Origin of the sequence: Leptolyngbya sp. PL-A3, from assembly GCF_039962325.1 — a bacterium.
Lineage (GTDB): Bacteria > Cyanobacteriota > Cyanobacteriia > Elainellales > Elainellaceae > Vacuolonema.
On the sequence record NZ_JAMPLB010000003.1, the window covers coordinates 229752 to 287422 of the forward strand.

At 51.1% G+C, this 57671-nt stretch carries 50 protein-coding genes (1 of these 50 only partly in view); 22 read left to right on the top strand and 28 right to left on the bottom strand.

The window, feature by feature from the left end; all coding sequences use genetic code 11:
• Positions 1 to 230 precede the first annotated feature (230 nt).
• The 4 genes from ntrB to NDI52_RS04465 all read right to left on the bottom strand — a co-directional run bounded on the left by ntrB (position 231) and on the right by NDI52_RS04465 (position 4458).
• Positions 231 to 1079, bottom strand: a complete 849-nt coding sequence (gene ntrB, locus NDI52_RS04450) for a nitrate ABC transporter permease (RefSeq protein WP_190772749.1) — start codon at positions 1077 to 1079, stop codon at positions 231 to 233.
• 212 nt (positions 1080 to 1291) lie between these two features.
• Positions 1292 to 2656, bottom strand: a complete 1365-nt coding sequence (locus tag NDI52_RS04455; RefSeq protein ID WP_190772750.1) for a CmpA/NrtA family ABC transporter substrate-binding protein — start codon at positions 2654 to 2656, stop codon at positions 1292 to 1294.
• Between the two features lie 753 nt (positions 2657 to 3409).
• Positions 3410 to 4156, bottom strand: a complete 747-nt coding sequence (locus tag NDI52_RS04460; protein ID WP_190772751.1) for a hypothetical protein — start codon at positions 4154 to 4156, stop codon at positions 3410 to 3412.
• Between the two features lie 95 nt (positions 4157 to 4251).
• The gene (locus NDI52_RS04465) at positions 4252 to 4458 is read right to left on the bottom strand and encodes a hypothetical protein (protein ID WP_190772752.1); all 207 of its coding nucleotides are present in this window, start codon (positions 4456 to 4458) and stop codon (positions 4252 to 4254) included.
• Between the two features lie 92 nt (positions 4459 to 4550).
• Here NDI52_RS04465 and NDI52_RS04470 point away from each other — a divergent pair, with 92 nt between their 5' ends.
• The gene (locus NDI52_RS04470) at positions 4551 to 5045 is read left to right on the top strand and encodes a low molecular weight protein-tyrosine-phosphatase (protein ID WP_190772753.1); all 495 of its coding nucleotides are present in this window, start codon (positions 4551 to 4553) and stop codon (positions 5043 to 5045) included.
• A gap of 310 nt (positions 5046 to 5355) precedes the next feature.
• Here NDI52_RS04470 and NDI52_RS04475 read toward each other — a convergent pair whose 3' ends face one another.
• Positions 5356 to 6045 carry a response regulator transcription factor gene (locus NDI52_RS04475; RefSeq protein WP_190772754.1) on the bottom strand — a complete coding sequence of 230 codons (690 nt, stop codon included), beginning with the start codon at positions 6043 to 6045 and terminating at the stop codon, positions 5356 to 5358.
• Positions 6046 to 6165: 120 nt separating this feature from the next.
• Here NDI52_RS04475 and NDI52_RS04480 point away from each other — a divergent pair, with 120 nt between their 5' ends.
• The 4 genes from NDI52_RS04480 (at position 6166) to NDI52_RS04495 (ending at position 11433) form a co-directional block, all read left to right on the top strand.
• Positions 6166 to 6297 (top strand): hypothetical protein, encoded by a 132-nt coding sequence (locus tag NDI52_RS04480; protein ID WP_277874452.1) that lies wholly within the window; start codon positions 6166 to 6168, stop codon positions 6295 to 6297.
• Between the two features lie 199 nt (positions 6298 to 6496).
• On the top strand, positions 6497 to 7576 hold the full coding sequence (locus tag NDI52_RS04485; RefSeq protein ID WP_347280078.1) for a Gfo/Idh/MocA family oxidoreductase: 1080 nt from the start codon (positions 6497 to 6499) through the stop codon (positions 7574 to 7576).
• Positions 7577 to 7819: 243 nt separating this feature from the next.
• A complete protein-coding gene (locus NDI52_RS04490; protein ID WP_190772755.1) occupies positions 7820 to 10351 on the top strand; it encodes a hypothetical protein in 2532 nt (843 codons plus the stop codon).
• A gap of 119 nt (positions 10352 to 10470) precedes the next feature.
• The gene (locus tag NDI52_RS04495; protein WP_190772756.1) at positions 10471 to 11433 is read left to right on the top strand and encodes a site-specific DNA-methyltransferase; all 963 of its coding nucleotides are present in this window, start codon (positions 10471 to 10473) and stop codon (positions 11431 to 11433) included.
• A 267-nt stretch (positions 11434 to 11700) separates the two neighbouring features.
• Here the strand turns inward: NDI52_RS04495 and psbM are convergent, their stop codons facing one another.
• Complete coding sequence (psbM, locus tag NDI52_RS04500) at positions 11701 to 11811, bottom strand: photosystem II reaction center protein PsbM (RefSeq protein ID WP_190770130.1); 111 nt, start codon at positions 11809 to 11811, stop codon at positions 11701 to 11703.
• Between the two features lie 142 nt (positions 11812 to 11953).
• The gene (locus NDI52_RS04505) at positions 11954 to 12280 is read right to left on the bottom strand and encodes a 2Fe-2S iron-sulfur cluster-binding protein (RefSeq protein WP_190770165.1); all 327 of its coding nucleotides are present in this window, start codon (positions 12278 to 12280) and stop codon (positions 11954 to 11956) included.
• 340 nt (positions 12281 to 12620) lie between these two features.
• Between NDI52_RS04505 and psbB the strand changes: the two genes are divergently transcribed.
• The 6 genes from psbB to NDI52_RS04535 all read left to right on the top strand — a co-directional run bounded on the left by psbB (position 12621) and on the right by NDI52_RS04535 (position 17321).
• Complete coding sequence (gene psbB / locus NDI52_RS04510) at positions 12621 to 14153, top strand: photosystem II chlorophyll-binding protein CP47 (protein WP_190770131.1); 1533 nt, start codon at positions 12621 to 12623, stop codon at positions 14151 to 14153.
• An 89-nt stretch (positions 14154 to 14242) separates the two neighbouring features.
• Entirely contained in the window at positions 14243 to 14341 is a 99-nt protein-coding gene (locus NDI52_RS04515; protein ID WP_190770132.1) for a photosystem II reaction center protein T, read from the top strand.
• 186 nt (positions 14342 to 14527) lie between these two features.
• Complete coding sequence (gene nrdR, locus NDI52_RS04520) at positions 14528 to 15082, top strand: transcriptional regulator NrdR (protein WP_190770133.1); 555 nt, start codon at positions 14528 to 14530, stop codon at positions 15080 to 15082.
• Between the two features lie 441 nt (positions 15083 to 15523).
• Complete coding sequence (locus tag NDI52_RS04525; RefSeq protein WP_190770134.1) at positions 15524 to 16498, top strand: 30S ribosomal protein S1; 975 nt, start codon at positions 15524 to 15526, stop codon at positions 16496 to 16498.
• A gap of 116 nt (positions 16499 to 16614) precedes the next feature.
• Positions 16615 to 16800 (top strand): hypothetical protein, encoded by a 186-nt coding sequence (locus NDI52_RS04530; RefSeq protein ID WP_190770135.1) that lies wholly within the window; start codon positions 16615 to 16617, stop codon positions 16798 to 16800.
• Positions 16782 to 17321: a CIA30 family protein gene (locus NDI52_RS04535; RefSeq protein WP_242035949.1), complete on the top strand. Its 540-nt coding sequence runs from the start codon at positions 16782 to 16784 to the stop codon at positions 17319 to 17321. The genes NDI52_RS04530 and NDI52_RS04535 overlap by 19 nt, the downstream gene beginning before the upstream one ends.
• 129 nt (positions 17322 to 17450) lie before the next feature.
• Here NDI52_RS04535 and NDI52_RS04540 read toward each other — a convergent pair whose 3' ends face one another.
• The 8 genes from NDI52_RS04540 to ubiG all read right to left on the bottom strand — a co-directional run bounded on the left by NDI52_RS04540 (position 17451) and on the right by ubiG (position 32330).
• A complete protein-coding gene (locus NDI52_RS04540) occupies positions 17451 to 19040 on the bottom strand; it encodes an HlyD family efflux transporter periplasmic adaptor subunit (RefSeq protein WP_190770137.1) in 1590 nt (529 codons plus the stop codon).
• A 229-nt stretch (positions 19041 to 19269) separates the two neighbouring features.
• On the bottom strand, positions 19270 to 22269 hold the full coding sequence (locus NDI52_RS04545; protein WP_190770138.1) for a peptidase domain-containing ABC transporter: 3000 nt from the start codon (positions 22267 to 22269) through the stop codon (positions 19270 to 19272).
• The gene (locus NDI52_RS04550) at positions 22266 to 23060 is read right to left on the bottom strand and encodes a peptidylprolyl isomerase (protein ID WP_190770139.1); all 795 of its coding nucleotides are present in this window, start codon (positions 23058 to 23060) and stop codon (positions 22266 to 22268) included. The genes NDI52_RS04545 and NDI52_RS04550 overlap by 4 nt, the downstream gene beginning before the upstream one ends.
• Before the next feature lie 823 nt (positions 23061 to 23883).
• Positions 23884 to 24888 (bottom strand): chlorophyll synthase ChlG, encoded by a 1005-nt coding sequence (chlG, locus tag NDI52_RS04555; RefSeq protein WP_190770140.1) that lies wholly within the window; start codon positions 24886 to 24888, stop codon positions 23884 to 23886.
• 329 nt (positions 24889 to 25217) lie between these two features.
• Positions 25218 to 26750 carry an SGNH/GDSL hydrolase family protein gene (locus NDI52_RS04560; protein ID WP_190770141.1) on the bottom strand — a complete coding sequence of 511 codons (1533 nt, stop codon included), beginning with the start codon at positions 26748 to 26750 and terminating at the stop codon, positions 25218 to 25220.
• Positions 26751 to 28002: 1252 nt separating this feature from the next.
• Positions 28003 to 29898 (bottom strand): chloride channel protein, encoded by a 1896-nt coding sequence (locus NDI52_RS04565; RefSeq protein ID WP_190770166.1) that lies wholly within the window; start codon positions 29896 to 29898, stop codon positions 28003 to 28005.
• Positions 29899 to 30369: 471 nt separating this feature from the next.
• Positions 30370 to 31203: an aldo/keto reductase gene (locus tag NDI52_RS04570; RefSeq protein ID WP_190770142.1), complete on the bottom strand. Its 834-nt coding sequence runs from the start codon at positions 31201 to 31203 to the stop codon at positions 30370 to 30372.
• Between the two features lie 380 nt (positions 31204 to 31583).
• Positions 31584 to 32330 (bottom strand): bifunctional 2-polyprenyl-6-hydroxyphenol methylase/3-demethylubiquinol 3-O-methyltransferase UbiG, encoded by a 747-nt coding sequence (gene ubiG, locus NDI52_RS04575; RefSeq protein ID WP_199308019.1) that lies wholly within the window; start codon positions 32328 to 32330, stop codon positions 31584 to 31586.
• 23 nt (positions 32331 to 32353) lie between these two features.
• On the opposite strand from ubiG, the gene NDI52_RS04580 reads away from it, so the two are divergent.
• Positions 32354 to 33085 (top strand): TIGR04283 family arsenosugar biosynthesis glycosyltransferase, encoded by a 732-nt coding sequence (locus tag NDI52_RS04580; protein WP_190770143.1) that lies wholly within the window; start codon positions 32354 to 32356, stop codon positions 33083 to 33085.
• On the opposite strand, the gene NDI52_RS04585 is transcribed toward NDI52_RS04580, so the two are convergent.
• Positions 33067 to 33765 (bottom strand): DUF547 domain-containing protein, encoded by a 699-nt coding sequence (locus NDI52_RS04585; protein ID WP_190770144.1) that lies wholly within the window; start codon positions 33763 to 33765, stop codon positions 33067 to 33069. The genes NDI52_RS04580 and NDI52_RS04585 overlap by 19 nt on opposite strands.
• Before the next feature lie 35 nt (positions 33766 to 33800).
• Between NDI52_RS04585 and NDI52_RS04590 the strand changes: the two genes are divergently transcribed.
• Together NDI52_RS04590 and pgmB are read left to right on the top strand one after the other, a co-directional pair.
• Positions 33801 to 34280 carry a rhodanese-like domain-containing protein gene (locus NDI52_RS04590; RefSeq protein ID WP_190770145.1) on the top strand — a complete coding sequence of 160 codons (480 nt, stop codon included), beginning with the start codon at positions 33801 to 33803 and terminating at the stop codon, positions 34278 to 34280.
• A 579-nt stretch (positions 34281 to 34859) separates the two neighbouring features.
• Entirely contained in the window at positions 34860 to 35552 is a 693-nt protein-coding gene (pgmB, locus tag NDI52_RS04595; protein ID WP_190770146.1) for a beta-phosphoglucomutase, read from the top strand.
• 31 nt (positions 35553 to 35583) lie between these two features.
• Here pgmB and NDI52_RS04600 read toward each other — a convergent pair whose 3' ends face one another.
• The 6 genes from NDI52_RS04600 to NDI52_RS04625 all read right to left on the bottom strand — a co-directional run bounded on the left by NDI52_RS04600 (position 35584) and on the right by NDI52_RS04625 (position 40576).
• The gene (locus NDI52_RS04600) at positions 35584 to 36036 is read right to left on the bottom strand and encodes an HNH endonuclease (protein WP_190770147.1); all 453 of its coding nucleotides are present in this window, start codon (positions 36034 to 36036) and stop codon (positions 35584 to 35586) included.
• Between the two features lie 32 nt (positions 36037 to 36068).
• Entirely contained in the window at positions 36069 to 36482 is a 414-nt protein-coding gene (locus tag NDI52_RS04605) for a hypothetical protein (protein ID WP_190770148.1), read from the bottom strand.
• 11 nt (positions 36483 to 36493) lie between these two features.
• Entirely contained in the window at positions 36494 to 37078 is a 585-nt protein-coding gene (locus tag NDI52_RS04610; protein ID WP_190770149.1) for a hypothetical protein, read from the bottom strand.
• Positions 37079 to 37177: 99 nt separating this feature from the next.
• Positions 37178 to 38233, bottom strand: a complete 1056-nt coding sequence (locus tag NDI52_RS04615; RefSeq protein ID WP_190770150.1) for a potassium channel family protein — start codon at positions 38231 to 38233, stop codon at positions 37178 to 37180.
• 413 nt (positions 38234 to 38646) lie between these two features.
• Positions 38647 to 40014 carry a DUF3370 domain-containing protein gene (locus NDI52_RS04620; protein ID WP_190770151.1) on the bottom strand — a complete coding sequence of 456 codons (1368 nt, stop codon included), beginning with the start codon at positions 40012 to 40014 and terminating at the stop codon, positions 38647 to 38649.
• 4 nt (positions 40015 to 40018) lie between these two features.
• Positions 40019 to 40576, bottom strand: a complete 558-nt coding sequence (locus NDI52_RS04625; RefSeq protein WP_190770152.1) for a peptidase C15 — start codon at positions 40574 to 40576, stop codon at positions 40019 to 40021.
• A gap of 783 nt (positions 40577 to 41359) precedes the next feature.
• On the opposite strand from NDI52_RS04625, the gene NDI52_RS04630 reads away from it, so the two are divergent.
• From NDI52_RS04630 to NDI52_RS04645, 4 genes are all read left to right on the top strand, one after another.
• Positions 41360 to 42760, top strand: a complete 1401-nt coding sequence (locus NDI52_RS04630) for a cytochrome c biogenesis protein (protein ID WP_190770153.1) — start codon at positions 41360 to 41362, stop codon at positions 42758 to 42760.
• Between the two features lie 126 nt (positions 42761 to 42886).
• Positions 42887 to 44104: an acetate kinase gene (locus NDI52_RS04635; RefSeq protein WP_190770154.1), complete on the top strand. Its 1218-nt coding sequence runs from the start codon at positions 42887 to 42889 to the stop codon at positions 44102 to 44104.
• A gap of 161 nt (positions 44105 to 44265) precedes the next feature.
• Positions 44266 to 44958 (top strand): PHP domain-containing protein, encoded by a 693-nt coding sequence (locus NDI52_RS04640; protein WP_190770155.1) that lies wholly within the window; start codon positions 44266 to 44268, stop codon positions 44956 to 44958.
• A 937-nt stretch (positions 44959 to 45895) separates the two neighbouring features.
• Positions 45896 to 49546 (top strand): PAS domain S-box protein, encoded by a 3651-nt coding sequence (locus NDI52_RS04645; protein ID WP_190770156.1) that lies wholly within the window; start codon positions 45896 to 45898, stop codon positions 49544 to 49546.
• Positions 49547 to 49629: 83 nt separating this feature from the next.
• Here NDI52_RS04645 and NDI52_RS04650 read toward each other — a convergent pair whose 3' ends face one another.
• Positions 49630 to 50226: a PAP/fibrillin family protein gene (locus tag NDI52_RS04650; protein WP_190770157.1), complete on the bottom strand. Its 597-nt coding sequence runs from the start codon at positions 50224 to 50226 to the stop codon at positions 49630 to 49632.
• 356 nt (positions 50227 to 50582) lie between these two features.
• On the opposite strand from NDI52_RS04650, the gene NDI52_RS04655 reads away from it, so the two are divergent.
• Together NDI52_RS04655 and mraY are read left to right on the top strand one after the other, a co-directional pair.
• Complete coding sequence (locus NDI52_RS04655) at positions 50583 to 50813, top strand: DUF3134 domain-containing protein (protein ID WP_190770158.1); 231 nt, start codon at positions 50583 to 50585, stop codon at positions 50811 to 50813.
• 266 nt (positions 50814 to 51079) lie between these two features.
• Positions 51080 to 52174 (top strand): phospho-N-acetylmuramoyl-pentapeptide-transferase, encoded by a 1095-nt coding sequence (mraY, locus tag NDI52_RS04660; RefSeq protein WP_190770159.1) that lies wholly within the window; start codon positions 51080 to 51082, stop codon positions 52172 to 52174.
• A 137-nt stretch (positions 52175 to 52311) separates the two neighbouring features.
• Here mraY and trpA read toward each other — a convergent pair whose 3' ends face one another.
• The 4 genes from trpA to NDI52_RS04680 all read right to left on the bottom strand — a co-directional run bounded on the left by trpA (position 52312) and on the right by NDI52_RS04680 (position 55008).
• Positions 52312 to 53109 (bottom strand): tryptophan synthase subunit alpha, encoded by a 798-nt coding sequence (trpA, locus tag NDI52_RS04665; protein ID WP_190770160.1) that lies wholly within the window; start codon positions 53107 to 53109, stop codon positions 52312 to 52314.
• Positions 53110 to 53111: 2 nt separating this feature from the next.
• Positions 53112 to 53441 carry a DUF3007 family protein gene (locus NDI52_RS04670; protein ID WP_190770161.1) on the bottom strand — a complete coding sequence of 110 codons (330 nt, stop codon included), beginning with the start codon at positions 53439 to 53441 and terminating at the stop codon, positions 53112 to 53114.
• Positions 53442 to 53456: 15 nt separating this feature from the next.
• Positions 53457 to 53690 (bottom strand): NAD(P)H-quinone oxidoreductase subunit L, encoded by a 234-nt coding sequence (ndhL, locus tag NDI52_RS04675; RefSeq protein WP_190770162.1) that lies wholly within the window; start codon positions 53688 to 53690, stop codon positions 53457 to 53459.
• A 415-nt stretch (positions 53691 to 54105) separates the two neighbouring features.
• Positions 54106 to 55008, bottom strand: a complete 903-nt coding sequence (locus tag NDI52_RS04680) for a nuclear transport factor 2 family protein (protein WP_190770163.1) — start codon at positions 55006 to 55008, stop codon at positions 54106 to 54108.
• 44 nt (positions 55009 to 55052) lie between these two features.
• Between NDI52_RS04680 and murG the strand changes: the two genes are divergently transcribed.
• Entirely contained in the window at positions 55053 to 56120 is a 1068-nt protein-coding gene (murG, locus tag NDI52_RS04685; protein WP_190770164.1) for an undecaprenyldiphospho-muramoylpentapeptide beta-N-acetylglucosaminyltransferase, read from the top strand.
• A 762-nt stretch (positions 56121 to 56882) separates the two neighbouring features.
• A complete protein-coding gene (locus NDI52_RS04690) occupies positions 56883 to 57032 on the top strand; it encodes a hypothetical protein (protein WP_190771134.1) in 150 nt (49 codons plus the stop codon).
• A 500-nt stretch (positions 57033 to 57532) separates the two neighbouring features.
• Here NDI52_RS04690 and hemJ read toward each other — a convergent pair whose 3' ends face one another.
• Positions 57533 to 57671: the 3' end of a protoporphyrinogen oxidase HemJ gene (gene hemJ / locus NDI52_RS04695; RefSeq protein ID WP_190771133.1), read on the bottom strand. It continues 458 nt past the right edge of the window; 139 of the gene's 597 nt are visible here — the last part of the coding sequence; its start codon lies beyond the right edge, outside the window; the stop codon is at positions 57533 to 57535.

Below are 57671 nucleotides of genomic sequence, written 5' to 3' on the forward strand. Positions count from 1 at the left end.
GAACTATTTGAATTTCCGTTTATGAAACATTCCGTTGAGACTAAACGGAACACGGATGAATTCAACTCACACTCGTCTCCATTCCATCGCCTGAGTGATATCGCTTTGGATCGCTAGGCGATCGCTGCTGATGGCATAAATCGGTGTTGTGAACTGTGGGGACGATGAGAGGCCATCGCCCCACAGACACCCTTAACCACCACCAATCAGCAGTTAAGCTTGACCAAAACCTATCGACGGTCCACGGGCACGATCAGGTTTTGGATAAAGGCCATCGCACGGTCGAGCAACAAGCCAACGGCACCAATGTAAAACAGGGCCAGAATGATTTCGCTGACATAGTTGTTCTGGTACGAGTCCCAGATAAAGAAACCAATTCCCACAATTCCAGACATTACAATCTCAGCCGCGATAATCGCCAACCAGGCCAGACCAATTGCAATCCGCAGACCCGTAAAGATGTAAGGCAGTGCAGACGGAAGCAGAATCTTAAAGAAGAACTTCTGGTTCGACAGACGCAATACCCGACGTACGTTGATGTAATCTTGCGGAATTTGCTGCACACCAACTGTGGTGTTAATCAGAATCGGCCAAATCGCGGTAATGAAAATTACGAACAGGGCAGCGGGCTCGTTTTGCTGCAATGCTGCCAGAGAGATGGGTACCCAGGCAAGAGGCGGTACTGTTCGCAGAAACTGGAAGATGGGGTCGAGAGCACGATACATAACCGGGCTGAGACCAACGACAATTCCCAGGGCGATTCCTACAATAGCGGCCAGAGAGTAGCCAATCATAACTCGTTGCAGACTGGCCAGGGTTTGCCAGAACAAACCTTTATCTAGCCCACCCAAATCGTAAAAAGGATAGAGCAATAGGGTACGAGTCCGCTCATCCGTGAAGATGCTAAGGGGTCCTGGCAACAGCGTTAATTTGAGTGCATAAGCCAACTGCCAGATAGTACCGAGCACCAAGATAGCAGCCAGAGGGGGCCAAATATTCTTAGCGTTCTTCTTCCAGAACTTGCCTAATGCTCCTCCGGCATTGAAACCTGAACTGCGTCGCGTGGTGGTGGTGGTCATAATTCTGCTCGTAATGAAACAACTAAACAGGTGAAATCACAAGGGGAACACAGGAAATTGGGTAAACGCATTCCCTATGCCGACACAGAACCTATCCCGGCATTGATTGGGAGTTTGTTTTGAATTTGAATCGTGCTGGCCTATCAACACGTTTCAAGCTTTTCGGAACCCCCCAAGCCCTTTTCTCTCAGGAGATTGGGGGTTTCGGACGACTAGACCTTCTTGATCTCCAGGCTTTCGAGATATGCCTTGGGATTGCTCGGATCAAAAGTCTTACCGTCGAAGAAGGTTTCAACCCCACGGGAGGTGTTGCTGGGGATGTCGCTGGACGCTATACCGAGGGCCTGGGCTGCCTCTTTCCACAGGTCTTCCCGGTTGACGCTGTCGACAATCTTTTGAGCGTTGTCCATCGTGGATGCAGGCAGGAAGCCCCAACGCACACTCTCGGTCAGGAACCACAGGTCATGGCTCTTGTAGGGATAGGAGACGCTGCCCTTGCTGTCCTTCCAGTAGAGGGTGGCCATCTTGGTGTCATTGATGTCTGGTTGGCCGTCGCCCATCTTGTACATACCTTTGTAAGGCTCAGACAGGATTTCCTTCGGCAGGTTGAAGTAGTTGCGGCCTGCCAGAATGGTGGACAGCTCTTCCCGGTTTGCAGGGTCATCACACCACTGCTGCGCTTCCATCACGGCCATGAGAACGGCTTTGGTGGCTTTGGGATTAGCGTCGACCCAATCGGCGCGAATTGCCAGATATTCCTCGGGGTGATCGGGCCAGATTTGAGCGGTTAACGCTGACATAAAACCGATGTCGTCGGCCACAATCCGGTAAGGCCAGGGGTCGCCAGTGCTGAAAGCGTCCATTGTGCCCGTCTTCATATTGGCAACGGTTTGTGCTGAAGGAACGGCCAACAGACTGATGTCGGTGTCGGGGTTAATGCCACCTGCGGCGAACCAGTAGCGAATCCAGAAGTCTTGATTGGCTTTGGGGAACGTGTAAGCCGCTTTGAAGGGAGTTCCAGCAGATTTCAAGCTGAGGATATAATCCTTGGCTTTGCTGAGATCCAAGCCAATGCCTTTGCCCAGGTGCTTTTTGGCGATCGCAATACCATTCCCCTGAGTATTCAGCTGCGACAATACATACATGGGGATTTTCTGATTACCCTTGGTAATAATCCCTTCGGAAATCAGGTGTGGCATGGGCATTTGCCATTGGCCCCCATCAATTCCACCCGCAGCAGCGCCAATTTCCACGTTATCCCGAGCAGAACCCCAGTTGGCTTGCTTCAATACTTCCGCGCCAGTCATGCCGTACTTGGCGAAGAATCCCTTTTCTAAAGCAACGACCAGGGGTGCTGATTCTACGATAGGAACATAGCCCAACTTAATCGTGGTCGTTTCTGGCGTATCAGCGGTACCTGCGGTTGTTGCTGGAGCAGTAGTAGTATTACCGGTTGTTGCAACAGGAGTGCTTCCGGGAGGATTGCCAACGCAACCCTTGAGGAATACAGCACCGGCAGCGGACGCACCAGCGGTAAATAAGAACTTACGTCGCGTCACGCGGGAAAAATCGGACATAGAATCTCCTCCGTGGCATCCCCACAGCAAAAAGAATTATCGACAATAGAAATTGATGAACGAGACCTTGCGGGTCCGGAACCACTCTCACGTTAGAAACCCAGAACTCTCAAACCGAAACCTTTGAGGTTCTGAAATGAGTGTTGGCCGTAACCCTTCTCGAATTGGCAACTGTATTTCTAAGCACTGCGTTGTGCTTATGTATGAGAATAGCGCCTTTTTAAGGAAAATTTTCGCTTCCTAAACCATCGGAAGACAACGACTATCCAATCGAATTGATAAGCTAAAGTTTTAGTTTCTGAATCCCAATAAAATCGTTCTTTTTTAGTGTGGTTTTCTATAGAACGGATTAGGCAAAATCGTACAAATGCCTTAACTATTGGGTGCTTCGATGAACAAGGATTAGATTTATCTATCGTTCTTAAGGAACTTCACAGTGTTTCTAGGAGCTTTCCGGAATTGATAGGTCGATGAAAAATAATTGTTGCTATCAAAGTCTTCTATAGTTGCATCTGCTAATTAGTAAAGTGCTAGATATTCTGATGGAATGTATTGAGTGGGCTGAGGGTGTTTGATTAAAGCCTAATGAATGCTTCCAGAGGTTCGCTAGCCGTAAGCTGTAGTGATTGTCGTTAACGATACAAACTAAACTGCTACGCCGCCTGCTAGGCGCAGCAGTTTAGTTTGTTTTAGATTGTTTTGAGGTGTCTATTGAGTGATGCTTGCCGATCGGTGACTGAGAGTTTATGGTGCTCACTGTGGTTTTAAGTAAACGATCATCTCGTTGACGCGGAGATTGAGCGATCGCAAATGCGGGTCACTATCCGGATACAACTCCTCACCCATGACAGCCTGATAATCCCCAGACGTTTGCAATTCGGCTTCCGGTTGGACCCGAACCACTAACAAGTCTTCGTAGTTTGCCAGTTTTGTTCCTTTCAACGAAAGCGTACCACCGTAATCCCAACCAAATCCTGACAGTTCAAATGGCCCCAGGATTTGATGCAACTCTGGGAACGAGGTGCCAATGCGAATTCCTTCAGGCACGTGCCAGCCGGAACCAAAGTTGCGTACTTGAACGGGTTGGGTGCGGGTGGTATCTGACCAAATGATGCTGAGCGATCGCCCATTACCCAGATCCACACGGGTTCCTGGCTCAACAAAGCCTTCCCCCACATTCACATCTTCATCGGTCAGGGCGGCTTCACCAAAAAGCTCCGCTAATTCGGCACGCGACGTTGTTGCTGTAATATCCCCAACTCGTTCTCCAGGAATAATTACAGTGTTAATGGCAATGCGAGAAGTATCGTCAACAGACGGCTCAACCGATACATCAGGAGGTGAAGCGACAGAGGCTGGAGTCTGGTCTGCTGTGGGTGCCGTACGGACAGCAGGGGCAACTGTTGTCGTGGGGCTGGATGTAGACGAAGGAGCCGTATTACATCCCGCAAGGGATAGTAGGGCCACGACCATCCAAGGCGTAACGGAACAATTTTTCATAGCAGTAGCCCGGTATCGGGCTCAAGACGATAGGGTAGATGTCTCCGTCCAGGAGGGGGGGCTTTCTGGGCTCTAGATCTAGTATTACAAGGCGATTAAAGAATGGATGGTGACAGAGGGTCGGAATCTACCATTTCTCTGGAGACGGTGACATCTCCTCTATACAGTTCTGGCAATTTGCCCTCAGGATAGATGCTTGGATGGGTCTTACAGGACGCGATCGCCCATCCAACGTGAGAGCCTTCGGATTCAAAACCGAGAGTTCGTGCCCTGCGAGCCCGGCTCTCGGTTTTGCAGCTCACAACGAGAATTGCTGATTGAAAAGGGGTATCAATTTTTCTTCCCCACGTCCGGGGTATGCTGAAAAAGAATTTCAATTCCAGTTTCCTGGTTTATGCCCTACAAAATTCTATTTGTCTGCCTTGGCAACATCTGTCGCTCTCCTTCCGCAGAAAATATTATGAATATGCTTATCCGGGAACGGGGACTGGAGCAGGAAATTGTCTGTGATTCTGCTGGTACAGGCGGATGGCATGTTGGTCATCCTCCCGACCGCCGCATGATGGCCGCTGCTCGACAACGCCTCGGCCTGGAAATGATCGGTTCTGCCCGTCAATTTGCCCAATCGGATCTCCACGCCTTTGACCTTGTCCTGGCGATGGATCGGGATAACTACCGTGAGATCCTACGCTGGGATCTAGAGAATCAGTACAGCGATAGGGTGAAGCTGATGTGCGAATACTGTCGCACCCACACCGACGAGGAGGTTCCCGATCCTTACTATGGTGGTCCCGAAGGCTTTAATTACGTCATTGATCTATTAATGGATGCCTGCACAGGCTTGCTAGACGAAATTTGCAAAACGCAATTCGCGAAGCATGGCGGATAGCGGAGGGGAGGTTGCCGTGCGATCGCAACTAAAGCCCTTAGAAAACGTCCATTTGGAATAAGCTGGACCGCCTACTTTGGTATGTGCTTTGTGCATACCAAAGTAGGCTTTTCTGATGACAGTGCACCATGGGACTGGCAGAAAAATTCTCACAGCGCTTTGCGCTTGAATCAGTCACGGCTGTTTTTGTGAGAGTCGCGCGGAGCGCGACTCTCACAAAAACCAGATTTTAAGCGCTTGAAAAGCGCTGTAAAACAACAAAGTGTACGGCACGAACCACCATACACCTTCATGGGAAATAAATAAGGCCCTACTCGACCAGGTGATGATCCATCGCAAACCGTACTAACTCAGCACGATTGTTCGTCTCGGTCTTGCGGAAAAGGTTGCTCACATACTTCTCAATGGTGCGAGGGCTCAGATGCAGGCGATCGCCAATCTGAGCATTGGAAAGCCCATCGGACAGCAAGCGCAAGACCCCCTTCTCACGAGTAGTTAAGCCAAGGGCGATCGCCACCGCCATATCCCGAGCGGCGTTAGGGGAGGATGCAGTGTAGTTGTCAGGGGACAGGGGAGCAATTTCAGTAGGGGTGGAGAGCGATCGCATGCGCCATTCGGCCTCGATCAATTGCGATCGCTCCAACAGATTGCGGACTACAGCTCCTAATTCTTTCAGATCAAAGGGTTTCGGCAAGTACACATCACAGCCGAGTTGATATCCCCGAATCCGTGATTCGGTTTCGTGATGAGCCGTCAAAAACACCACTGGAAGCAGGCGAAACTCCGGCTTCTGGCGAATCTGCCGAACTAGCTCAAACCCATCCATGCGGGGCATGGCAATATCAGTCACCAAAAGATGGGGGCGATATTCCTCGACTAGCTTCAGGGCTCGCTCGCCGTTCTCCGCCATCAATGTCAGGTAGCCCGTTAGTTCAAGATAATCGCTAATCGAGAGCCGGGTTCCCAAGTCATCATCTACCACTAAGACTGTTAAGGGCATGGCATCTGGATTCAGCCTCCAAGTCTAAATTTATTATCGCAAGAATTCCCGTAAAACTAAGGGAAAAGATCCAGTTTTAGGTAGAGGTAAGCTGGCCTTCCTCTAGGTCACACTACAAAAATGGGTATGCCGTGTCTGGGCGTCGAGGATGCGCCCTGTCAGGACGGGCAAGAAACTGCCACACGTCCCTGTCAGTGGATTCGGCTTCCGGCTTCCAATAAGGAAGTTAAAGACGATGGTCATGGTAAATAAACTTTCCTCAGCCCATAATCCAATCCGATCATCAGATCGATTGATATGATAATCGTGAGCGATTGTTTACGTTGTGTGACGAACCGGCACCTTTTTTAGCAAGCAGCTTTGCAGAAAGTAACAGCAAAGACCGTCTTCTTAGCTGTTGGGCGGCTCCAATGAGACTCATCCTCAATTCTGGTGTAGGAGTGTAACAGGCGTGCAAAACAGAGAGAATAGCACGGGTACCAGTTCTCCCCATCGCCCCCCGCTAGAGCCAATTCGCGTGGGGGTTATTGGTGTGGGGAATATGGGGCAGCACCATACTCGCGTTCTCAGCTTGCTGAAAGACGTCGAACTGGTCGGTGTATCCGATGTCAACGTTGAGCGGGGGCTCGATACCGCCAGTAAGTACCGTGTCAGGTTTTTTGAGGATTATCTTGACCTTTTAGACCACGTAGATGCCGTCTGTATTGCAGTTCCCACGCGCCTCCACCACAGTGTTGGAATGACCTGCTTACAAGCTGGGGTACATGTGCTTATTGAAAAACCCATCGCTGCCAGCATTGCTGAAGCTGAATCCCTTGTCAATGCTGCTGCTGCCTCGAACTGCATCCTTCAAGTGGGCCACATCGAGCGCTTCAACCCGGCCTTTCAAGAATTGAGCAAGGTGCTCAAGACCGAGCAAATTTTGGCTTTAGAAGCTCACCGCATGAGCCCTTATTCTAACCGGGCGAATGATGTATCGGTGGTACTTGACTTAATGATTCACGATATTGACCTGCTGTTGGAGCTGGCTGCTGCCCCGGTGGTAAAACTCACCGCCGCCGGAAGCCGTGCCTCTGACTCGGGCCACCTCGATTACGTAACTGCTCACCTGGCGTTTGCGAACGGCATCGTTGCAACGGTGACCGCCAGCAAGGTAACCCACCGTAAAATTCGTCAGATTACGGCTCACTGTCGTAATTCCTTGACCGAGGCAGATTTCCTCAACAACGAAATTCTAATCCATCGCCAAACCACCGCCAATTACCGCACAGATTATGGTCAAGTGCTTTATCGCCAGGATGGTTTGATTGAAAAGGTTCACACCAGCAACATCGAACCCCTCCACGCGGAGTTAGAACATTTTGTTCATTGTGTTCGGGGGGGAGACCAACCTTCTGTTGGCGGTGAGCAAGCGCTGAAGGCGCTGCGATTGGCTAGCTTAATTGAGCAAATAGCGCTAGACGGCCAGGTCTGGGAGTTCCAAGAACCCTCTACCCTTCAATCGGATCTCTCGACGGTGATGGCGGGATAGGACTTACGCATTTGTGTTATGGGTGGGGTGCTTCGCCCCCCACCCATAACACAAATACACTACGGATAGCGGAGCGTAAGTCCTGAAGGAGCTGAAATATTCCAGAAGTAAGAATTCCGGCGTTCTCAACAAAAACATCCCGCCATTCCAAAATCTCCGCGTAGAATGGGCTAGGAATTATGGCCTTTCGGTGTTCTCACTGAGGGTGTTTTTCTAGAATTCGTTCTTTCGTTACTGCTACCCATGTGGAGCCCTGGTCGGCGAAATGCTTCTAAACGGCAAAGCCGAACGTCTAAAACAACGCCTTCTCCTGCCCCTGCATCCCCCGGTTCACCTCGGGTGAAGCTGTGGGTGCAGTCGCGCCGTGGACGCGCAACATCCCCACCTGAGGGACCTAACCCTGAGATCAGTCCTCCTCGCCCTCGGGTGCAGGTACTGGTTTCTCAGCATCATCAACCTTCCACCTCAGAATTTTTTGAAGGCAAGCCGGATCTAGAACCCGAGCCTACGGATACCACCTCTCGCATTCGCATGATGGTGATTCCTAAGGATTACAGTAAGCGGAATGCGCTAATTTCGGCCATACTTGTCAGCTTGCTGTGGACAGGGGCTGGAGCCCTGGTGTTTGGTGGAGGATGGGTTGCCCTTCAGCTGGTCGTGAACCCGGGTTCTGTAGGATGGTTGAGTTGGATGTTTCCCGAATGGAGCCGTGAGGCCGAACGTTACCAACGGGATGCACCCAAAACGCTAACAGAACTTAAAACGTTGGCTGAAGAAGATGGTTTGATGCTAGGCCAACCTTTGAACTTGGCTGGGGATGCCAACGGTGCTAGAGATGGAGATTTGCTGATTCCAGTTTTGGGGCGACCTTCAGGTTGCCAGGAGGCTGCTTCCTGTAACCGTATTCAAGAATTGCGAGTTTATCATCGGGAGCCGGGCCGAGATGCTCGATACCGTTTAGGCGATCGCCTTCCCATTGACGGCCCGGACGAATTTTTCGTAACGGCTCCTCTGGTACAGGTCACCGCAGCAGGACCGGGCTCTGACCGTGCACTGCCGATGGACGCCCTGGAACCGTTCTCGAATGCCCCTTCTAACGGAGGTGTTTGGTTTACTCTGAGTGGGGTATATCAACCGGGGCGCGATCGCATCCGATTCGGGTATGTCGGCTGGTACGATCCCCGCTGGCGGCAATTGCGACTGGTCCTGCCTTGGACCAGCCCTGCTGGTCAAATGCCTCAATGGAAGCCCATTACAGGCGGGGGTAGTCCGGAGTTATTAATTGATCAGACCATTGGTCTAGAGCCAAGCTTTCGGGTTTATCAGTTAGCCACAGCTACCCGCGAACAACCTATTCGGCTGAATGAGATTTCTCTTCAGCAGACTCCCATTGATAGTTCTGGCTACGACAATGCATTATTGCTGGCCCGCCAGGGCCTCTGGTCTCCAGCCCAGGAAGTGCTCAGCTCGATGAAAGAGCGGTGGGGTAAGCGTTGGCCCGCCTATGCTCAAGCTCAACTAGATGTGGTGAAGCTGCACGCCGATGTCACCCAGAAAAATGCGGACCGCGACTGGGCTAATCCGAGTGAAAAGCTGATGGCTCAAGTGATTGATGGTCGTTGGGAACTGGCCTGGGATGCTTTGATGAAAGGGCTCAAAGATGGGGATGAGGTAACCCGGCTATTGAGCCCGGAGTCTCGCCAATTGTGGCAACGGGTCAACACGGCAGCACGGCTCAGCCGCGATCGCACAGCAGTACGGCAGTGGGCCAGTCTCATGCAATATATGCGGCAGGGGCGAGGGGCGGCGATCGCCTGGCTCCAAGGGCAGTCTGGGACTACCCTGGTCAACCGATCCCTCGATTCTCAAAACCGTCGCATTCTCCAACAGCTTGATGAAACCCTGCTGAATCAGACCGAACAGCCTGCGGTAGCCAATCGGTTTTACGGTACCGCTACTCCCATTTCTTCTCCTGATCCACGCAACTGGCAACAGCCCAATGGCACACCACCTGACCCAGAGGCGGCGACCCAGTGGTATCGGATCCAGCTTGTGGGGGTCTATCAGGGTCAGGGATGGGAGCGATCGCCCTTTCCTTCTCTCCTCGGACCCACCGTTACCCCTCGCTACCTGTGGAATCAGTTGGGTTTCCTTCAGGAATCGAACCTGCAACTGGTCGCTTGGGATTTAGCCGGAGAACCTCAAAACCGTTCGGTGGTTGTTCGGGCTCTGCGCTGGAGTAACGGTGTAATTGAGCTGCTGGCTTCCGGAGAACCCGTCACGGATGCTCCCTCTAGCCCATTACTGGCCTACACCAGTGCCGCCTTCACCTGGCAAAATCCGCGAGGCAGCACTCGCCTGCAAGATCTGGCTCTCCAAAATCCGGCGGCGGCCGAAACGCTGGCTCAGGAATTGCGCACGGAACTTCAGGCTCATTCCAACCTATCCACAGATAATGAAGTGCGGGAAGGAGACGCTCCCTTTTTTGAACAGGGTTCCTGGCTGGTGAACTCTATCGACTTAACCGGGGATGGTCAGATGGAGACCATTTTGAATTTGCAGCAAGAGAATTCAACGACTTCTCCGACCTCTCCCCGAACCCTTGTCTTTTCTCCCGAGGGTAAGTTGGTCTATAGCGAACTGAGCCGTAATGCGGGCCAGCAGATGTTGGCGATCGCGAACACCCCAGACAACCCGCTTCCTCTTCTGATTACGCGTCAAAACAACACCTACTCTCTGCGCCAATGGTCATCTCAGCGTCAGAGGTTTGAATAACCCTTTCCTGTTGAATTTTGCGTGTGCTCCGGGCACGCAAAATTCAACACATTAAAGAAAATTGTTCGCTTCAGATTTTTTGCTCTATCGTTTGTTAGACCCAACCCGCTGCATTCACCTTGACTGCTAAATCTCCCGCGCCACGTAACCGCACATTGAAACTGACGGATGAGGAGCGATCGCACTATCGTCAACGGCTCCTAACGTTGCATCAGCCCGCCTCTGCTGATGAAATTCTCAACCGTACAATTTGCCAGGATTTATTGGATGTGTTGCCCTGGCTTCCCAATCAATTTGTCGATTTGTTGGTGATTGATCCGCCTTATAACCTCACGAAGCGCTTTCGCCAACAGGCTACCCGCCGTAAACCCCTGACTGATTACCGGGAGTGGATCGAAACCTGGTTTACGCCTCTCATGCGAGTACTAAAACCAACGGCATCGGTTTATATCTGTGGAGATTGGCAATCTTCCTTAGCCATTTATGAAGTCGCGTCCCATTATTTAGTGATTCGCAATCGCATTACCTGGGAGCGGGAAAAGGGCCGCGCTGCCCGGTCTAACTGGAAAAATAACGCTGAAGATATCTGGTTCTGTACGGTGTCGTCTAACTATTATTTCGATCCGGAGGCTGTGAGGTTGCAGCGACGCGTGATCGCGCCTTACACCGACGCAAGCGGCAACCCAAAGGACTGGAAACGCACATCACACGGTAATTTTCGCCTGACTGCGGCCTCTAATTTGTGGACGGACATCACAGTACCCTTCTGGTCAATGCCCGAAAACACCGACCATCCCACCCAAAAACCTGAAAAACTGATCGCCAAACTGGTTCTTGCTAGCACACCTTCTGGGGCTGTAGTGCTCGATCCATTCCTTGGCTCGGGCACCACCTCTGTTGTTGCCAAGAAACTCGATCGTCACTTCATCGGCATCGAAATTGACGAATATTATTCCTGCTTAGCGGAGAAACGCCTGCACCTGGCAAATCAGAATCGAGGAATTCAGGGATATCGCGATCGCGTTTTCTGGGAACGTAACAGCCAACCCTACACTTGTTCGGATGGTTCTCAATGTTCTTAGGAGGTTTCTGCATAAGAATTTATCCAGGATGTTGGTGCTTTGCCCGCGAAGCGGGCAAAGCACCAACATCCTGGGGATAATTTCATTGTTGGAAATCTCCTTAAAGCGAAGCCCAGCCCAAAAAGAGTAGAGTGAGAGCAACTTTCGCATTCCCTCTTTTTGGCACAAAAAAGGGTTAGCTCAAGACCAACCCTACTAAACCCATATTCAGCAAAATTGCAAATAAATTCCGAAGCAGGCACTTCTCAACAGTGCCCCCAATATTGATCAGCTGTCACTTTGCTTGCTAGCAGTTTGAATGTAAAGAATTAGCAAGAAAACGGTCGGAACAAGTACAAACAAAAGACTTGCTACAAAACCCAAATCATTAACAGGCATTGAACCCAGCCTCCCAACCTAAATCTTGTGAATCAAAACTACGTTCCAGAATATCACCGAGTGCGCCGTCACTGGCAACTGAGAGTTTTTATCTGAATCTTTTTCAGAAGCCAGAGATATTCTGACTTCTGAAAAAGGTTGTTTAGGGCTTGGTATTCACGGTCACTGGGCCATTTACCAGGGTTTGGCAGGCCAGTCGATAATTGTCTGGCTTTTTCTTGAGTTTACGATTCTCAACATCCGTGCGGGGAGATAGGTTTTCCATCCCTTCTACCACTTCAATGACGCAAGTGCCACATTGGCCGTAACCACCGCAGTTCATCATCTTGCCCATGAAAGTATAGAGGTCGATGCCATTCTCCAACGCTCGCAAGCGAAGATTGGCCCCACTGGCCGCTACGACTTCCTTATCTTCTTTAAGAAACTTAATTGAAGGACTTCCTGCGGGCTTGGTCTGAGGTTTTTCCATAATTACGGGTGTTTCCTCCACTGCCGTCCCTTCCGTAGGCAGCGACTCGGTTTCGGAACTTTGAAGATTCGACATGGGAAAAAATACCATCCTCTACTTCAACGGCGCACTTGCATTCAAGTATGAACGCTAGTTACACTTTTTCATACACTTTCATTTTTACAACGTACCGTCAAGCTGTCGAAGGTTTAGAGCCTCTACAGAGAGGTAAAGAACTTTATGTACAGACGGGCAACTTTAGGAATGCCTGATTCTGGTAGTCTTACTAGTATCTGGCAGCTTACATAAATAAAGGCTCAAGAAGGCGTTGAAATCATTGAATTTAGGAGGAGCGTAGTCGATGGGACTACCCTGGTATCGCGTACACACAGTCGTTCTGAATGACCCCGGGCGATTGATTGCTGTACACCTGATGCACACCGCTCTGGTCGCCGGTTGGGCAGGATCTATGGCTCTTTATGAGCTGGCGATCTTCGACCCCAGCGACCCTGTGCTGAATCCCATGTGGCGTCAGGGGATGTTTGTTTTACCCTTTATGTCTCGTCTGGGTGTGACGGGCTCCTGGGGTGGCTGGAGCATTACGGGTGAAACTGGTGTGAACCCTGGCTTCTGGTCATTCGAAGGTGTTGCCGCTGCTCACATTGTCTTGTCCGGTCTCCTGTTCCTGGCTGCCTGCTGGCACTGGGTTTATTGGGATCTGGAACTGTTCAGAGACCCCCGTACCGGGGAACCTGCTCTGGACCTGCCTAAGATGTTTGGTATCCACCTGTTTCTGTCTGGGCTTCTCTGCTTCGGCTTTGGAGCGTTCCACCTGACCGGTCTATTTGGGCCTGGGATGTGGGTGTCAGATCCATACGGATTAACAGGCTCCGTTCAACCGGTTGCTCCGGCCTGGGGGCCAGAAGGGTTTAACCCCTTCAACCCAGGGGGTGTTGTGGCCCACCACATCGCCGCTGGGGTCGTCGGAATTATTGCGGGTCTGTTCCACCTGACGGTGCGTCCACCGGAGCGTCTCTATAAGGCTCTGCGGATGGGTAACATCGAGACGGTGCTGTCTAGCAGTATTGCCGCTGTGTTCTTTGCTGCCTTCGTGGTAGCTGGAACCATGTGGTATGGCAGTGCTACCACCCCGATCGAACTGTTTGGTCCTACCCGTTATCAGTGGGATAGCGGCTACTTCCAGCAAGAAATCGATCGCCGTGTGAAAGCGGATCTGGCGGATGGCTCTTCTTTAGAAGATGCTTACGCTGCGATTCCTGAGAAGCTTGCCTTCTATGACTATGTGGGCAATAACCCTGCGAAGGGTGGTCTGTTCCGCACTGGCCCCATGATTAAAGGTGACGGTCTGCCCGTAGCCTGGTTGGGTCACCCCGTGTTCAAAGATAAGGAAGGCCGCGAGCTGACCGTTCGTCGTATTCCTAACTTCTTTGAAAACTTCCCCGTTATCCTGACGGATTCTGACGGTGTGATTCGGGCTGATATTCCTTTCCGTCGTGCGGAATCGAAGTACAGCTTTGAGCAGGTTGGTGTCAGTGCAACCCTTTATGGTGGTGCGCTGAATGGTCAAACCTTCAACGACCCCGCTGAGGTTAAGCAGTTTGCCCGTAAAGCACAGTTGGGTGAAGTGTTCGAATTTGACCGGGAAACCTATGAGTCTGATGGTGTATTCCGTACCAGCCCTCGTGGATGGTTTACCTTCGGTCATGCTGTCTTTGCTCTGCTGTTCTTCTTCGGTCACATCTGGCATGGGGCTCGTACCCTGTTCCGCGACGTGTTCGCTGGTGTAGACCCCGACCTTGCAGAAGAGCAAGTGGAATGGGGTTACTTCCAGAAAGTGGGTGACAAGTCCACCCGCCGTAAGGAAGCTGTCTAAGACAGTCTCATTTGATCTTTCGTGTGCAATGCACACGAAAGATCAACCCTTTTTGCAGATTTCTATTCAGCAGCACAGGAGAGTCTGACATGGAAAGCATTATCTACGTTCTGTTGTTGACGGCTGCGATCGCCACCCTGTTCTTTGCGATCGCCTTCCGTGAACCCCCCCGGATTACCAAAAAATAGGATTTTTTTTCGACGGTACTCATTCGTTAAAATTGAGTATCCATTTCAATAAATTGCAGTACTATGACAGAGCCAAAGGTTAACACTTTGGCTCTTTGATCTATATAATTTCGGTGATTCGTTCGAGCCCTTCCCCATTGCTTTATTAGAATCGCTCAACTTGGCTTCTTCCAGGGGTTATTACAAATGCGCTGTCCGTTCTGTCAATTTCCAGATAACCGAGTACTTGAATCTCGCTCTGCGGAGTCGGGGCAGAGTGTGCGGCGACGGCGAGAGTGTCTAAGTTGTAATCGTCGGTTTACGACCTATGAGCGGATCGAGTTTGTCCCCGTTACGGTGATCAAACGGAACGGCGATCGCGAATCCTTCGATCGCTCCAAACTGCTCCGAGGTATTATGCATGCTTGCGAAAAAACAGGCGTCTCTACGCTTGATATAGAACCGCTCGTAGATGAAATCGAAGCTGAACTTCAGCAACGGGCTGTGCGAGAAGTTCCCAGTAACGAAATCGGTGAACTGGTATTAGACCGCCTGCAACATGTTAATGAAGTAGCCTATATTCGGTTTGCTTCGGTCTATCGTCAATTCAAGGGGATTCGAGATTTTGTAGAAACCCTGAATCACCTCGAAAGTACAAGCCAGCAAAGGCCTGAGCGAGATTTAGATTCGTCGGAGGTTTCGTCCAAAAGCCAGAATGGGGTGGGCGATCGCGAAGTCCCCTCTTCCCCCGCGGCCTGGTAGTAATATCTTGATTCCATACAAAACCTCAGTTCGGGATAAGCTGAAGTGCTCATTTTGGCGTGCGCAAAGCACACGCCAAAATGGGCGTTTTTGAGTGCCGCGCAACGCGTGGCACTCAAAAACGCTCTTAACCCGAACTCAGGTTACGAAGAAGGGGAGCAAAGCTCCCCTTCTTCGTATGGAATCGGGATATAGAGCTCTAAAAAGAAATTTTTCAGCATAACCTCAAATTTCTTGAAAAACTTACCCCGTTAAGGGGGTATTCCGGATGCATTTAATTGGGGTATGATATATCTTCCAGGGTTAATCATTACATTAGACGCATTCTGCCTGTGCCTTGATCAAGGGTAAAGGTAGGTGCTGCTGAGGTTTGCCCGCGATGTCTAGCCACGCATAGACAGGAGAAAATCCCTACGGAGACAAAGTCTAGGAAACGTTAGCATGGTCAATCAGCAAAAAGCAGATATTGGTTTTACTCACGAGGATTTTGCTGCCCTTCTCGACAAATACGATTATCATTTCTCCCCTGGCGATATCGTTGCAGGGACAGTATTTAGCCTCGAACCCAGAGGGGCACTGATTGACATTGGTGCTAAAACTGCCGCCTACATCCCGATCCAGGAAATGTCGATTAATCGGATCGAAGCTCCGGAAGAGGTACTCCAGTCCAATGAGACTCGCGAGTTTTATATCCTGTCCGACGAGAACGAAGAAGGCCAGTTGACCCTTTCCATCCGCCGCATCGAATATATGCGCGCTTGGGAACGGGTACGGCAACTGAAGGCTGAAGATGCAACCGTTCGTTCCAGCGTGTTCGCTACCAACCGAGGTGGTGCACTGGTACGGATCGAAGGGCTGCGCGGCTTCATCCCTGGTTCCCACATTAGCACCCGGAAACCGAAGGAAGACCTGGTGGGCGAAGAACTGCCCCTCAAGTTCCTGGAAGTGGACGAAGATCGCAACCGCTTAGTACTCAGCCATCGTCGTGCGCTGGTTGAGCGTAAGATGAACCGCCTCGAACTTTATGAGGTGGTAGTGGGTACGGTTCGGGGTCTGAAGCCTTATGGTGCCTTCATTGATATCGGCGGTGTCAGCGGCCTGCTGCACATTTCCGAAATCTCCCATGATCACATCGATACGCCCCACAGTGTGTTCAATGTGAATGATGAAGTTAAGGTCATGATCATCGATCTGGATGCCGATCGCGGTCGGATCTCGCTGTCTACCAAGCAGTTGGAACCCGAGCCCGGTGATATGGTGAAGAATCCTCAACTGGTATACGACAAGGCTGAAGAGATGGCCACTCGTTACCGTGAGAAGATGCTCCAGGCTCAACAACCCGCTGACCTGGTTGTTGAAGAAGACGTAGAAATCGATGCGGTGGCGGAAGAAGAACCCGTCGGCGCAGCGGAATAAGCGAACTTGTTAAGCTGAAAAGAGGGGAGCTTCTCCCCTCTTTTTTTATTGATTTTGAATGTGCAAAGCACATTCAAAATCAATAAAAAAGTTGCAGTATAGGATGGCCCCAGATCATGACACAACCTAATTCTCAACGGTGGGACCCAGGTCGATTTATCAAAACTCTCTGGTTCTTTGATGCCATTCCCTTTCTCAAAGGCTGCCCCTTGCTGCAGCAATGGTTAGGGTATGGCGATCGCCCCTCTTCTACCGTGCAAAGCCCCAATCCCCTTCAGAAACAATGGCAGCCCAGACATTAATAGACTTTTCCCAGGATGTCTTTACGCAGGTAGGTATGTGGGGAGCTCTAGATGATGTGGTGATGGGTGGCGTCAGCCAGAGTCGGGCGCAGGTAGGCGATAGTGCTCTACTTTTTACTGGGGATGTTTCCACCGCTAACTCGGGAGGATTCTCATCAATTCGCACTCGAAACTTTGAGCGTCCATTGGATTTGTCAGGTTGGAATGGAGTAGAACTACAAGTCCGGGGAGATGGCAATCGCTATAAGCTTTTCATCCGAGGAGAGGAACGGTGGGATGGTGTTGCCCACGCTCATTCCTTCGATACGACTGCTGGGGAATGGCAAACGATTCGGCTACCATTCCGAGAGTTCGTCGCGGTTTTCCGAGCAAAAACGGTAAGCGATCGCCCCCTCGATACCTCTCAAATCTATGCATTTCAGCTCATGCTTAGCAAGTTTGAATATGATGGGGAACTTAATCCACGATTCACGCCAGGGGCATTTCGATTGGAGATGCGATCGCTGGCGGTTTACCGCTAAAGCCCGAATGAAACAGGATTAATGTGATGGATACAGCATGAGACATTGCATCCATTTGATGAATCAGGTTAGATAAGTATTAAAAAAGAGGGGGTGGATATGCAATCCACCCCCTCTTTTCATTTGGATTTACCGAACATTCTGAATTGGATCCAGACTACGGGTAAACATGTCAGTGAAGATACTAAGCACTGAACGCTTACGAATTTTGATGTTAGCCGAAACCGACATACCAGATTGCAACTGCAATTCTTTGCCGTCAACCTCCAGGGTTTGGCTATTCAGTTCAACCTTTGCAGGGAAGCGGTAGAACTGATGAAGCTGATCAGGAGGCAGAGCATCATCACCAATTTGGGTAACGACCCCTTTAATGTCTCCAAATTCGCTGAAGGGGAAGGAGTCAACCCGAACATCGACTTCCATGCCTTCCCTCACAAAACCAATGTCCTGGTTTGTGATATAAACTTCAGCTTCCAGACCATTGGCAGGTACAACCTTCAGGATAGGTTCCTGATTGTTGGCGACAAATCCAATACCCTTTGCCTTCAGATCAAACACTGTGCCATCTACGGGAGCCCGTAACTCCTGGTACTCCAGAGTCAGCTTGGTCTGACTGAGCTGGCTATCAATTTCAGCAGCCCGCTTATCGTTTTCAACGATAACCTTGTTGATCTGGCTATCGATGTTAGCAATTTGCTTTTCGTTTTCTGCGATCTTCGAGAGCAGATCCGTACTGGTGAGGGCGACCGTATTTGAAAGCTTTTCTTGAGCCTGGGCAATTTGTACGCGCAAGCGGCCTGCCTCTTGCTCCAAACGTGTTACCTCAGCCTGGCCCTTCATGGCTTCCTGCTGCTGCCGCAACACCTGAATTCGGGCTAACGCACCTTCTTCTACCAGAGGCGCAATGTCCCCCAGAATGTTCTCATCGATAGCGGCTGTCTCACGAGCCACCGCGAGTTGGCTTTCGGCCTGGACTAGCTGCTGCCGGAGCTGAGCAACTTCGAGTTGAGCTGCGGCCGTGCGGGAGGTGGCTTCCTGTTGCCCCGCTTGCAAACGGGCAACCTGTTCTGGGCTTAAGTTTTCACCCGGAGCTAAACCTAATTGAGCGCGGTACATCCGGTTTTCTTCTAGCAGGCCGGCCCGATTAGTGGTGAGAGCTAAAACCTGGGGAGGAATAGTTGCCGCAACGGATGTAGGCGCTGCTACACCGCTCATCTGACTGCGATAGAAGGCATTTTCCTGAAGGAGGGAATCGCGGATTTGTTCCAGGGAACGTAATTGCGCGGCCGCTGCGGTGGGATCAAAGCGAATCAGCACCTGGCCTTTTTTCACCTGGTCGCCTTCCTCAACCAAAATTTCTTTCACAACTCCACCAACGGGAGCCTGAATGGCTTGTACAGAGGCCTGGGGTTCAAGCTGCCCTTGGGCGGGCACAGCTTGCTCAATCTTGGCTAACCCTGCCCACAGCACAGCAAAGCTACTGACGCCCACGATGGCCCACACGATCGAACGTGACCATACCGAGGGCTGTTGAAGTATTACTGCCTGGTCATAGGGAGCAGGCTTGGGTTTATGGGGAGTGCGTGCTCCCTCATCGCCCATGGGGGCATCCCCATTAACCGGCATGACCAGGGGCCGTGCGGTAGTTCCATTCGAACCCCCATTTTGGGAATTTCCGTTGGGGGCACCGTTTCCGTTTTGGGTTTGAAGTTGCTTCATGGTTCTGGGGAGGAGCTAAAGTTCATCGTCCCAGTCGTCATTAGTCTAGCGTGTAGGTTCACTAGACTCATGACAACTGGCTATCTCTTCATCTTTCCTTAGCATTGTGTAGTCAGCGTTCCCGGTGGAGGAGTGAGGATTGCGATCGCCTTTCCCGCTTTCCAGTACGGCTATCCGTCCCACCGCGCTTGAGCTGGCAATGTTGATAAGTACATGGGGGCAGTGTATTCTAGCTGGTCAACTCCTGCTGCTGGAACAGACAGTAGTAACGCCCTTTGATCTTCATAAGCTCGTCGTGGGTACCCATCTCGACCACGGAGCCTTTATCCATCATCAGAATCAGATCGGCGTTGCGGATGGTGCTGAGTCGGTGGGTGATGAAGAACACCGTACGCCCTTTAAATGCATCAGCCAGGTTAAGGCACACTCGTCGTTCGGAGTCATAGTCGAGGGCGCTAGTGGCCTCGTCCATGATCAGCAGTCGGGGATTTTGCATAACGGTGCGGGCGATCGCGATCCGTTGCCGCTGTCCCCCCGAAAGGGAAGCACCCCGTTCCCCAACCCGGGTGTTGTAACCATTGGGTAGACCCATGATGAAGTCGTGGGCTACAGCCACTTGCGCCGCCTCAATAATTTCTTCAGCGGAGGCATCTGGAGCGTTCAGGGCAATGTTTTCCTGAATGGTGCCGTCGAACAAGAGGGTGTCCTGGGGGACAATCCCGATTTGCTGACGCAGGGAGTAAAGTTCTACTTTACTGATGTCGTAGCCATCGATCAGGATACGTCCCATTTCTGGGTCGTAGAGTCGAGGCAACAACTTCATCAAGGTACTCTTACCGGAACCACTCTGGCCCACAATCCCGACGAACGCGCCCCGAGGAAACTCCAGGTTAATGTTGTTGAGTTGCAGCGGCCCACTGGGGTTAAAGCGGAAGGATAGGTTCTCGTAAGTAACCGTCCCTTTGATCGGAGGCATGGGAATGTTCAGGCGATCCTTCTCATCCGCTTCAGGGGAAGAATCAACGATGTCGCTCAAACGCTCAATGGAGAGGCCGACTTCCTGGAAGTTTTGCCAAAGTTGAGCCAGACGCAACAGCGGGCTGGTCACATAACCGGCAATGATTCGGAAGGCGATTAACTGACCCAGGGAGAGTTCCTGCTTCAACACCAAGTAGGCCCCCACCCAAAGCACCAGCAAACCCGATAGTTGGTTCAGGAAGTTACTGGCCGATCCAGCGGTGGTAGACGTTAACACCGTCTTAAAGCCTGCACTGACATAGCGAGCGTAGCGCTGTTGCCACTGCCAGCGAGCCCGTAGTTCCATATTCTGGGCTTTTACCGTTTGAATACCCCCGACCACCTCGACCAGGTAGGACTGGGTTTCAGCGTTGCGCTCGGCTTTCACCCGCAACTGGTTCCGAATGATGGGGGATGCAATTACCGCTAAGCCAATGAACAGCGGCACAGTTGCCAACGCTACCAGTGTCAGCAGCCAGCTATAGACAAACATGACCGCAATATAGATGACCGAGAACACGGCATCCAGCACCACGGTAAGCGCTGTCCCCGTTAAAAAGCTCCGAATATTTTCCAGCTCGTTGATACGCGTAGACAGTTCACCCACAGGGCGCTTCTCGTAGTAGCGCAGGGGTAGACGCAACAGGTGATCAATAATCTCCGAGCCCAGAGCCATGTCGATGCGGTTGGTGGTATCGACAAATAGGTACGTTCGCAGGCTTGTGAGAACGGCTTCGAAGAGTGCCAGTATCAGCAAGAAGATCCCTAAAACGTTCAGGGTGTCGATGCTGTTTTGGACGATTACCTTGTCGATGATCACCTGAATCATCAACGGGTTAGCCAGAGCAAACAGTTGGACAAAGAAGGAGGCGATCAATACCTCGACCAACACCTTCTTATGTTTCTGAATGGAGGGTAAGAACCATTTCAGGTTGAACCGCTTTTGGGGAGACTGCTTGGTGGTCTTTAGCAGGAGCACTTCCCCCTGTTCGCCCCAGGAGTCGGTGAAGTCGGCCGGCTTCATCTTGCGGATGCCACGATCGGGAACGGCAACCACCATTTCCTTCTCGGTAACGCTGTAAAGGAGCACCAGTTGATCTTGCCAGCGCACCATCGCAGGGGCTTCGACACGGGCGATCGCCTGCGCCGGAATCATAATTAACTGCGCCGTCAGTCCCATCAGCTCAGAAACGGCTCCGCACACATCCAACGATAGGATTTCGGAGCGGTCGAGCTGAGCGGCCAATACCCGACGCACGACATCTCGCCGGAAGGGCAAGTTCATGTGCTCACATAGCATCTGGAAGCAGGCCATGCCGCCATCCAGTTCACCTCGGCCCCGCACAAAGGGGTATTTGGGCAGTTTGTCGGCTTCAATGAAGCCAACGGGCTCATACTCAGCGGGGCGATCGGGAGCGTAGGGCACTTCCACGGTCGCATCTACGGGAATGGCCAGATCCTCCTCGGCATCGGCAATGGAGATGGGCTCTGTTGGACGGTTAGGTGCAGAGGGGTTCAGAAAGGATTGGGGGACGCCGATTAGTCGGGCCGGCTCGTTTCCGGAGACCTGTACCGATGTCAGGGCATCGCTAATGTAAAGGCGGCTGCCCACGGGGAAGTTCTCAATCGTACCGCTACTGACGAGCCAGAGGTATCGCCGATCTACCCGTGTGACATCGACCAGCCCGGGAGGAAGGGTCTGCACCGTGGCTAGAGGCAGAGCGGCATCCGTGATTTCCTTCAGGTTGGCAGTCCCATCGGCCTGACGGTTCAACTCTTCGCCTAGCAAGTCAAACAGCTCAAGCTGAGCGCACTGGCCACGGAAGTTTTGATCCAGGGTTGGATGCTGCTTCAGAAGATTGAGAAAGTCCTGGGCTGAAATCACCAGGCACAGGGTTTCATCGGAGGCGATCGCCGTCTCACAAGGGATACCCCGGATCAAGCCCAACCAACCCAACACATCCCCTGGCTGCATCAGCTTCAGGGTAACGGGGCGCTTGGTCCGCGGGTCATATCCCAGGCTGCGGGCGGTGCCTTCGTAGAGGATGGTAACCTGGCCGGGTAAGCGATCGCGCACCACAATCGCTTGCCCCATCCGATAGCGCAGCATCCGGAACTGCTGGGAGCATTGGGCGATCGCTGCTTCGGAAAGCTGGTTAAATGGCGCGACCGTCGTTAGGAATTCTTGGATGGTATCTCGGGTATAAGTCATGCGTCAGTTAAGGCAGAAGGGGCTTCTTGAGGACGGGCAGAATTTGCCGACAGGGCAGCGGTTAGATGGCCGAGTTGTTCCTCTAACCAGGTACTAAAGAGTTCGTTCAGCAAGCGATGGCGCATGTTGTCATCCATCTGTGCTGGAATAAAGCGCTCTAGCCGCACAATAACCATCCATTCCCCAATCCGGGTAGGAGGCCAGAGCTGCCCAGGTTGACTCACAGAGAGCATCTGGGCCAGGGTCGGGTGAGGCACGCTCAGTTCAACCGGGCCAATCAGGCCGTCGGTTTGAGCTTCTGGTCCCTGGGAATAGGTGCGAGCCAGCTCTGCAAAAGTCTGTTCGCCTTCCTGAATCCGAAAATAAAGCTCCTGAGCGATCCCCACGTCTTGAGTGCGGATGAGTGAGTAGATGACTCGATCCAGGCTAGCTTTTCGATTTAGGAAATAGGACTCCAGTTTCGGTCCCCAGGTCGCTTCTTTAAACTTTTCTATACGTAAATTGCGAATCGCCAGTGCTTCTAGCTGCTGGGGAGTCATGCTGTGGCGCGTCAGCCACACCTGATAAGTTTCATCATTATTAATTTGATTCTGGGCCAGGAATTGGTTGCGGGCGGCACCAGCCTCTTCCTGGGTAAACGCAGGCTCTTCTAAAGCTTGCTCCCACTGGGCGATCGCCTCGTCTACCAGCACTTCCTGAAGGAGTTGCGGCAGCATCCGATAACCCGCCAGCAGGGGCATAATGTCTTCGGTAGTAACCTGTCGATTTCCAACCTGTAAAACAACCGTCATGATTTGGGCCTATGGACAAACAGGGGCAGGTGAAGGGGCACGATTGGACTAACGAAATCGCTGTTATTAAGCTACGACCCTTACCTTAGGGGATTCATTTCAGGAAAAACCATAAATTATTGCAAAAGTTTTTACACCAGAAAAATAAAGTTTTGGACTCATCTGCATCAAAGGTAAGCCCACTAAGGCAGAGAACTCTTCCACTTCTTTTGGTAGAGTACCCAGTCTGATACAAGACGAAACAGGCAAGTTTCCTGATAGGAATAGATTACGAAAGTTAATGTCTATCTGTGCTTGGGTCTGTTGTGGCGATCCCTGCTGCTGAGATAAAAGGAGAGGCTAGCGATTTTACTTCGGCTCGCTCCTTTTGTTTCTAAATTTTAGGTAAACGCTATATATGCCAGTATAAAATAAAACATAAGAGAGGAATTTTAGGCATAACATTCCTTCTCAAACACAGTTATAGCTATTGCTAGGTAGACTGTAGCAACAGGGAATCATGGCAACGTCCTGATTCCCTGTTGCTACAGGTTTTGACAGGTTAAGGGCGTTTTTGAGTGCTGCGCAACGCGTGCCCCTCGAAAACGTCTAGTTTGGCCTAGTGGTCTGTCAATGTTCAAGTGTGGGGTTAACCCGGACTTGAACATGAAATTTGAGAAGTTTTTGAGGGGTCTTAGACCCCTCAAAAACTTCTCGACAGCGTACTAGGCTTCGTGTTCGCCAAAATGGGCATTTCAGCGTATTCCGAACCCGTGTTCTTCAGGATAAAGAAGAGAGGGCAGGTACAACGTACCCGCCCTCTCTTCTCAACGAGTGATTGGCTTTAACCCCCGACATGTCCCAGCGCGATTCCGGTTACTAGCATGCCAAATACGAGGAATGGCTGAGCACTGGCTTGATATTTCACGTCATTTTCCAGCGGGTTTCGCAGGAAATACATATCCTGAAAGGTGATTTGCGGCACGATGAACAGCAGCAGAATCGTGGCGTACAGGTTTTGCCCGACGCTCATTAAATAGGCCGCTACCCCAGCCTGGAAAATGTCGATCATCAACACACAAATCCAGGCTGCTTTCTCAATACCAAACATCACGGGTAGAGACTTGAGACCAAGTTGGCGATCGCCCTCTACACTCTTGAAGTCATTTACGACAGCAATCCCCAACCCCGACAAGCTGTAGAAAAGGGTGAGCACGACAATCTTCCAGTTGAGTTCCCCAAAGAGCGCATGGCCTGCCCACCAGGGGAGTGCAATGTAGCTGGCTCCCAAGGCATAGTTGCCCAACCAACCATTTTGCTTCAGCTTCAAAGGGGGTGCGGAGTAGATGTAAGAAAGGAACGACCCGCCCACAGCCAGAGCCGTCAAAATAGGAAATTCGTGACCGGCCCACTGATCCAGAGCATAGGCAACGCCAATCCCGGCGAAAAGGAGGACCAGGATTTGCACGGCTACCTGGGGAATGCTGATCGCGCCTGATGGAATGGGACGATAGGGTTCGTTGATGGCGTCGATGTGGCGATCGTAGAAATCGTTGATGGTTTGGGTATACCCAGCCAGCAAGGGGCCTGACATGAGCATGCAGGCTGCTGCAACAAGAACGTTTTCCAGGTTCCAGGTGTAATGGCCAGACGAAGCTGCCCCACAAAGGACACCCCAGATGAGAGGAATCCAGGTGATGGGCTTCATCAGTTGCAGGCGAATTTTCCAGATGTTGGTATCGCCAGAGGTGGCTCCCTTCATCCCCAACAGTTGCCGGGCTTTCGCGCTACGGTCGGCTTCAGAGTTTACAGCGGTTTGTTCGGTCACAGGGGGAGAGGACTCAGTCATGATGACGATTGGGTTATCCCTAAATGTGAAACAAATTTGAAGACAGTCCTTTTCTGTTTTACCGTGAATTGGGACCTTGCGCAGTTGCTGAGTTAAAAAAACTCAGAACCCCGGCACTTTCAAGGCCACCGGGGTTCTAGAGTCCGTTTTAAAGATTAGATTTGCGTCCGTCAAGCACACACAAACCTAGCCCTTCAGACAGTTTTAAAGCGTGCTCTAGCATTTAGAAGATGAGCTTGAACTGACTCTGACATCCTTGCAAATTGCTCACTAGAGACGTTCTTTCATCCGCTTTGTACGCAAAAAATGGCGACTTTGGCATGGTTGGCTCAGCCCGTGGGAGCGAAGATAAAATCTGCGGCCGTCAAGCTTGTTGCACTAACACCGAGCAAACGTACCGAGTCGGTTGTATTGAAGGCGATGGTAGTGCCAACCAGGGTAACTTCATCGATCAATTCATCAAAGGTGTCGAACCCAAAGTTAGATACATCCAGCCGATCTTGCCCCTGAATGAAGTCTCGGATAATATCTTTGCCACCATCCGGGCGGGCAACAAATCGATCAGCGCCGAGGCCGCCTCTGAGAACATCCGCTCCGGCCCCTCCATCCAGGCGATCGCCTCCTGCTCCACCTGAGAGTGAGTCATTCCCCACCCCACCATTGAGGATGTCATTATTATCTTCACCCAGGAGCGTATCGTCTCCTTCCCCTCCCAGCAAGTAATCATTGCCCAGACCGCCGCGAATGTAATCATTGCCGCGATCGCCAATTAAAATATCGGCACCGGCCTGGCCTAAAATCCGGTCGTTATCATTGCCGCCGAAGGCAATGTCGTTGTTCTCGCCGCCGAATACGAAATCAATTCCAGCACCCCCGCTAAGAATGTCATTCCCCTGGTCCCCGAAAATCTGGTCGCTTCCATTCCAGCCTTCCAGGCGATCGCCCTGACCGCGTCCCCGCAAAATATCGTTTCCACCAAAGCCATCGACGTTATCTCTACGACCAGTACCTCTTAGTGTTTCTCCACGATTCGTACCCCGTACTTGGTTAAAGGACAGGGGAGGAATTTCCCCGGTGATAGTTTGATAGATAGCATTTCCCAGGACTTCATGGCCTCGGGTTGTAGGATGGAAGGTATCCCAGAAAAAGTACTCATCGGCATTAGAAACCGGCAGGCTTGGAGGCTGAAAGGCTGGATCCGTAATGTTGGTGAAGCCATAGCTGCTGGGATTGGCGGCGACCGCCTCTCCTGTCGCAAACACATCGACTTGCGTAACATCAAAGCTCAGGTTGTCAAGTTCCAGGGCAAGAGCTGCATTAAAGGCTCGGCTAACAGCAGTGGCATCAGCACTCACTTGGCGGGTGCCTGGTAAACGCCCCAGATTCACCATGTTGGGTAATACTAAATTCCGAGCTCCCAAGTCGTACAACCGGGTTGCTGCCTCCCGGAGATCAAGAGCACCCTGACGAATGAGCGCAACGGGATCGATGGCTGCTTCATCCCTGAGCGGATCTAAAAAATTATTTGGCCCCGCCCACACCAGATACAGATCAGTTGGATCTGCGTCACCCGTACCAACGGAGGCTGTAAAGGCATCAATTTGATCTCGTAAGCCTGGTAGGTCTGCATTCAGGTCATCATCCAGGGAATTAGAGTTTCCGGTTGTTGCCCCTGAAAAAGCTAGATTGCTGTTATCTGTAATTTCGTAATTTGGTAGTTGAGTGTCTAAGTATTCAACCGCAAGGAGGCCATTTGAAAGGCGACCATCAAAATAAGGAGGTGGGGGAAAAAGATTACCGGTCGCATCAAACAAGTTTCCATTATCCGAAAGACTATCCCCAAAGACATACAGGTCTGCCATGTTTCTTTACTCCTCTTTGTTATATGAAAAGGTACCAAAAGCATCGGTTTACGAAGGCATTCAGTTCACTTAACTTGCCTCTTGAGGTAAGCGTGAAGTTTCCTGATTGCCCTTATCTAAGCGTTAATGAATCAGCCTTTAGGCCGTTAAGTAATCAATTCCTGGACTGTAGGAAAACTGGCTAAAAAGATGAAAACTTTCCTGATGGGTTTATAGAAATTTCTGAAAAGTGGGGATTTTTGAATTCAAAAATAACCTTTCAGTTTCTTTGTAAGGGTAAGACAGAAATTTGAATAATCTTGTTCCTCAAATTTCTCAAAATTGAGAGAGTGGGTAGCTGCATCTAATCGGCAGAAAAAGTTTCCTTAAAACTTATTCCTGGAAACACCTTATTATTTTTATTTCTATTAATAAAAATGTCAAGGTTTAGTTTCTACAGCGCTTTGCGCTTGAATAAAATGCAGCTATTTTTGTGAGAGCCTCGCGGAGCGAGGCTCTCACAAAAATAACTTGTACCTCATAGGCTTGAATGCTGTATATAGGTGGGGTAAGTCAATAATCATCATATTTAAGTGTGGATCTTCAGTTTCGCACTAGCTGGTATCAAAGAAGAGCGCCAGGCTTAGCCTGGTGTTCTTCTTTGGTTGCTGGATCTAACTGTTTAATACCACGATTAATGTGTGGTGAACTCAGCCATAGAAACAGTATTAGAGAGAGTGGTTTATTAGATGAGGGCGATCGCCACTACAGCAAACGCTACAGTTACAACCCAACGACTCACAACAGGAAATTCTTTCATTCAAGAATTCGATTTTATGTTGTATTTTTCCTGTTGTTAAGTATTTTGCTTCTACTGCATCTAACTCTATAGAAAAACAGTCTCAAGGCAGAGGTTTATCGTTGTAATTCATTCGTTTGATATATACCAAGTAATCCTCGATAAACCATTTAATCCAATGTCGATGTTCTCTTATAGCACTATGCAGTCACAACCAGGAAGTTTATTTTTGAGAAGCCTCAGTCGCGAAGCTTTTCAAAAATAAACTATCCTAACTACACTGCGTAATGCTCTATCTCCATAGAGATGGATAGAGAATGTTGTCAATCGAATAAATGGCCATTTCAACCCTTTCAAGATTGATGTACTTTTGTTGGATGTGTGAAAGGCCCCACACCTGGCAAAAATACATAAGTCCTGCCACTACCGTTGCCGGGAAAATAGCTATAACTTGTGCCACAAATCTAAAAAGAATTAATCGGATTCTGCGATCAGCGCCAAATCTTTTTCAAGTTCAGGTTGTGAATTCAGGTGGGGTTGGAGAACTTCCTGGGTGCGAGCCAGGGTTTGGGCCAGGTTAATGTCATCCTGAGTCAGTAGACCCACAACCACATCGGGGTGTTCTCGTTTGACAACGGGGAGTTGGTGAAGACCCCGGGTCGCCATGCGGGCGATCGCCTCTGACAATAACTCATCACTATAAGCGTAAACAACCTCGGTCGTGCAGAGATGCTCAAGCGGTTGCTGAAGAACAGTTTCTGCTAATTCTTCAGCTGGCCGAGTAACTAGACGGTTGATGTCATGCAGGGTAATGATGCCTGACAGTTGTTGCTCGTTGCCGAGTACCAGGGCACAGCGGCTCCTGTGATGGAGGAGCGATCGCCCGGCTTCTAGAAGAGATATATCCCCTGGCAAGATCAGAGGCATTTCGTACATGGCCTCGGTAACTCGCAGGGAGGGAGAATGATCGACAGCGGGCACGTCCAATGAGGTACCCTGTTGTTCTCCGTCCGAGTCCATTACGACTGCGGGTTGCAGCCGTTCCACCAGCCATACGCTAAGGCCGACCGCGGCCATTAAGGGCAACACAATACGGTAGTCGTGGGTGAGTTCAAACAGGAGCAGGATGGAGGTGAGCGGTGCCCGGACACTGCCAGCCAGCACAGCGGCCATGCCTACCATGGCATAGGCAGGAGGGGAAGCCATATAGGGATGAAGCGCGGGGAAGGCGATCGCCAGCATCTTGGCGTAGGCCGAACCAAGGGATGCGCCCAGAAACAGAGCTGGAGCAAATACCCCACCAACAAAGCCACTGCCAAAGCTAAGCGCTGTCATGAACAACTTCACTACCAGCAAAGCCAGCACCAGTTGCAAGGAAAATTGCACATCCTGCAACATAGACTCCACCGTTTCATAGCCCGGGCCTAGAATTTCAGGAAAATTCAGGGAAACTAGCCCAACCCCAATTCCTCCAATCACTGGGTGTAAGGATTGAGGAATCCGTGCCAACCATTGCAGCCCCGCCACTTGTCCATGGAAGGATTGTTGGGAGAACCCCATCAACTTCTTGTAAATCACGGAGACAAGGCTGGCTGAAAGACCCAGGCCCAGATATAGCGGAAGTTCCAACAAACTCCGCACTTCATAGGCCGGAAGTGAAAAGGCTGGCTGAAATCCCAGACCAATTTGCGCAATCCACGCGGCCACCACGGCTGCCAGTAACACAACGCTCACTGCTGAGGTGGCGAAGGTGGTTCCTAAAACGACTTCCAGGGCAAAGAACACCCCAGCGATGGGGGCGTTAAAGCCAGCAGCCAGGCCTGCGGCAGCTCCTGCCCCCAAAAGCAACTGCAAACGTTCACGGGATACCTGTAAAACCTGGCCCATCAGTAGGCTAAAATTCGCTCCAATTTCCACGCTGGGGCCTTCTGGGCCAAGGGATGCGCCACTTCCTAAAGAAATGGCAGCGGCCAACATTTTGCTAATGGGTTTAAGGGGGCCGAGTTCCCGTCCCTCTTTGACGGTTTCCATTAGGGCCGTTAAGCCCGGGCCAAAATCCTGTAAACGCCACCGCATCAGCCCTACAATCAGGCCGCCCAACAGGGGAATCAGGGCTAATGTCCAGTGTCCCCACGCCGACAGGTAGCCGTAAATATCCCCCAACATCACAAAGTGGAGAACCTGGGTGAGGAAACGAAACAATACCACCCCAGCTCCTGCCCCTGAGCCAATCAAAATAGCCAGCAGCAACACGACCGTCTCTGGGGCGGGTTGCAGGCGGTTAAATAGATGGGTAATCGTTGATGTGTGACTAGTGCCGGCCGTATGAATTGTTTCGGATGTTCCCTCAGATTCGGGGGTCAGGCTCATTGGGGTGGGTTGCAGGGCAGCAGTGGTTGTCTCACTCACCATTGTGCTGGATGAAACGTCTGAAGGGGAATGATTTTAGGGAAATTCTCTCCTCGCCTTAGAGCTTGCATAGAAGGTTGATTTTGCATGTTCTTGGGTACACAACGTTAACCTTGTCTCGCAAGAACTGCCCCCATACCTATCTGCTTTCCTAGGGCCTGTTAAATGGGCCATTTTTGTGTGTGAAGCGCACGAAAAATGACCCTTTCAACTAGTAAGCTACGGCCTAAGCCCGTAACCTATTTTTCTGTGGGGGTGCGAAGCACCCCCACAGAAAAATAGGCTATATATTTACGCCTCAGCGTACTAGTTTTAGAACACGTCTAGTGGAATTTTCTCCCTGTGCTTTCAGGGTGGAAGAAAATCCTGTGATGAGAGCCTCAATGGCTATAGCGAGATGATGTGCGGTATTTTGCTCTCACATCACCAGGCTTAAAGCATAGCCAGGGGGGTGGGGCCTTTTGGAGATGGAAAGGCTGCCTCCAATGACTCTAGCTCTGCGGAGGTGAGGGTCAGGTTAAGGGCGGCGAGGTTCTCGTCAATGTGGTTGATGCGGCTGGCTTTGGGAATGACAATAACATCAGGTTGATGGAGGAGCCAGGCGATCGCTACCTGTGCCGTACTCACTCCTCGTTGCTCGGCGATCACCTTCAACGCGGGCTTCTGTAGCAATCGCCCCTGTTCAATGGGCGAGTAGGCCATGATAGGAACCCCGTGCTGCCGACACCAGGGCAGTAAATCCCATTCTCCGCCCCGGCGCATCAGATTATAGAGAACCTGGTTGGTGGCGATCGCCTGCCCTCCTGATAACCGCCAGGCTTCCTGCATATCCTCGGTGTCAAAGTTACTCACCCCGTAGCTGCGAATTTTGCCAGCTTGCTGAAGTTCTTGAAAGGCCGCGAGGGTCTCGATCAGGGGTACGGAGCCACGCCAGTGGAGAAGGTAGAGATCTAGATAGTCAGTTTTGAGGCGTTTGAGACTACGCTCGCAGGCGGCGATCGCTCCCTTGCGCGAAGCATTATGGGGATAAACCTTGCTCACCAGGAAGACCTCGGAGCGGCGATGGGCGATCGCCTCTGCGATCACTTCTTCGGCTCCCCCTTCCCCATACATTTCTGCGGTGTCGATCAGGGTAAGGCCGTGATCTAGGCCATAGCGAAGGGCATCGGCTTCGGATGATCGCTGTTTCTGGTTTTCACCCATGCGCCAGGTTCCCATGCCTAGCACGGGGATGTCTTGTCCAGATGATAGGCGCAGTGTTTTCATAGCAGTTTAACCCAGGTTAGATAGCGGAGGATGCCATCTAAATTCCATCGGATTTATGATTTCTGCAATCCTCTTACTGTTGATTATCTTGGCTTTTCTAAGAGGGGTGAAGTGCCTCTTTAGGCTGAAGGCATAGCAAATATTTGGATTGAGGATGGTGTGTGGTTGGAGGATTAGTGCTGACTTCATATCTCTAGTGCTGCACGGCAGCACTTCACCTGTATTGAAGGTAGGGTGTGAAGCATCCCCCGCCTTCAAACGTGAGCAAACTTTAGGAGATTTCCAGCAATGAAATTACCTCCCAGGATGTTGTGCGTTGCCCGCTTAGCGGGCAACGCACAACATCCTGGGTAAATTCTTATGCAGAAACCCCTAAGGGGTTAAACCTTTGCGGTGCCGATATACATAACTGACGTATCGTCATCAAAGCGAATGCGAAAATTGCCAGTTTTCCAGTAGTGACGGAGGGTGGTGAAGTATTCCAGGGGATTACTGCCAAACAGGTTAAAACCGTTGAAAGAGATGCTTGAAAAAGCTTGTTGTTGCAACAACTGGGTCAGTTCTTCTGGGGTGATGAACTTCTTCCAATCATGAATTCCTTGAGGAATTTCTTTCAATAAATCCTCCAAAAGCCAGATCATCACCAGGCGAGACTGCCAGGTACGATTGAGGGTGTCAAAACAGAACAGTCCGCCCGGTTTAAGGACACGACGGATCTCTGCCAGTGTGCTGGTGGGGCTGTCTACATGTTCCAGCACATCGACACAGGTGACGATGTCGAAGGTGCGATCGCCCCACGGCAGTTGTTCCCCAACACCATGCTGATAGGCAATCGGCAAACGCTCCTGATCTGCGTGGGCCTGGGCTGCCTGAATACATGCGGCGGATTGATCAATGCCCCAAACCTTAGCGCCCCGATGAGCTAAAAACTCGCAGGTATAACCGCCTCCGCAGCCTACGTCCAGCACGTGCAAGCCATTCCAGTTGGGGACGAAGCGATCAAAATATTGGAATCTCAGGGGGTTGAGACGACGGAGAGGGTAAATTTTGGCGGTTTCATCCCACCAATGGGCAGCCTGCGTATCGTAGAAGCTTAGATCGTTACGGGTAATTTGAGTTCGCGGCATTGTAAATGGGACGAGGAGAAACGATGGGTGTTTCAATCATTATCCCCACATTGAATGAGGCGCGCTGCCTGGAACGGACGCTGCGGTGCTTGAGCATTCTGCAACCACCGCCGCAGGAAATCCTGGTAGTGGATGGGGGGAGTGATGATGAAACCGTAGCGATCGCCGCCCAATTCTCCGCTACAGTTCTGCACTCGAATCGAGCCCAACGCTCCACTCAGATGAACTTGGGGGCAACCCACGCCACCGGAGATTTTCTCTGCTTTGTCCATGCCGATACCCTGGTGCCAGATGATTTGGTGGTGCTGGTGGATAAGGCTCTGGCGGAGGGGGCGATCGCCTGCGGAGGTTTCATCTCCATCATGGCGGGTACCCATGTCACGCGTTGGGGTATCACGCTGCATAACAGCTTAAAAACCTACTACGCTCCTCTGTTATTTCGTCCCCATCTGTTCTTTCGCAACGGTCTGCGGCTTTTATTTGGCGATCAGGTAATGTTTTGTCGGCGAGAGGATTTTCTGGCCTGTGGTGGGTTTGATACAGAAATGCCCATTCTGGAAGAGGCCGATTTATGCCTCAAATTGTGCCGTCTGGGACCCATACAGCAGTTGAATCGAGTGGTGCAGTCGAGCGATCGCCGGGTTGCCTATTGGGGGCCACTTAAGGCGAATTTCATCTATGCCATGATTGGCTTCTTGTGGGGATTTGGAGTGCCGGCTAAAACCTTGAAGCGATTCTACGATGAGGTTCGCTGATTCAGGCTCCAATCGTACGGCAAATAGCGCACTGTCGCCGTTTCAGGAATCTCTACACCCGAAAGATAGCGCTGAATATAAGCCGGGATAGACGGAGCCACCTTCAGGAAATCCTTGCCATACCACTTGAGAATTTTGCTGCAATAGAGCGTTCGAGAATCGGCATCGTAGCGCACTTTGGCAGGATTGTGGATGAACCGCTGAGCATCCTCCTCCAGTTGCTCTTGCACCCGGTCAGCCCAGTATGCGCCGCTACGCAAGAGCGGGCAGCCGACCGCCGCGCATACCAGGGCAAAGTGGATGCGCGGTTCGGTAAAGTGTTGCCGCAGAATGCCATGTTCAATCTTGTTGAGGCTCAACGATTGGTTGTTGAGGGAGAAGCGCGATCGCTCAAAAAATCGCAAAAATGCTAACCAATTCGGTACTCCCAGGAACTTGGGCAGGATTGAATTAGTTGGATAGCGCATCAACACTTGTTCAATCACCAGCGCGTTGTAAAGGTTGATCAGCAAAGCCAGTTGGGTATCGGCAGAAAGGTCAGATAGGGAAATGGGCTGTACTGACGCTAACCATTGCCGTAAATCGGTCTGAGCTTCTCGCTGCCAGCGGCCATAATTGACGCGGCCTTCTCCGTCTACGTAGGCTTTGAGTAATGCATCCAGGAGGGCAAAATTAACCATGATGAGTGTTCTAATCTACCTGCATTAAACCGTGTATGGTGCGATCGCCCCTCCACTTCCTCCGACACCAGGCCTGGAAATCCGTGAAACGGATGATCCACAATAAATTTCCTAACGCCCCTGCCATTTCGACAACATCCCTGGCAGCGTGGCTCCAGTCGGGTACACAACCTGCTCCTATTCTGCTGGATGTTCGTCGTCCTGAGGAGTTTGCCGTCAGCCATCTGCCCCATGCCTATTACACACCCAATCTGGATTCGGTGCGTGCTATGGATTTATCCCTGGATACACCTCTGGTCGTCTACTGCTCTGTCGGTTACCGCTCAGCCCGCCTGGTGGAACAGTTGCGGGCGGCGGGATTTACTCAAGCTGTGAACTTGGAGGGATCGATATTTCAGTGGGCCAATGAAGGGCGGGCGATCGTCCAGGCAGGTCAACCCGCAAAATTCGTCCATCCTTACAACTGGCTTTGGGGATTGCTACTGAACGGAGATATCAGAGGGCGTTCGAGTTAACCGCTCTTGGCAATCGACGTCATCCCGTTTTTATATGAAGCGGTACAGAATGAGAAGTATGGTGCGGCGTCCCACACCTCCCATCCTGTGCCGCTTTATATTTGCTTGGTATCAGGTTTTGGAACAGACCGATACAGTTTTTCTAAAGCCTTTGATTTTGCGTATCCTTAGCGTACGCAAAATCAAAGGCTTTAGAAAAACTGTCCAGAGTATTGTGAATGTATCTATTACATCAAGCCACCTTTATTGATCAAACTAAAGGATACGGCTCGCAAATCCTGAAAACTAACTAGAACGACTATGAATCACGCACGGATCATCCTTACGGATCATCTTTCAGTTCATCCGTTAGCGCTATTCTGATCTGTACCGTGAATAAGATTGATCAAGCCTACGAACATTTCATGTATACGACCCTGGTAGATCTGGGAGGCTGGCGGGCATTCGCTTGGAGCAAAGCCTATCGTCCGCCCCATGTGACCTAATCATGGGTTGCACCTTCTTCAGACTCCATTGGCGTGGGCAAATCCTCGAGTTCGATATATACACTAGGGACACTTCAAGGAAACCTCGAACCCTATGACTAAGTCCCCTTCTTTCCCTATCCAGGCGGTTATTTTTGACCTCGACGGTGTGTTGACGGATACGTTGGAATTTCACTACCTGTCATGGAAGCAACTAGCCGACGAAGAGGGCATCCCCTTCGATCGGGAAGCCAACGAAGCCCTGCGAGGGCTGACGCGGGGCGAGTCATTGCGCCTGGTGCTACAGGGTCGAGAGGTGGGGGACGAAACCTTCCAATCCATGATGGAGCGAAAGAATCGCTATTACCTGGAGTTAAGCCAGAACATGACGCTGGATCATGTGTTGCCGGGGGTACTGCCCTTGCTAACAGAACTACGAGCAGCAGGGGTTCGGATGGCACTTGGGTCAGCTAGTCGGAATGCGCGGGCCGTGGTCCAACGACTGGGCATTGCTGAATTTCTAGATGTAATCGGCGATGGTTCCTGCGTTACCCAGTCTAAACCCACTCCCGATATTTTCCTGTATGCAGCCACTCAGCTTGGCCTTGATCCGGCTAACTGCTTGGTGGTAGAAGATGCTGCCTCAGGTGTCGAAGCAGCTCTACGAGCAGGTATGTGGGTGGTTGGTCTTGGCCCTGAAGAACGGGTTGGAGCAGCCCATCTAGTGTTTCCTAACCTGGAGGGGGTGCATTGGGTAGATGTGGTTCATAAGCTGACCTACCAGCGGAGAGCGATCGCCGCTACGTAACCCACGGTTACTTCCATGCTCGATGGCAAACTCAGCCCTGCTTCAGCGATCGCAACAACTGTGTTGGACGAGCAAATCGCACTTCATCGTAGCGATCGCGATGATGAACAAAAATATAGTGCTCATATTCGTACCAGTGCATCTCGCCTTTTTCCTGGTTGCAAATGCGGCAAATGACCCAGAAGTTTTTGAATTCTAGGGAGAGCCAGGGGTATTGGGCACGGGGCAACTTGTGGTCAATGGTGCGGCCATCGCGATCGCTAAAACGATAACCACAGATGGGGCACAGCCGCTCAGAGTTGTCCTTAACCCATTGCTTGCTTTCAGGTGTTGTGCCGCATTCGCTATCGCCATTTACATAACGCCAACGGTCAAATTGGCGATAATCCTCAAAGTCTTGTTGGGTCAATTTGTGATAGCGTCGCTTGCCAACTTTGTCAGCTATCTTGAATAGATCTTCCAGCTTTTTGTCGTTCAAATCCATAGCTTTGCTGAGAGGCTGTAATTGGAAGACAATTAAGAACGCTTTCGCCTTGTAGTGGGCTTGGCCTGTTTGCCGTAATCGATGGACTCAATTTCGGTGTCAGGAAATTGGCGATCGATAGTGTCAGCGATCGCTTCAACCTCTGTAGACAGCTGCTGTTGAAATGCTTCAATTTCCTCAGGAGTCTGATATTTATTGCCAATCTGATCAGCTTTTAGGAACAGCTCCTCCAGGGTCGGCTCATCAGAGTCGGGTTCTGCTAGTAGCTCATTAATCTTCTGGTAAAGCTGAATGATGTTGTCCCAGCCTACATTTCGATAACCACTTTCCTTTAACCATTTTTGCTGTTGTTTAGGCAGCTTACTCTTGCGATTCGAGTTAGATCGCTGTACATCGCGATAACTCATGCCGCTAAACGATCGTTTTTTGCTTTGCTTAGGTTTCATAGGGCCAGCTTCTAACCCAAAGTCCATCGGAACAGCCGAATCATCGCCTTACGAATCTCGCTGTCCTCATATTGCAATAGCAGATTAATATCCTGGGCGAGTTTCAGACGAATTTGGTCAACTACATTTTTCAAGTCTTTATTATCTTTTTTGAGCTGTAGATTTGCCTCTACCAGCTCATTATTTTGAGTGCTTAAAAATGTGACTTTTGAGGAAAGCTCCTGATTCTGGGCCATCAGGCCATTAATTTCAGATTCGAGAGACTGATGGTCTTGCAAAAGTTGCTGTCGGCGATCGCCTAAAGATTCCTTCGCTAGCTCTAAGTCTGCAATATTCTTCTCTAGTTCCTGATACTCTAATTGAAGCTTTTCCAGCTTTTTCTCGGCTTGGCTTCGTAATGCGCCAAAGTTCCGATTCTTTTGGCTCAAATCTGAGTTTTTAGAGATAAACGATTCGACCAGTCTTGTGGCGCTAGGCTGGTTTTGTAGAATGCCTAAAATTTGCTCACAGTCTTCTATTGTTAGAGACTGGCTAATATTCTTATTGATGCCGTATTTTTCTTTGAGCAGATCCTGGAGTTCACTCTTTGATGGCATTGACCATACCCTTCAGCTGTCTCTCGTCTCAGCCTAACCCAGAGAATATTGGGAAGGCAAATAAAGATTGAGCTAGCACAGCTTTAAGCGTGAAGGTTTCTACGGCAACACCTCTTTAATAGAGAAGTCGTCATCTAAATCGTTGGCTCGGCTAAGGGTGTGTAAAGGCTTCGCCGCATTCGAGGGCCAGCCGTCCTCCCAGATCAGTGTGAGAAGGGCTCGTCGCCGTAGCTCTAGCATTTCGAGGGCTTCTTCAAATTTATGGTGGCTGACGGTTGGGATGCCGTAGGCCCGCAACTCCTCCAGGGAAGGAGGTGGAAGGCAATGCCTGGATGGCTTGAGATAAGCAGAGGTGAGAGTTTTAAGGAAGGAGGCATTGGCACGGCGGAGGGGGCCAATGCTGGCAGGGTCAGGGCGAACGCTGGTGCTAACCCCATAGCTCAGCAGTGTCAGGGCCTCATCTAGAGCTACCAGACTGAGAGCGAAGGAGCGCGATCGCTCCGCACTATGGAAGTAATACAGAATGGGGTAGGTCACATGCTGCTCACCCAGCAAGGTAATTTGTGACGTAAGACTAATGAAGTGCTGGTTGAGCTGTCCAAAATCTTTCCCATTCCAGGCACGAGTGAGAATTTCTTCGGGAGTGCCGCCCAGAGATGAAATGTAGAGGGCCAGTTGCCGCTTATTGGTTGCAGCAGAAACAACCGGCAACAGGTAGGTGATGATCAGCGAGAGTAAGGCGAAACCACTGATGGAGGCGATCGCTGTTGCAAATTGCCAGAAGGTATTGCTCGGCTCAAAGTCCCCCAGGCCCAGGGTTGAAAGGGTGTAGAGGACGAAATAGATGCGTTCCCAGAGGTTGGCATATTCCCCCGTAGAGGCTTTCACCAGTGCCTGATCGGAGGAGCTAAAAATGAGGCACCATCCCAGAAATGCCAGGGAAAACCAGAGCCAGGCTGTGAAAATGAGCAACAGCCAACTAATCAGAAAAAGCAGATGATGATTCGGATGCCAGTGATGGATCCGGAGCACAAACCTCCAGATTTTACCCAAAATGCGATTGGTCAAAGGACCACCGCCCCCCAGAATTAACGTGGTGACCAGAACATCAACGAAAACAATTAGCAGAATCAGAGCGCCCAGGAACAGCAGCATGAATAAATATTAAGCAAGGTTCCCGAATCACCATAGGACAAAGCCCCTAAAGGGAACCTGTATCCCAGGGTTAATCTAAATCTAACGTCAGTTCGGGATAAGCCGAACCGCCCATTATTGCGTGCTCGACACGCACGCAATAATGGGCTTTTTCGAGTGCCGCGCGAAGCGCGGCACTCGAAAAAGCCCATAACCCGAACTGAGGTTAAATCTATAGAACTTTGCTCATTGATTCGGTAGGTAGTGTAGGACACTTCGCGCCCTACACTACCTACTGAACGCGGTTGTACGCTGCTGTAGTCGTGCATGTAAAAGACTTCTTGCATGAATTGTGGTGGGGCGAAGTCGCGCCACAATTCATGCAGATGCAGCATGCAGCGTACCGCATCAATCCCTCAAAGTGCTGCAAGTGGCTATTCTGCAGTCGTTCCCTCTAAAGTTTGGATCGTTAGAACTTGGGGGGGAGTTGCATCCGGTGGATAGAGGAAGCGGATGCGAAATGGACGGCGGTTGTTGGGAGGAATCGTCAGCACAGCCAACGGTTCACTGCGATCGCCTCGCCGCTGCACTAAATGGAAGTAGCGCTCCTGAAAGGCTCCCTGCTCATCTCGGTAATTAACTTGCACACTGCCCCGGAAGAAGGTTTGGGTCGGCAACGTTTCAAAAAAACGCAGCCCATTCTGACTCAAGACATCCTCCTTAATGGGAGTTTGCAAGCTGACGGCAACGCGTTGGGTTGCATTTGTGGAGTTCTGCAATGGCAGAGTCAGATCATACTCCACGCCATAATTTCCGTGAGCCTGATATGCCGTGTCAGGATAACGCACCCGCATGGCTGCGGTTTGCACCTGTCCTGTTCCCTGGCGGCCCCGAACTAATGTGCTGAGGCCATAGGAATAGACTGTACCTCGTGCTGGAATGGTCAGGGACTGTTGGTTTGAAGTATCGGTTACGGTTGTCTGCCAGCGAGAACCAACGGAAACTCCGGCCACCCGACCATAGCGGAAGTTGCTGGTAGCATCGAGGGCTGAAGGGGGGAGATCGCGCGGTTCTGATAAATTGCCAGATTGGAGGAGCGATCGCCACTCATCCAGGGTTGGGGCTCGTTCGCTACCATCGGCGTTGCGTTGGGCAAACATGGCTAGACTTGCCACATAAACGGGTTCTCCCGGGTTCCGTAATCGCATATAGGTCGAACGGCCATTCAGTGGCGGTTCTAACCCTGCTACGGGAATGGGGGCATTTAATAACAGTGTGTAACCGCCTGGGGGAATTTCGACCACGGGAGGCAGGCCGAGCCGTTGCCGCCCTCGGAGAATATCGCTCATCACCCGGCTACCTGGCCCAGCATAGACATCCCCGGTTGGGTCTTCCACAAGGGGAGGCAATGTTGTGATAAACGGGGCATCAGGCTGGCTTAGATAACTCGCCCCCTCCAACACACTCAGCCGTACAGATTGCGTCCCAGGATTGTGGACCAGGATGCCCAGGTACATGCTCCTCAAATCCTCAGGTGTCGACGCTCCATAGACGTGATGGGCGAACACATCGAATCGTCCTGTGAACGGTACATTGAGATGGGCCGCTGGATTGGCTTTACCTTCGGGTGGAAAGGTTGAAAGCAAAATGCCTTCGCCACCAATTTTCTCGGGGCTGTTGCTATTGAACACAGGGACTGTGTCCAGAGCCCCTGGTAGGGGACGTACATCTTGAGGTTGCACAATTTCAGGGGGCGAGGGAGCAGCCTGAGCGACCATAAAGGCAGCAAGGAGAGAGAGCATGAGCTTATCGGAGAAGGGGAGTAACAGGCGCAATTGGCTGGGGTGATCCAGCGGGAATTGCGTGTAATCGGCCCATTATCACCTGAATGTCTTGCAAAATTGCAGCCTTGTTTTCTGCCGTTAGCACGGGCACATGGATAAACAAAACGAACTTCTCAGGATGGTGCTGCTGTACATAATCCAAAAGTTCGTAATAAAGGTGGTTGCAGACAAACTTCCCAGCATCGTCGCTAATATCGGTAAAACTGAGTTCCTCCAACCATGATTCCAGAGGCAAGCGAGTTTGCCGGGTATGGTCTTCTCGAACGGCCTGCCGCTCTAAATTGAGGCGATCGCGCTTTTCTGCCATCCCAAAGCACACCACACCATCCGGTTGAAAGGTATTGAAGTAGTCGATCGCCCGTCGAGGAGCCTCCTCGAAATGTACAGGTAACAACCGCACCACTTGGGTTGGTGATACCATCCCCTTGTCCAACATTGCCAACATCAAATCATCAGAAGAGTTAGATGTTTGTTCCGGTTTCCATGTTGTAAACGAGGTCATCATTAACCGTTTAGCCATAAATGAATGCATCCTATACATTTGCTCACGCAATCCATTATGGCTTTCCTCAGAAACTATTTGAAGGAGTTAATTTATTCAAAGAACTGGCTAAACTCAGGCCAAGACTGACAGCACTTTGTACTTGAATTAGCCACGGTTGTTTTTGTGAGAGCCGTGTGGAGCGTGGCTCTCACAAAAACAACCAGATTTTAAGTGCTTAAAAAGCGCTGTATGTGGAGCTAGTAGGCTGCAGCCTAAGTTCGCAACCTATGTTTTTGTGTAGGGTGCGAAGCACCCTACACAAAAACATAGGTGATGGATTTCCGCCGCAGCGTACTAGCAAGATGAATCAAGGTGTAATTGGGTAATAATTGCATACCATTTCTGTTACGGCGATCACTGCCCAACTTCCAATTGCATCGTGTTTCTTCAACCTGAATGCAATTTCCAACTTGGCGATCGCTGATGAGCGATGCGTCCAGGGCGATTTCTATGATTTTGTGAAATAGAAATTGAATGGGTCTGTCGTATCAGAAAAGCAAGAAAAGCAGCTCAACTCAATTCAATATAAAATTCAAAATATTATTCCATTCACGAAGTGAGTCGCACAACGTTTTGGGCTTTATATTCAACTATGCCTGCCTGCTTATCAATACATAGTTGATTTTGGAAAAGTATGCTGATGCCCATAATATTCTTGGCTCAAAATGAACGGAGACAACGCGTTGTTGGGAGCAATGCCCTGGTAGTAGAGTAGATAAGGGGTATTTCGTCCTCTCCCATGGCTTGGTCCTAAATTTTATGTCTGCAAAAGAAACAGTGTCGTCTCAGGATCTGGGGTTTGTTGCAACCCTTCGTCGGTATTTTCGGCAGGAGTTGCTGCCCTTGCTGGCGGATCTTCGGTTGGCGATCGCGCTCCTGTTGGCGATCGCGATCTTTAGCATCAGCGGCACCATCATCGAGCAGGGCGAAACCCTGGAGTTCTACCAGGCCAACTATCCTGAAGACCCGGCACTGTTTGGTTTTCTCAGTTGGAAAGTATTGCTCACCCTGGGCTTAGATCACGTCTACCGCACCTGGTGGTTCCTGGCCTTGCTGATTCTGTTTGGCTCCAGCCTTACCGCCTGTACCTTCTCGCGGCAGATTCCCACTCTCAAGGCAGCCCGGAAGTGGAGCTACTACACACAGCCCCGGCAGTTTGAAAAGCTGGCCTTGAGTGCAGACGTTGACACTAATGATATGGACCACCTGACACGATTGCTGCAAAAGCGACGCTATAAGGTGTTTCAGGAAGGACAGAGCCTGTACGCGCGTCGTGGTATTGCCGGGCGCATCGGTCCGATCATCGTCCACGCCAGTATGCTCATTGTGCTGGCAGGCTCGATTCTGGGTTCCATGACCGGATTTTTTGCCCAAGAAATTGTGCCCAGCGGTCAAACCTTTCGGATTCAAAACATTTACGATGCGGGACCATGGGCCGCGGGTCAAATCCCGAAAGATTGGTCTGTACATGTGAACCGCTTTTGGATTGATTACTCCCCTGAGGGGGCGATCGACCAGTTCTACTCCGATTTGTCTGTATTGGATAACGACGGCAACGAAATCGATCGCAAAACGATTCACGTGAACGAGCCCCTACGGCATAAGGGCGTTACCCTGTACCAGGCTGATTGGGGTGTTGCTGGTATTCGCTTTCACTTCAATAACAGCCCTGTATTCGACTTGCCCATGGCGCAACTCCTCTCCGGCAATCAGGGTCGCCTCTGGGGTGCCTGGATCCCGACGAAGCCTGATATGAGCCAGGGCGTATCCATACTGGCGCGGGATTTGAAAGGAACAGTGTTGGTGTACGACCAGGAAGGCAACCTGGCGGCTACGATTCGCGAAGGCCAATCCGCTGAGATTAATGGAGTGCAGCTGGGAATTGATGAAGTTATTGGCAGCACGGGCTTACAGATTAAGGCAGATCCAGGTATTCCGGTTGTATATCTGGGCTTTGGTCTGCTGATGCTCAGCGTGGTCATGAGTTATGTGTCCCATAGTCAGGTATGGGCTTTGCAGGAGGGCGATCGCCTCTACCTGGGCGGCAAAACCAACCGCGCCCAGGTCACCTTTGAACGGGAGATCCTGGAAATTCTGGATACTCTGCAACCGCCTGTTAATTCGGTATCTGAACCTGCTGCTTTGGTGAAGGTCGATTAGACGGCGAACGTCTGGGTGGCGCGAAGCGTTCGGTGGAAAGCTGTGAGTAACGCCCCTTTGCCTCTTCCCAGTCTTTTCGTCACACTGAAAGCAATTCCGTGTCTATTGCCCCTTCGCGGAGATGCTATGAAAATTTTGGTGATGAATGCTGGATCGAGCAGCCAGAAAAGTACGCTGTATGAACTTCTGGGCGATCGCCTCCCCAGTTCTCCCCCCGTCCCGTTGTGGGTTGCCAGCATCGATTGGACGCATCAGGCTGGTCAGGCCGAAATCAAGGTCGACAATCATCAAGGTACTCAGGTTCAGGAAACGATGCCGAATCAGCCTCGGGAAGCGGTTATGGCTCGCTTCCTGGAAACCCTATGGTCAGGTGAAACCCAGGTTATTGAAAAACCCTACGATATTGATATAGTGGGGCACCGAGTAGTTCACGGTGGGGCCGAGTATCAGGCCAGTGTGCGGATTACGCCCGAGGTGAAGGAGGCGATCGCCCGCTTTTCCCATTACGCCCCAGTGCATAATCCGGCCAATTTGGAAGGGATTGAATTCACCGAAAAAATTCTGGGAAACATTCCTCAGGTCGCTGTATTTGACACCGCTTTTCATGCCACATTGCCCCAATTCGCAACGGTCTATCCGATTCCCTATCACTGGTACGAGGCGGGAATTCGCCGCTATGGCTTTCATGGCACCAGTCATCGGTACTGTGCTGCACGGGCTGCCGAGTTGCTGGGGCATCCAATGCCGCTACGGCTCATCATTTGTCACCTGGGTAATGGGGCATCGCTATCAGCCGTGCGAGATGGTGAGTGTATTGACACCACTATGGGGTTTACTCCGTTGGAAGGGTTGATGATGGGGAGCCGCTCTGGTTCCATTGATCCCGGCATTTTGATTCACCTGCTCCGGGAGGAGGGATTCGACGCTGACAAGTTGGATCGCCTGCTGAATAAAGAATCGGGAGTGCTGGGAGTGTCAGGAGTGTCCAACGACATGCGGCAGGTAACGGAGGCGATCGCCCAGGGAAACGCCCAGGCTCAACTCGCCCTGGACGTCTATTTGCATCGCTTGCGTCAGAGCATTGGTTCCCTATTGCCGGGATTGGGAGGTTTGGATGCCATCGTATTTACCGCCGGGATTGGAGAAAATGCGCCTGACATTCGAGCGGGGGCCTGCCAGGGATTTGAGTTCTTGGGTTTGAAGATCGATCCGGAGAAAAATGTGCGATCGCCTCAGGACATCGACATCGCCACCCATGACTCCACGGTTCGCGCGCTCGCCATCCATACCCAGGAAGATTGGATGATTGTTTCTGATGCCTGGACAATAGCCCGCGCATCCTAGAGCTTGCTTCATTGAGGAGGGGTGTAGTTGTGAAGCACCTATGCACCCTCTGGTGCCTCATTAGCTCAGGAAGGGGTATAGGCGGCAGGTACATTTGCCAGTCGGCAATGCTGAATTGGCTCGCTAGAATGCAGGAATATAAATGAACACTGAGCTACCGTATGGGTTCTCCTCTCGCTCAAGAAATTAGTCCGGTTCCCGCGTCTCAGGACACGGCGGCACTCAGGCGGGTCTTCGAAGCGATGACCCCAGAACGTTGCCCCCGCGTCTACAACTTTCACATGCACACGGTTTGTTCTGATGGTAGGCTCACTCCTGAGCTGCTCATCCAACAGGCTGTGTCCATCGGTTTGCAAGGGCTGGCTATCACTGATCACCACTCCGTTGATGGGTTTCGCCGCGCCCAGGCATGGCTGTCGGGCCAACAACTTCCCAATGCTCCCCATTTGTGGAGTGGGGTTGAGATTAATGCTCAGCTATTACATGATGAGGTCCACGTTTTAGGTTATGCCATTGATCCCGACCATGGGGAAATCGCTCCCTATCTTCAGGGGTATGGGTTGAGGGGCGATCGCGGTGATGCCCGTCATGTTATCGACGCCATCCATGCGGCTGGGGGCCTTGCTGTCCTGGCCCATCCCGCTCGCTATCGCCACTCCCCTGCTGAACTCATCGCCGCTGCAACAGAGTTGGGTATTGATGGGGTTGAAACCTATTACGCCTACAACAATCCCAACCCCTGGTGCCCTAGCCCCCGGCAAACTCGCGAAGTCTTTACCCTGGCTGAGTGCTATGGGCTGCTGCATAGCTGTGGTACTGATACCCACGGGTTAAATTTGCTACAGCGTCTGTAAGAAATTCTAGGGCTAATCAGCCTATCTGATAGACGTTTAACTCTCCCAATCAGGCCCAGCTCTGGTCGTGGTTTAACCACATGTTCGCCATTTTTCTCAAGTCCTTTGTGTACACGTCGCATACCAGAATCAAGGGCTTGAGAAAAATAGCGAAGGTATTGGTTTAAATGTGTGGTTAGTTGTGGTGAGATAAGTGTTGCGCGTTCCTCTTGCCACAATTTATCCGCTAAAAACAGCACCTTCAAAGTCCCTTGTGGAACTGTTGTCCTATCTAACCTTAGTTCGAGTTAAGGGCTTTTTCGAGTGCCGCGCGAAGCGCGGCACTCGAAAAAGCCCATTATTGCGTGCGCGTCGCGCACGCAATAATGGGCGGTTCGGCTTATCCCGAACTGACGTTATCTATAACCCACAGCCGTTTCAACTACAGCGTTTTGTGCTTGAATCAGCCACGGTTGTTTTTGCGAAAGCCTTGCGGAGCAAGGCTTTCGCAAAAACAACTAGATTTTAAGCGCTTAAAAAGCGCTGTATAGGAACACTCAATAACTTCAGCTCGTTATGAAACTGTTTGAAAAGTTATGGAAGGGGATGATTTTCGAACAGGTTCTCAAAGCTCAACTTCTATTACGTAACCTCAGTTCGGGATAAGCTGAAGTGCTCATTTTGGCGTGCGCAAAGCGCACGCCAAAATGAGTGTTTTCGAGTGCCGCGCAACGCGCGGCACTCGAAAACACACTTAACCCGAACTCAGGTTACGTAAATAATTGCTGTTGCCATAGTTATCTTTATCAACGAGAAGTTCAGCAATGACCACGTGCGAGAAGTGCTGTTGACCGCTATATAATGCGGGCACACTATTGGCTGTGTTTAGGATAGAAAGCTCTCGTTTGGTAGTGGATCGTTCCTTCTGCACCGCTATCTACTGCTAATTGCTAAAGCTATGTCACTTGCGTTGAGCGTAGAGCCGTTGTCACTGGTGGGGATTGGTATCTCTTCAGATGGCTTGCCAGCGCTTGTTGATTTTCTCAATCATTTCACAACAGTATCTGCAACGGTGGTGGTAGTGGCATCACAACCTGATGACCTGACACCTACGTTGCAAGGTCAGGTGCCTTGGAGCGTTATGCCCCTGACCAATCAATCATCCTTGTTGCCCCATACGGTGTATGTGGTGCCCATACACCATCGCATCCAGGCAGAAGGTTCACAGCTACGGGTTATTGCTCTGGAGGAACCAGAAGCCCAACCCCTGAATGCTGGGTTGAGCGCCCTAGCCCAATGGAGGGGCGATCGCACCTTTGGGCTCCTACTCGGTTCCCCAACGAGTGATGGGCTGGCAGGTTTACAGGCTATCCGTCAGGCGGGAGGGATTGCGCTTAATCCCGCACAAGAAGTGTCTGAATCGGCCGCTGTCTCTGCTGAGGACTTGGCCCGAACGCTCGCTACTCTTATGCAATGTGCAGTCTGGAGTCCGAGACCTGAAGTTCAGGCTGATCTGCGACAGCAAGCCGACGAACTGGAATACCTTTACAAGACGGTACCAGTCGGATTGGCTTTGGTGGATCAACACCTGTGTTACGTGCGAGTCAACGATTTTCTCGCCCATCTGCAAGGATTTGCGTCTGCCGCCGATTACGTTGATAAAACCGTTGCCGGGCAAATTCCCTACCTGGCGGAGCAGGTGTTGCCCTATTACAATCAGGTGCTCGAAACAGGTGAGCCATTGCTGAACGTCGAGGTTCGCATGGTTCGGCCTGAAACGCCTCATCTGGAAACGATTTTACTGGCCAGCTACTATCCCATTGAGCGACCGGATGGGCAACGGATGGTTGGGGTCACCATTGTCGATGTGACGGAGATGCGTCGGGCCGAGGAACTGTTAGCCCATTACAATCGCCGCTTAGAAGCGCAAGTGGCTGAGCGTACTGAAGCTCTCCAGCGCAGCGAAACTAGCTTTCGCATGATTGTAGAAGCAGCCGAGCTGACCTGTTGGGAACGCAACCTGGAAACCGATGAAGTTTGCCTGTTTACACCCCACCATCAGGGCCTTTGGATGAGCCAGTCGTGGGCAACGTACACGCAAGCTATTCATCCGGAGGATCAGCCGCAATTTGAACAGGCGATCGCCACAGCCATCAATCGTCGCAGTGACCTGGAAGTAGAGTATCGGGTGCAGTTGCCGGATCAATCCGTGCAATGGATGCTCGCTCGGGGGCGTATGCTCACCGACCGGCTGGGGCGACCTCACCGCATTTTCGGCATTAGCCTGGATATTACCGATCGCAAACAGGTTGAAATTGCCCTCCACGAACGAGAGGAATTTTTGCGGAGCATCTACGAAAACGCCTGTTTTGGCATTTTTGTAGTGGATATCCTGCCGGATGGCCAATTCCGTTCCCTGGGCCTAAATCCAGTTCACGAACGCACAACAGGGCTAAAGGATACCGATATGTGGGGAAAAGCTCCACAGGAGTTGCTTCCTCCAGACATTGCTGCCGCTGTTTGCGCGAACTACCAGCGCTGCATTGATGCTGCAACCCCTATTACCTACGAAGAATTTTTGCCGTTTCAGGATCGAGATTTTTGGTGGCTAACCAGCCTGGCACCCCTATGGGATGAAACTGGGCGCATTTATCGATTAGTGGGCACCACGACGAACATCACAGCGCTGAAACAGGCTGAAGAACGGCTGAAAACGCTAACAGATAACGTTCCAGGGGCGGTTTTCCGTTACTTGCTACGGTCGGATAGCTCAGATGCCATGCTCTATGTCAGCCCTGGTTGCCGCAACCTGTGGGAATGGGACGCGGACACGGTGTTAGCTGACATGAATGTGTTATGGCAGATGGTTGAGCCGAAGCACCAGCAGGCTCTCCGGCGATCGCTCGCAGACTCCGCTCAAACCTTACAACCCTGGTGCTGGGAGTGGCCCATTACAACTCCCTCGGGTCAGCAACGGTGGCTGCAAAGCACAGCTCAACCGACACGAGAAGCCAATGGAGATGTGTTTTGGGATGGGGTGCTGTTGGACGTGAGCGATCGCAAGGCCGCTGAAATGGCCCTTCAGCTCGAAGAGAAACGTTTTCGTGCCATCTTCGCCAAGGTGCTGGTTGGGGTGGCGATCGAGTTTCCGCCAGATTACACCCTGGGTATGACAAACCCGGCATTTCAGCACATCCTGGGCTATTCTGCCGCCGAACTGAATCAATTAAGTTATCGAGACATTACCGTTGCCGAGGATCTGCTACAGCAGCAACCTTTATTGGATGAGTGTTTTGCTGGAATTCGTGACGGTTACCAAATGGAAAAACGCTACATCCGTAAAGATGGACGTTTGATTTGGGTGGCCGTGAATACGTCCCTCATTCGGGATGAGCAGGGGCAAATTCAGTTTTTCGTCTCTACTGTGGAGGACATCACTAACTGGCGAGAGCAGGTCAACCTGGAGCTGAGCCGTAACCGTGACCTGAAAGAAGCCTTTTTTGAAGAATCTACTGATGCCATATTTTTGGCTGACTCTTACACCACAGACATTTTTGATTGCAACCAGCGGGCTGTCGAACTGTTCGAAGCGACCTCGAAAGCCGAACTCCTGCATCGGCCTGGGATTGGGTTCTGCAAATATCCTGTCTCGCTGGAAGAGGTCGCTGTACTCATGCGGGAAATTCGAGAAAAACGATTTTGGAGCGGTGAGTTTGAGTATGTGACCTGCGGGGGGCGTGTCTTCTGGGGCCAAATTTCTATCAAGATGATCCAGGTGGCCGATCGCACGATGCAACTGGTTCAAATTCGGGATATCAGCGATCGCAAACAGGTTGAACTCGATATGCTCAGCAACATGAAAGAGTTGCAACGGCTCAACCAGATTAAAGATGACTTTCTCAGCACCATCTCCCACGAGCTACGCACGCCCCTCACCAGCATTGATATGGCTAGCCGTATGGTACGGATTGCTTTAGAGCAACCCGGCACCCTTTCCTCCGAAGCCAATACCGAGCGCATCTTCCGCTATCTCTCCATTCTGGAGGAGCAATGCCAGCAGGAAGGCGATCTCATTAAAGATCTGTTGGATCTTCAGCAGTTAAATGCTGGTGCTTACTCTCTGGAACGCAGCGAAATCTCGCTTCCGGCGGCCCTGACTCCCTTGCTAGAGTCTCTAGAAAAACGTATGGAGGCCCAAGCACAACAGTTTCGGTTGGTTGTGCCGCCAGCGCTTCCCCCCCTCATGACCGATGTTGAAGTGCTGCATCGCATTTTGGGGGAACTGTTGACCAACGCCTGTAAGTACACGCCTCCTCATGAGACTATTTCACTTCAGGTCAATTCTCTGGACATGTCGAACGGTGAAACCTGGGTTCGATTTATGATTTGCAATACCGGCGTGGAGATTCCACCGGAGGAGTATGACACGATTTTTCAGGCGTTTTACCGAGGTATTCAGGGCGATCGCTGGAGTAAGCGCGGTACAGGACTGGGTCTCACTCTGGTGAAAAAGTTCACTGAATGCCTGGGCGGTACCATTCGCTTAGCAAGTGGCAATGGCAGAACATGCTTTCGGGTCGATTTACCTGTCGATGGGCGGCTCGACTAACAGCATGAATCCTTTTTTGAGGGTGTGAATTATTGCGCAGCTCCGCCGCGCAATAATTCATGCAGCAATCTGATGACTTGGGGTTACTGCAAACGTGGCGCTTTACGCAGCACGAAAACATTTCCCTCGTTGCCACGCCCGACGCGCAGGTCGTCATCCAGGTAGGTTACCTCCAGCCATCCCTGCTGGTTGTCGCTATTGATCGGAAAGTCCAGCGGGAGGAAGCGATCGCCCGCATCAATCTTTTCAATTAACGCCTCAGGAGAGTGGTAACCCATCAGCCGTTGCAACCCCAAAATTCCCCGGCGAAACTTCACGTCGACTCGCTTCTCCGATACGGGTTCAAAGGTTGCTGACACACTGACGAGCCCCTCTAAGTACGGCAAACCATAAACTTCAGCAATGTTAAAGATTTCCTGGGTCTGCGTTCGAACAACTTGATAAATCTGCCCCAGCTTGAGCAAAGCAAAGCGATCGATCCCCAACAACTCTTGGCTAGTGGTATAGAGTAATTGCCAGTTCCCATCCAATTTTTCTGGAGCTTCCAGAGGCCGGGGGGTAGGGTTGTGGTCTTCTAATTGAGCGACCGCCGCCAATATGGCCTGCTGATCTGGTTTGGAGGCCAGGATGCCACGATTTTTCCCGGCGATCGCCTCTAGCAACCTTGTTTTACCAATCATCCGGATTATCCCCCCGATGCTCTCGTTATAGGATAGATAAAGTTGATTCAATCTAATGATTCAAGTCAGGATTGATTCAATGGGAAGTGAGCAAAAACGACGTTTTACGTTAACCTTTGCTTGGGTACCTGTAAAGTATGAGGGCATCGCTCTAACAGTCTACCGGGCTAACCCTATATGTAGGGACTAGTTATTGACAGACTGGAAATATTTACGCTACCCTTAGCGCTCAGTTTCGTCTCACGGTTTCGTTCTGATTCCTTCGGCTTCTATCTCAAGCTTAGTTGGTTTCAGACTCACTCCTCGCCCACGGGTAATTCACCCTAACTCACGTTCTTTTTCAGACGAGCAATTCTATGCATAATCCTGCTCTGCGCGGTCAGTCTCGCAAAGACGCCGCTTCACCCATTCCGCTTCAGCACGACGCCTCTATCTTGGATTGGCTGGAAGGTACAGGTCGATTGTTGGCCCGTGACACCAACGACAACTTGATTATGGACAACGAAGAAGAAATTACTGATTTGATGGGAGCAGACGACGGTGATTTCGATGATGACGACGACGATATGCTCGATCTCGATGATTAAGTAGAGGGTAAGGATGGGCAGTTCTTAGATTGTCCATCCTTATCTTTTATTGTCGAATGCTCATTTTTCTGAAACTCCCTCTTGCCAAATAGGTATTTCTGCCAAAGAATGTGTGGAAATGTTGCCCGAAATTAACAATTTCGTCGTAATGTTTGGGAAGACGTGAGGCTGGCTTGAAGTAAAAGGGTATAACCCCGGTTACGACTGTGGTGTGGCTGACGAGATTTGACCGTTTCAAATTGTGGTGTGGAGTGTGGTAAGCGGTTGTGGATGCAAAATTTTCCTCACGAAGTTTAACCTTAATCAGTGGTAAGTTCCTGTTCTGGAGCCTTGCAGGTATTCTGACGCTCCTTGCGTCCAGTCTGGACTGGTTTGCGGGTCGAGTGTCCTGGCAGCCCCAGAGTTTAACGTTGCCGTTTCTATTAGCGGCTGTTGGAACCTGGTTAGCCGGCTGTTGGGCTGTTCCTGTGCTTCGGGCTCTCAAAGCTGGGCAGATCATTCGAGAAGATGGGCCACAAGCTCACCTCCAAAAGGCGGGAACTCCGACCATGGGCGGTGTCTTCGTTGTTCCGGTTGGCGTGGCGATCGCCCTTCTCCTGTCCGGTTTCAACACAAATGTTCTGGCCGTATCCCTCGTTACCCTGGCCTACGCCTTCATTGGCTGGATCGATGACTGGCAGATTCTCAACCGTCGCTCTAACAAGGGTATTACCCCTCGCCAAAAGCTGCTTCTCCAGATCGGGTTTGGAGCGCTGTTCTGCCTCTGGGTGTTCTGGCAGCAACCCATCAACGTCACCCACGTGCTGCTTCCTTTCGGCTTTATCCTGCCCCTGGGTTTCTTGTTCTGGCCAGTTGCCTGGTTTGCGCTGGTAGCCGAGAGCAATGCTGCTAACCTGACCGATGGCCTGGATGGTCTAGCGGGTGGAACGGGGGCGATCGCCCTCCTTGCCCTAGGGGCCCTCGTTGCTCCTAATCATCCTGACCTGATGGTGTTTTGTGCTGGGTTAGGCGGAGCTTATCTGGGCTTTGTGTCCCATAATCGCAACCCCGCCCGAGTTTTCATGGGAAATCTGGGTTCCCTTGCCCTTGGCGGTGCTTTAGCCGGAGTTGCAATCCTGACCCAATCCCTGTTTGTCCTGCTGATTCTGAGTGCCATTTTCCTGGCAGAAACCCTCTCGGTTATCCTTCAGGTTGGTTACTACAAGGCCACTAAGGATGAGAATGGGATCGGCAAGCGTCTCTTCAAGATGGCCCCTCTACACCACCACCTTGAGCTCAGCGGTTGGTCTGAAATCAATGTTGTTGGCTGGTTCTACAGTATTGGCTTGATTCTTGCTCTACTTTGCCTGGTAAGCTTCTAAGCTTTCCCATAAACAAAAGCTGTGCCGTCCGCGACGCGGGCGGCACAGCTTTTTAGGGTATCTGTAAAGCGCCTACAATTAAGGGCGTTTTCGAGTTACGCAACGCAGCACTCGAAAACGCCCTTAACCCAAAAGAATTAGTCTACGATCGCCGCCTTCAAGCTCCGACAAAACCCTTCCAGTGCTTCTAAGCCCTGATGAGGTTCTCCTTCCGCTAAACGCTTGACGAAGGCACTACCGACGATTACTGCATCAGCTCCCCAATCAGCGACTTGTCGAGCCTGGCTAGCTTCAGAGATGCCAAAGCCAATACCAATGGGTTTATCCGTAACTTTTTGAAGATCTAGCAGCAAATCCTGAACACGAGACTCGATCTTGGTACGAATGCCCGTGACGCCCGTGACGCTAACCAGGTAGATGAAGCCCTGGGAACGCTGGGCGATCGCTTCTAACCGCTCCTTAGGTGTCGTCGGTGCTACCAGCAGAACCACCTCAACGCCCATCTTTGAAGCCGGCACCAGCAGGGCGTCCATTTCTTCGAGGGGCAGGTCGGGCACCACTAAACCCCGCACCCCAGCATCAACTACATCCTTCAAAAAGGTCTCAATACCACGGTTAAGAATGGGGTTGTAGTAAATGAACAGCACAATTGGGGCTTTTAGATTTGGGCTGACGGTCTTTACCATTGCCAGTACATCATCTAGCCGGGTGCCCTTCTGGAGGGCGCGAGTGGCTGCAGCCTGAATCACAGGGCCATCTGCCAGAGGGTCGGAATAAGGAACTCCTAGCTCGATAATGTCGGCTCCGTTGCGATCGAGGAGTTCCAGAGCCTTTGCAGTCGTTTCTAAATCCGGGTCCCCCGCTGTAATAAAGGGAATCAGCGCACATTGCCCGCGATCCCGCAGGGCAGCCATTTGTTCAGATACCGCAACCATGTTTAATCCTTATCGTTCCCATCCCCAGCGGCTAATTTTTCCTGCTCTAGCTCGGCCTGAAGCTGCGCCCACTGTTCGGGCGTCATTTCATCCAGCCGCTTTTGCAGAACCGCGTCTTCGTAATCCTTCAGTTGTTGATGATAGGTCATCTTGTGGGTCACCACGCGAAATAAATAGGTGGCCGTCCAACCCACGAGCCCCATCACCAGTAAAACCTGGCTCCAAATTCCGGCATTCAGGCTATCGAGCCCAACAGCTTGTAGCAGGAGGTACAACACACCCCCTGCTACAAAAATTCCAAAGCCGATGCCAATGACATCAATCCGTCGCATGTTGTAATGGTAACCCTACGCGAGCGTTCGCTTCTGAGGGCGGCTATTGAGCAGGGGGCCTAACAGCAGCAACCCAGGGAAGAAGAGGAACACGAAGAAGTAGGCAATAAGCCGCTCAAAGGAACCGGCCGTGTGAAAGCGAGTATTGAGATACGCGAAAATGAGGGCCGGAATCACAACCAGGTAGGCTCCGCCCAAGCCAACGTATAGCAGAAGGGGAATAAGGGGAAGATTCAAGGGAAGATTCATAGCACCAAACCGGTTAGGACACGACGAGTTGCCGTCCCTCAAATTGTATCGCCTTCAGGGAAGGACGCTGGGCGATTCAATCATTTAAGTTCCTGAGGGATCGGATTAGGTTTTGCAAGAATTTTACGAGTAAACGCTGAAGAGGTTGGCTTTTCACTCGTGATGCCAATGAAAAGCCAACCTTGTTAACCTCAATTCGGGTTAAGGGCTTTTTCGAGTGCCGCGCGAAGCGCGGCACTCGAAAAAGCCCATTATTGCGTGCGCGTCGCGCACGCAATAATGGGCGGGTCGGCTTATCCCGAACCGACGTTTGTTAATAGTTTTTGGGATGCTGTTTTTGTTGCTAGAGGAAGCTATGCACCCTCACAACATACCACCCCTATAAAACACAACCGTTCTACGGGACGCGAGTGAATTAATCCGCTCCAAACTGCACACGGCGGGTCTCCATCGTAATCCCGTCTTCCCGAATAATTAACCCCGAAACCCACCGCTGCTCAGGCAGAGCAGGAGCCCGGCCTACCTTGAACAACCCCCCCGCTGTCAGAAGTTCTAAATCGATGCCAGGGGTGGTTTGATAAGCGGTGACGTTGACGGGTTCTTCCAAAGCTGCACCCAGCAGCTGGCGATTGCCCAGGGGCTCCATAACTACTGCATCAAAGTTAAAAGAGCGCCCAATGGCAACCTGTTGGGGTAAGTTTACCGTCAGCTCAGGTGGATTTTGCCCGGAGGAGACCCGGTTTGCCTCGGTGAGGGTTTCCTGCTGCACCAGCTTGTCATTCTGGAAATGCTGACGGGAGGTTAGGGTAGAATCTAGCGCCATACTTCGAGGCCCAAGGGTTTGCGTCCCGGTAATATGAGTCGTCGTTTCAACGACCACCGCATCTCCATCTCGCTCCCATGAATTAACTGTTGTCGTATACGAAAGATTGTCGTAGCGCTCCCAGAAGGTGGTTAGGGCCTGTTCAAGGGTGTCGTAGGTAAACCCATCTGCATGGGTAAAGTCGCGGCTAACGTAATCCATCACCCCATCCAGGTCTTCCTGGCTGGCGGCCTGATCCATATTGGTAATCAGGGTTTGAATTTCTGCGGGAACGGGTTCTGTCTGCGCCTGAGTGGCTGTATCCGTTGCCAAAATGCTGCCAAATAGGGCGATCGCTGCCAACATTCCTCTCTGCCAGCCAACACGCGACAATTTTGCGGAGGAGCGGGGAAATGACTGGGGAGTAGGCAACAATCGAACCATGGCAATGGTAGGCTGAGAGCCGATGATGATTTGAACTCTACTAGAGTACTCGCGGAACCGGAAAACTGCCATAGATTTTAGGCAGGCGGGGGCGTCGAAAAGGAATTGGCACAACGATGGCATCTCCAAAACTCTTAATTGCGGCTAGTGGTACAGGAGGACATTTGTTCCCGGCGATCGCCACCGCCGAGCAACTTCCCAAGGTCGATATTGAATGGCTCGGGGTACCCGATCGCTTAGAAACTCGCCTGGTACCGGAGCAGTATCCTCTTCATACGATTCGAGTGGAGGGGTTTCAGGGAAAACCTGGACTGGGCACGCTAAAGACTGTGGCTCGCCTGGTGAGTGCTGTTTGGAAAGTGCGACGGCTCTTACAGCAGGGGCAGTTTAATGGGGTCTTCACGACGGGAGGATATATTGCGGCTCCGGCGATTTTAGCGGCGCGATCGCTCGGCCTCCCTGCCATACTGCATGAATCCAACGCACTGCCTGGAAAGGTAACGCGGCTACTTAGCCCTCTATGTTCATTGGTGGCTTTGGGATTTGCGGATGCGGCAACCTATCTGCCCCGCGCTCGAACCGTAACGGTGGGCACGCCAGTGCGATCGCCCTTTCTCCTCCCACCTGAGGAAATGCCGCCCCTCACGCTGCCCATTCCGCCTGAGGTCCCCCTGCTAGTCGTTGTGGGAGGTAGCCAGGGTGCAGTTGCCGTGAATCGCCTGGTGCGTGAGTGTGCACCTGTCTGGGTCGAAGCAGGGTTGTGGATTGTACATCTGACAGGAGACAGCGACCCCGACGCAAAGAGCTACAGCCATCCCCAATATTTAGCCTTGCCATTCTTCGATAATATGGCGGCTCTGTTCCGTCGGGCGGATTTAGCGATTAGTCGGTCGGGGGCAGGGACATTGACGGAGTTGGCGATCGCCCACCTCCCCTCCATCCTGATTCCCTATCCCTTCGCTGCTGAAGACCATCAGACTTACAATGCTCGGGTCTTTGCTCAGGCAGGCGCTGCTCAGCTTATTCAACAATCGGACTTAACAGCGGCTCAGCTTCAGCAGTTGGTTTTGAACCTGATTGGAACGCCTGCATTGGCTGCTATGAAAGCTGAAACGGCAAAGCTCGCCGTTGTTGATAGCGCCCAACAGTTAGCAACCCAAATACAAGTGACCCTAAAGAGCTGATACAGTATTTCTAATCGGATGAGGTACGAGAGATAGATGGAGGACAGAATCCCGCATTTATCTCTCGTACCCTACGCGGTTGGAAAGGAGCATGGTAATTCCAAAAACTAAGGAGATTTCCAGTAATGAATTTACCCAGAATGTTGGTGCTTTGCCCGCTTCGCGGGCAAAGCACCAACATTCTGGGTAAATTCTTATGCAGAAACCTCCTAAGGCTTATCAACTCTTCTAAAGATCTGTACCAATTTGCTGTGAAGAGATATGAAAGGGATTGGTTTTTGCATATTAAATACGTCAAAAACTAATCCCTTTTATGATTTTAGCCTTCATTGAAGAACCTGTTTCAATCCGAATTTGACGACATGCTGAGATCGCTAACCACTATAGGATTTTGATGAAAGCAAATGGGTTAAATGCGGTCTAATTCTTAAAAGCCAGACATTTCAAAAAATGCTATGTAACTCAATTAAACATAGAATCCAGGATGCCGTGTTACCCGATTTGTGGGAAACACGGCATCCTGGATTCTATGTTTAATGATGCCCACCTATTGAAGACTGTAAAGAATGGTGGCAAACTCAGCTCCCTAGGAATGTTTTTTATATGATTGAAGTAGGATAAGTAAGCATATCTTGCCTTCTACTCTCTCCATCGTTACGCTCTCTTCTCCCGCTTGTTGTCATAGCTACACCAACGACAGCATTGGGTATTCAGAAGAATTGATTTCTATACATTCCCTTCAGCCTGATTGTGAGGTCACCTATGAAAGCTCTGCAATCTGTTAGCTATGCATTGCAATATCTCTGGGATGGTGCATTACGTATCTTCTCCCCAAACCGGGATGAATACCCAGCAACCGGAGTACTACCCTACGATGGAGATCCAACAAAGGCTACCCGTCATTCTCGTTAGAAGATGTTGATTTTGGGACATAACATCCACAAATTAAATGCTTTCAGACTTTCTAGTGTGACTCCTTGAGTTCATGGTGAGTCTACCAAGTACATCCCATGTAAGCGAAGTGGATAAATCCGCTTCGCTTGCAGATCGGGGCCCAGAGGGGTATTTTTTGATGCAAAGCGTCAAAAAATACCCCTCTGGGCTTTGGTTTTGGAAAGAAAGATGTGAGTAAAATTCACCCTATCTAATAGACCTCCTGTATGATTCCGGTTGTTGAGGGCGTGAATCGTAGCGCGGCTTAGCTGCGCTACGATTCACGCAGGAAGTCTAATAGAAATTGCTAGAACCATAAAACGCAAAAAGCGCAGTTTTACTGCGCTTTTGTGGATTTATTTAGTTTTTAGGAGTGCCATTTCAGGACAGTCTCCGTGAAAGATGAACTATTGAGTTAGACAGTATGCAATTGTTACGAAATCAATTCGATCCAGTGTAGATGCTTCCGGCAACAGATCTTAGGAAGCTGAGCCACTCATTTCAGTTTCACCCAGAGCCTGCGCTTGAGCAGCCCGTTCTTTGTCAAGTCGACGTTTACGGGCATAGAGCTGAATGATGGCGGCCATTGCCACGATCAGACCCAACGTTCCCCAGGCC

Bases quoted from the DNA above. Each gene is read 5' to 3' on its own strand.
- ntrB (WP_190772749.1), bottom strand. From the start codon at position 1,079: ATGACCACCACCACCACGCGACGCAGTTCAGGTTTCAATGCCGGAGGA.
- NDI52_RS04455 (WP_190772750.1), bottom strand. From the start codon at position 2,656: ATGTCCGATTTTTCCCGCGTGACGCGACGTAAGTTCTTATTTACCGCT.
- NDI52_RS04460 (WP_190772751.1), bottom strand. From the start codon at position 4,156: ATGAAAAATTGTTCCGTTACGCCTTGGATGGTCGTGGCCCTACTATCC.
- NDI52_RS04470 (WP_190772753.1), top strand. From the start codon at position 4,551: ATGCCCTACAAAATTCTATTTGTCTGCCTTGGCAACATCTGTCGCTCT.
- NDI52_RS04475 (WP_190772754.1), bottom strand. From the start codon at position 6,045: ATGCCCTTAACAGTCTTAGTGGTAGATGATGACTTGGGAACCCGGCTC.
- NDI52_RS04480 (WP_277874452.1), top strand. From the start codon at position 6,166: ATGGGTATGCCGTGTCTGGGCGTCGAGGATGCGCCCTGTCAGGACGGG.
- NDI52_RS04490 (WP_190772755.1), top strand. From the start codon at position 7,820: ATGTGGAGCCCTGGTCGGCGAAATGCTTCTAAACGGCAAAGCCGAACG.
- psbM (WP_190770130.1), bottom strand. From the start codon at position 11,811: ATGCCTGTTAATGATTTGGGTTTTGTAGCAAGTCTTTTGTTTGTACTT.
- NDI52_RS04505 (WP_190770165.1), bottom strand. From the start codon at position 12,280: ATGGAAAAACCTCAGACCAAGCCCGCAGGAAGTCCTTCAATTAAGTTT.
- psbB (WP_190770131.1), top strand. From the start codon at position 12,621: ATGGGACTACCCTGGTATCGCGTACACACAGTCGTTCTGAATGACCCC.
- NDI52_RS04515 (WP_190770132.1), top strand. From the start codon at position 14,243: ATGGAAAGCATTATCTACGTTCTGTTGTTGACGGCTGCGATCGCCACC.
- nrdR (WP_190770133.1), top strand. From the start codon at position 14,528: ATGCGCTGTCCGTTCTGTCAATTTCCAGATAACCGAGTACTTGAATCT.
- NDI52_RS04525 (WP_190770134.1), top strand. From the start codon at position 15,524: ATGGTCAATCAGCAAAAAGCAGATATTGGTTTTACTCACGAGGATTTT.
- NDI52_RS04530 (WP_190770135.1), top strand. From the start codon at position 16,615: ATGACACAACCTAATTCTCAACGGTGGGACCCAGGTCGATTTATCAAA.
- NDI52_RS04535 (WP_242035949.1), top strand. From the start codon at position 16,782: ATGGCAGCCCAGACATTAATAGACTTTTCCCAGGATGTCTTTACGCAG.
- NDI52_RS04540 (WP_190770137.1), bottom strand. From the start codon at position 19,040: ATGAAGCAACTTCAAACCCAAAACGGAAACGGTGCCCCCAACGGAAAT.
- NDI52_RS04545 (WP_190770138.1), bottom strand. From the start codon at position 22,269: ATGACTTATACCCGAGATACCATCCAAGAATTCCTAACGACGGTCGCG.
- NDI52_RS04550 (WP_190770139.1), bottom strand. From the start codon at position 23,060: ATGACGGTTGTTTTACAGGTTGGAAATCGACAGGTTACTACCGAAGAC.
- chlG (WP_190770140.1), bottom strand. From the start codon at position 24,888: ATGACTGAGTCCTCTCCCCCTGTGACCGAACAAACCGCTGTAAACTCT.
- NDI52_RS04560 (WP_190770141.1), bottom strand. From the start codon at position 26,750: ATGGCAGACCTGTATGTCTTTGGGGATAGTCTTTCGGATAATGGAAAC.
- NDI52_RS04565 (WP_190770166.1), bottom strand. From the start codon at position 29,898: ATGAGCCTGACCCCCGAATCTGAGGGAACATCCGAAACAATTCATACG.
- NDI52_RS04570 (WP_190770142.1), bottom strand. From the start codon at position 31,203: ATGAAAACACTGCGCCTATCATCTGGACAAGACATCCCCGTGCTAGGC.
- ubiG (WP_199308019.1), bottom strand. From the start codon at position 32,330: ATGCCGCGAACTCAAATTACCCGTAACGATCTAAGCTTCTACGATACG.
- NDI52_RS04580 (WP_190770143.1), top strand. From the start codon at position 32,354: ATGGGTGTTTCAATCATTATCCCCACATTGAATGAGGCGCGCTGCCTG.
- NDI52_RS04585 (WP_190770144.1), bottom strand. From the start codon at position 33,765: ATGGTTAATTTTGCCCTCCTGGATGCATTACTCAAAGCCTACGTAGAC.
- NDI52_RS04590 (WP_190770145.1), top strand. From the start codon at position 33,801: ATGGTGCGATCGCCCCTCCACTTCCTCCGACACCAGGCCTGGAAATCC.
- pgmB (WP_190770146.1), top strand. From the start codon at position 34,860: ATGACTAAGTCCCCTTCTTTCCCTATCCAGGCGGTTATTTTTGACCTC.
- NDI52_RS04600 (WP_190770147.1), bottom strand. From the start codon at position 36,036: ATGGATTTGAACGACAAAAAGCTGGAAGATCTATTCAAGATAGCTGAC.
- NDI52_RS04605 (WP_190770148.1), bottom strand. From the start codon at position 36,482: ATGAAACCTAAGCAAAGCAAAAAACGATCGTTTAGCGGCATGAGTTAT.
- NDI52_RS04610 (WP_190770149.1), bottom strand. From the start codon at position 37,078: ATGCCATCAAAGAGTGAACTCCAGGATCTGCTCAAAGAAAAATACGGC.
- NDI52_RS04615 (WP_190770150.1), bottom strand. From the start codon at position 38,233: ATGCTGCTGTTCCTGGGCGCTCTGATTCTGCTAATTGTTTTCGTTGAT.
- NDI52_RS04620 (WP_190770151.1), bottom strand. From the start codon at position 40,014: ATGCTCTCTCTCCTTGCTGCCTTTATGGTCGCTCAGGCTGCTCCCTCG.
- NDI52_RS04625 (WP_190770152.1), bottom strand. From the start codon at position 40,576: ATGGCTAAACGGTTAATGATGACCTCGTTTACAACATGGAAACCGGAA.
- NDI52_RS04630 (WP_190770153.1), top strand. From the start codon at position 41,360: ATGTCTGCAAAAGAAACAGTGTCGTCTCAGGATCTGGGGTTTGTTGCA.
- NDI52_RS04635 (WP_190770154.1), top strand. From the start codon at position 42,887: ATGAAAATTTTGGTGATGAATGCTGGATCGAGCAGCCAGAAAAGTACG.
- NDI52_RS04640 (WP_190770155.1), top strand. From the start codon at position 44,266: ATGGGTTCTCCTCTCGCTCAAGAAATTAGTCCGGTTCCCGCGTCTCAG.
- NDI52_RS04645 (WP_190770156.1), top strand. From the start codon at position 45,896: ATGTCACTTGCGTTGAGCGTAGAGCCGTTGTCACTGGTGGGGATTGGT.
- NDI52_RS04650 (WP_190770157.1), bottom strand. From the start codon at position 50,226: ATGATTGGTAAAACAAGGTTGCTAGAGGCGATCGCCGGGAAAAATCGT.
- NDI52_RS04655 (WP_190770158.1), top strand. From the start codon at position 50,583: ATGCATAATCCTGCTCTGCGCGGTCAGTCTCGCAAAGACGCCGCTTCA.
- trpA (WP_190770160.1), bottom strand. From the start codon at position 53,109: ATGGTTGCGGTATCTGAACAAATGGCTGCCCTGCGGGATCGCGGGCAA.
- NDI52_RS04670 (WP_190770161.1), bottom strand. From the start codon at position 53,441: ATGCGACGGATTGATGTCATTGGCATCGGCTTTGGAATTTTTGTAGCA.
- ndhL (WP_190770162.1), bottom strand. From the start codon at position 53,690: ATGAATCTTCCCTTGAATCTTCCCCTTATTCCCCTTCTGCTATACGTT.
- NDI52_RS04680 (WP_190770163.1), bottom strand. From the start codon at position 55,008: ATGGCAGTTTTCCGGTTCCGCGAGTACTCTAGTAGAGTTCAAATCATC.
- murG (WP_190770164.1), top strand. From the start codon at position 55,053: ATGGCATCTCCAAAACTCTTAATTGCGGCTAGTGGTACAGGAGGACAT.
- NDI52_RS04690 (WP_190771134.1), top strand. From the start codon at position 56,883: ATGAAAGCTCTGCAATCTGTTAGCTATGCATTGCAATATCTCTGGGAT.